We start from the raw sequence: 56,275 nt of genomic DNA, 5'->3' as shown, positions 1-56,275 counted from the left end.
TGCCGTAGAGCGACCGCGCCTCGGCGAACCGCACGGTGTCCTCGACGATCGCCACGTGGATGCCGAGCGCGACCGCCGCCAGGTTCAGCCGCCCGTACAGGGTGGAGGAGGAGTAGGCGACGTCCAGGCCCTGGCTCTCCCGGCCGAGCCGGTTGGCGGCCGGGATCCGGCAGTCCTCGAAGACGAGTTCGCCGAAGCTGAAGCCGTGCAGGCCGCTCTGCGAGCCGAGGCCGCCGGTGCGGAACCCGGGCCGGTCGCCCTCCACCAGGAAGGCCGAGAGCCCCCGGCTGCCCTGGCCGGTGCGCAGCACCACGCCGTGCACGTCGCCGATGTGCGAGTTCCCCACGAACCACTTGCGGCCGTTGAGCACGTACTCGTCACCCTCGCGCCGGGCGGTGCCGGTCATGCCGAGCACGTGGCCGCCGGACTCCGGTTCGGTGACGGCGATCGTGGGCAGCGCCGAACCGGCGGCGAACCGGGGCAGCCAGTACCGGCGTTGGGCGTCGTTGCCGAAGTGGATGACCTTGGCGACGCCGAGCTGCGAGGCCTGCGCCACCGCCCCCATGGCGCCGCTGACCCGCGACAGCTCCTCGACGATGACGGTCTTGGCGAGATGTCCCAGCCCCAGCCCGCCGAACTCGCGCGGGATGGTCACTCCGATCCAACCCCGGCGGGCGATCTCCCGCGCGAGTGCGAACTCGACCTGGCGCTCGGCCTCCATTCTGGCCACCTGCGGGCGCACTTCCTTCTCCGCGAACTCGCGCACCTCCGCACGGAGGTTCTCGTGTCGTTCGTCGGTGAAGTAGTCCATCGCCATGCCCCGGTCCTCTCGGGTTCGGTTCGTTCGGTGGATGTGCCTCCGTCCGTGCAGCCGATCCGCGTCGGCCGCCGAGGGCGTGGGGGATGTGACGGTGGCGGCCGGATGCCCCGTTCGTTGCAACCGGGTGCGTGCGGTAGTGCCGGCGGTGGCCCACGCTGCCCATGGGGACCGCCGATTTTCGGCAGGGCTCATTGTCATATGTGCGTCGGGAGCGCTCTACGGAGGATCTTGGATTGGCGCGATCGGGTCGTTCGTCGACTGCCGAGGATTGAAACGCCGCCGGATGGGGATACGAGGGGCCCCCGATTCCCGGATCCGATGGATCCGTGGGTTCCGCTTCCGGTTCCCCGCCGGTTCCCGGCCGGAAGCCCGCCCGCCGTCTCCTTGTCCAACATGCGGCTTTGACGGAGCATCAGCATCCGGGACGGCGCGGGCCGAGAGCGCCGAAGGCGCCGGATGTCTGATTACATGTGCGCCATGACTGATGTGATGAGCACTCAAGGCCAGTTCCCGGGTGCCGCCGGGGAGTCGGAACGGGCCCGCAGGCTTCGCAGCCTGGGTCTCGACGAACCCACCGCGGACGAGGCCTTCGACCGCTTCGCCCACCTGGCCGCCAGCATCACCCGCGCCCCCATCGCGATGGTCAACTTCATCAACGACGAGCGCCAGATGTTCCGGGGGCTCTACATTCCGCCAACCTCCCCCGACATCCCGGCCGGCGAGGGCTCCTCCTGGGCCGACCGGGGCATCGCTTTCGACCTGCCGACCCGTCAGATGCCGCTGAGCCACGGCTTCTGCCCGCACGTCGTCGCCCAGCGCTCCCCCCTCGCGCTGGACGACATCCTCGCCTACCCCCGGTTCGCCGGGAACCCGGTCGTCGACGAACTGGGCGTACGCGCCTACCTCGGCGCCCCCCTCGTCGACGACACCAACACCGTCATCGGCACCGTCTGCGTCCTCGACCGCGAACCCCGCCAGTGGGGCCGCGAGCGCCTGCGCGACATCCAGCACCTCGCCGAGGCCCTGCTCTCCGAGATCCGGCTGCGCGACAACCTGCTCGCCCAGCAGCAGGAGATGTTCGCCGCCTTCGACGGCTCGCCCTTCCCGATCATGCTCACCGACGGCCCGGGCCAGGAGATCCGGTACGCCAACGCCCAGCACGCCGAGGTCTTCGGCGCCCCGGCGGCGTACGGCGCGATCGGCCAGGCCTACCCCCAGCTCGGCGCCGCCGGCCTCCAGCAGGCGGTCTCCGAGGCCTACCGCACCGGCCGCGCCACCGTCCTCAACGACGTGCGCGTCCCGTCCCTGCGTCCCGACGCCCAGCGCGGCCAGCAGATCTTCAGCTTCACCTGCAGCCCGCTGCGCACCGCCCGCACCGGGCAGGTCAGCGGCGTGCTCACGGTCGGCATGGACGTCACCGCGCAGTCCCGCACCGAGGAGGAGCTCGGCACCCTGGCCGCGCTCCTGGTCGACCGCCTCCAGCAGAGCGGCGGCGCCTCCGCCAACCGCCCCGGACTCGCCGGCGCCGGCGAAGCCGGGATCATCCTGCCGGCCTGAGCGCCGACCGGATCCATCCCCTGCCCTCCCCTTCCTGTCCTCCCCCTTTCCTTTCCCCCCTTTCCGCTCTTCTCCCCTCCGATCCTCCCCTCCGATCCTCCCCGCCCGCCCGCCCGCACCGCCGCGTCCGCCACCGCGGCGGGGCGCCTCTCACCCCCGAGGAGAGGCCCCCCGCCACGGTGCTGTCCGGGCCCGCGCCGTGCGGGCCCGCGCCGTGACAGCGGACGCCGTGCCAGCGGACGCCGTGCGAGCGTCCGGCGCGCGAGCGGGCGCCGTGCGGGTGAACGCCGTCCGGGTGAACGCCGTCCGGGTGAACCGCCGGGCGCCGCCCCGCCGCGCACACCCGCCCGCCGACCCCCGGTGGTAGGCATGGGCCGCATGCAGTGGTTCGCCGCCCCCGAGTACTGGCTCAGCAGACTGCTCGTGCAACGGCTGCTGGCCGCCCTCTACCTCACCGGCTTCCTCGCCGCGGCCCTCCAGTTCCGCGCCCTGATCGGCAGCCGCGGCATGCTCCCCGTCCCCCGCTTCACCGCCCGGATCCCGTTCCGGCAGGCGCCCGGCCTCTTCCACCTCCACTACAGCGACCGCTTCTTCGCCGCCGTCTCCTGGAGCGGCGCCGCGCTCTCCGCCGCCCTCGTCGCCGGCCTCGGCGACGCCGTCCCGCTGTGGACGTCGATGCTCTGCTGGGCGGCGCTGTGGGCCCTCTACCTGTCGATCGTCAACGTCGGGCAGACCTGGTACTCGTTCGGCTGGGAGTCGCTGCTGCTGGAGGCGGGCTTCCTGGCCGTCTTCCTCGGCAACGCCGACACCGCCCCGCCCGCCCCCGTGCTGTGGCTGCTGCGCTGGCTGGCCTTCCGGGTCGAGTTCGGCGCCGGACTGATCAAACTGCGCGGCGACAGCTGCTGGCGGGACCTGACCTGCCTGCGCTACCACCACGAGACCCAGCCCATGCCCGGACCGCTCAGCTGGTTCTTCCACCACCTGCCCGACCCGCTGCACCGCGTCGAGGCGGCGGCCAACCACGTCACCCAACTCGTCGTCCCGGTCGGCCTGCTCCTCCCGCAGCCCGTCGCCACCTACGCCGCCTGCGTCGTCGTCGCCACCCAGCTCTGGCTGGTCGCCTCCGGCAACTTCGCCTGGCTCAACTGGCTCACCATCGCCCTCGCCCTCGCCGCCGTCGACCCCGCCCGCCTCGGCCTGCCCGTCCACCCGCGCCACTACGGCGCGACACCCGTCTGGTTCGAGGCCCTGGCGCTCGCCGTCACCGCCGCCGTCCTCGTCCTCAGCTACTGGCCGGTCCGCAACATGGTCTCCCGCCGCCAGGTGATGAACCGCTCCTTCAACCGCCTCCACCTGGTCAACACCTACGGGGCGTTCGGCAGCGTCAACCGGATCCGCCAGGAGGTCGTCGTCGAAGGCACGGACGAGGCGGTGCTCACCCGGCACACCGTGTGGAAGGAGTACGGGTTCAAGGGCAAGCCCGGGGACGTGCGCCGCGTCCCGCGCCAGTACGCCCCCTACCACCTGCGGCTCGACTGGCTGATGTGGTTCGCCGGCATCTCGCCCGGCTACGCCCGGCCGTGGTTCCTGCCGTTCGCCGCCCGCCTGCTGGTCAACGACCCGGACACGCTGCGCCTGCTGCGCCACAACCCCTTCCCGGACGGTCCGCCGACCCACGTCCGGGCGACCCTCCACCTCTACCGGTTCACCGATTGGCGGGAACTGCGGCAGACCGGCGCGTGGTGGCACCGCACGGCGCTCCACGAGTACCTCACGCCGGTCGACCTCGTCACCCTGGCCCGCGCCGGCCACCGCCCGCCGCCCGCGCGATAGGCGGACGGCGGGCGGTCACGGGCGGCACCGACCTGCGGTCGCGTGGCAGACGGGTGGCGGACGACCACCCGACCGGCCCTCCCGGGTGGCGTCCGGGCGGGCGGTACGGCACGCCACACCGCCCCGAGGGGCGGTGGGTGCGTGCATGGCTCGAACGGGCACCCGTATTCTTGGCCTCCGACCGGCAGCCCGACCGCGCGCCCCCGGCCCCTCGCTCCGAGGCCCGCCGCGCACCCGGACCGCCGCCCCCTCGCCGCCCGTCCACGCCCCCGCCGCAGCCGCCCAGAACCGGACCTCACATGACAGTGCTTCACTCCCGCAACGCCGACGCGGCCGACGCAGCCGGCTCCGCAGACGTCAAGGACACCACGGACACGAAGGCCGCCACGGACACCGCCGAGACCATGGACACGACGGAGACGACGAACACGACGAACACGGCGGACGCCGCGGGCACCGCGGCCACGGCCGACACCGACCTCCGCGAGGAGCTCGGCCGCTACGCCGAGCTCGGCGCGTTCACGCTCACCGCCGACACCCACCCCTGGTACGCGGCCGTCGACACCGTCGCCACCCCCGAGGAGGCCCGCGCCGCGTCCACGGTGCTCGCCGAGCTGCGCGGCCACGACCTCCAGCAGGTCTGGGACGACGTCACCGCGCTCGCCGCCGACGTCAAGCTCGACGAGCCGGACACCGTCGGCAAGACCGCGGTGCTCGTCGAGATGCTCCAGCTCGTCCGCCGCACCTCGACCGTGCTCGCCCTCGCCGCGTACGACGCCGACCTCGAAGGCCTGATCGCCGCCACCGCCGACCGGTCCTGGCGGCGCGAGCGCGGCGTCAAGCTCTCCTGGCTGCGCGGCCGCTCGCTGCGCAAGCAGGCCACCGCCCTCGCCGCCACCACCGGCCGCCCCCGCGTCCAGGACCTCCACGAGGCGCTCGCCTCCGCCGAGGTCGAGCGCCGCGCCTGGGCCGCCCTGGCCCCCGCCGGAACCCTGCCCACCGCCCCGTCCGACGCCGCCCTGGCCCACCGCACGGCGCAGACCTTCGAGTCCATCAACACCGGCGTGCGCGAACTCGCCCGCCTGCTGCCCGGCCAGGACATCGACGCGCTGTCCTTCCCGGACCTCGTCGACCTGGTCGAGCGCCTCGCCGCCGACGAGGGCACCCTCTACCGCCTCCCCACCCTCCGCGGCCTGCGCGCCACCCTGGAGGACGCCGGCCTCGCCGACCTCCTTACCGAACTCGCCGCCGCCCGCGCCGACCGCCGCGCCGCCGAGGCCGCCTACGGCGCCCGCCAGGCCCTGGCGGGCGGGCAGCGCGACGGCCTGACGCCGGCGGCGGGGGAGAAGGAGGAGGACGCGGCGGAGGCTGTTGTCGCGGTCGAGACCGAGGCCGAGGCCGAGACCGAGACCAAGACCGAGATCGAGGCTGAGGCCGAGATCGCGTCGGAGGTCGGGGCGACGGATGCGGACGCGGAGGCGACGGCCGACGAGCAGCCGCTCACCGTGACCCTCCCCGCCCCCTCGCCGGCCGCCGACGACCTGGTCGGCGTCACCACCACCCCGCCGGCCCAGCCCTCGGCCCCCGACGCCGAGACCATCGACCCCGCCACCACCGAGACCGAGGCGGAGAAGACCCCCGAGGCGGCCGCCGCCGTGGTCACCGCGTTCGTCGTCGTCGACGACACCGAGCCGGCAGCGGTGGAGGAGTCCCCGGCGGCCGAGGTGGCCGATGAGGAGCCGGAGCCCGTCGCGGAGGCCACGGCCGAGGCCGGCGCTGTTGCCGGGGCCGTCGCGGAGACCCCGGAGGCTGAAGGACCGGCCGACGAGGTCGTCGAGGCGGCCGTCGAGGTTGAGGCGACGCCCGAGCCGGTCGCGGAGCCGGTGGCGGAGGTCGTGGTCGAGACCGCGGCCGTAGAGGCAGCGGCTGTCGAGCCGGTTGCCGAGGCACCGGTTGAGGCTGAGCCGGTTGCTGAGGTTGTCGCCGAGCTTCCGGCCGACGAGGTTGAGGCGACGCCCGAGCCGATCGCGGAGGTTGTGGTCGAGGCCGGGGCCGTAGAGGCAGCGGTTGTCGAGCCGGTTGCCGAGGCACCGGCCGCGGCGGAGCCGACCGAGGAGGCTCCGGTTGCGGTTGAGCCGGGCGTTGAGATCGAGGTCGAGGCGACGCCCGAGCCGATCGCGGAGCCCGTGGCGGAGACCGCGGTCGAGGTCGAGGCCGTAGAGGAAGCGGTTGTCGAGGCACCGGTCGAGGCAGAGCCTGCCGCCGAGCCGGTGGCCGAGGTTGCTGCCGAGGCCGTGGCGGAGCCCGCTGCCGAGGCTCCGGCCGAGGAGAAGGCCGAGCCGGTGGCGGAGGCCGCCGAGGAGCCCGCCACCGAGCCCGAGGCCGCCGCCGAAACCGCCCCCGAGACCGGTGGGCAGCCGGAGAAGCCGGACTTCACGCCGGGCCGGCCGGTGACCGCGTACTCCGCGGAGGAACTGCTCGCGATCGTGCGCTGGGTCGACGGCGACGGGGTCGAGCGCAGCGACGAGGAACTGCTGCGGGCGGCGATGAAGGAGCTCGGCTTCGCCCGCCTCGGGCCGCGGATCAAGGAGGCGCTGGGCGCCGCCGTCACCGCCGCGCGCGGCTGACGGACTCCGGGAGAAGGCCTCGGGACACGGTCACCGACCGCGTCCCGGGGCCTTTCCGCGTGTCCACCCGGCGAAATCCGATTGCCGGACGGGCGTGGGCTGTTGAGACTCGGCGACGGTCGGACAAACCGATCAACGCCGATCATCGCCGACAGAGCGGAGCCCCCCGTGCCCGATGTCCTGCGCCCCCGCGCCCTCGCCCCGGGCGACCTCGTCGCCGTCGCGGCGCCCGCCGGACCTCTGGAGGCCGACGCCGTGCCCCTGCTGGAGCGGGGTGTCGCCATGCTCACGGCCATGGGCTTCCGCGTGCGCCGCACGCCGCTGGCCGAGCCCGGGCGGCGCCGCTGGTGGGCGGCGGCCGGGCCCGAGGCACAGGCCGAGGAGTTCAACCGGCTGCTGCGCGACCCGGAGGTCCGGGCGATCGTCGCGCACACCGGCGGGCAGGCCGTGGCCGGCTGGCTGGACCGGCTGGACGTCGACGCCGTCCGCGCCGACCCCAAGCCGGTGCTCGGGTGCAGCGACGTCTCGCTGCTCCTGCTCGCGCTGCACGCCCGCACCGGTCTGGCCGGTCTCCACGGCGACATGGCGACCTACGGACTGGGCGGCTCCTGGCACGGCGCCGCGGACGACGGCGGCGCCGCCACGACCGCCGCGACGCTGACCGGTCTCTACCGCCGCGCCCTCACCGACCCGGCGGTGCCGCTCGGGCCGCTGCCCGGACTGCGCGCCTCCGGCGGCTGGGAGTGCTGGCGGCCCGGCCGGGCCTCCGGACCGCTGGTCGGCGGCCTGCTGGGGCGGCTGGTCGCGCTCCAGGCGACGCCCTACGCGCTGCCCGCCGAGCGCTTCGACGGGGCGGTGCTGTTCTGGGAGGAGGTGGAGCGGCCGCTGTCCGCCGTCTGGCAGGACCTGCACCTGCTGCGGATGTCCGGCGTGTTCGACCGGATCGCCGGACTGGTCGTCGGCGTGCCGCACCGGGTCACCGCGACCGGCTGCGCGGACGACGCGCCGGCGCCGTCGCTGCGCGAGGTCGTGCTCGACGTCCTGGGCGACCGGCCGCTGCCGGTGCTCGGCCAGGTGGACCTCGGCCACGCCGGCCCCAACCTGCCCCTGCCGCTCGGCATCCGCGCGACCGTCGACGCCACCGTCCGCGCCCTGAGCCTGGACGAACCGGCCGTCACCCCGCGCTGAGCGAGGAGGCCGCAGACGCCGCGGCCCGGCCCGGCCCGGCCCGGACACGGTCGCGGACACGGGGACGATCCTGCGGCATCCCCGGTCCGGCCCCTGAACACCTCCTGGCCTGCGTGGACAGGGTCGACGCCGCAGCCGCCCGGGCGGAGGACAACCGTCCGGCCTGATGCGGTCCGGACCCCCAGCTACTGCTGCACGCCTTCGACGGCGACGGCCGGGTGGAGACCTGCGCGCGGAACGGTGTTCCGGACGCACCGTTGCGTCTGTCCGACACGCCGACGGCCGTCGCAGCCGTCGCGGCCGTGGCCGCCCTCGTCGAGCTGACACGGGCGGTGGGAGGGACCTGGACCGTTCACCCCGACGGGGGACGGGCCCGGGCAATCGGGGTGAGGCGGGCTAATCCGCCCGGGCCAGCTGGTCCGCCAGGACGGCCGGGGCCTCCACCAGGGACGGGCCGTACCAGGTGAGGTGGCGGCCGCTCACCAGGGCGGCCGGGATGCCGGGGAAGGCCTCCGGGCCGTCGGCGGCGGTGAAGCGGTAGGGCTCGTCGGGCAGGACGACCAGGTCGGGGCGGGCGGCGAGCAGCTCGGGGAGCGGGACGGCGGGATAGCGCTCCGGGCGGGACGGGTCCTCGGCGTGCGGGAGGCTCAGGCCGAGGCGGCGCAGCAGGTCGCCGGCGAAGGTGTCGTGGCCGAGCACCATCCACGGGCGGCGCCAGATCGGCACCACCGCCCGGCGGGCCGCTCCGGGCAGCGGGCGGACCTCGGCCCAGGCGGCCCCGGCGGCGTCCAGCCAGGGCGGGCGGGGGAGCCCGCAGCCGACGGTGAGCAGCCGGTCCAGTGAGCGGAGCGCCTGGTCGAGGGTGCGGATGTCGGTGACCCAGACGGGCAGGCCGGCCGCCCGCAGGGCGTCCAGGTCGGGGCGGCGGTTCTCCTCGTCGTTGGCGATCACGAGGTCCGGGGCGAGCGCCACGATCCGGGCCACGTCCGGGTTCTTGGTGCCGCCGATCCGGGCCACGGCGAGGCCGGCCGGGTGGCTGCACCAGTCGGTGGCGCCGACCAGCAGCCCGTCCGCGGTCGCGGCGAGCGCCTCGGTGAGCGAGGGCACCAGCGACACCACCCGCCGCACCGGCCCAGGACCGAGCGGCAGCGCCGACCCGAGGTCGTCGACCGCCGCACCGCCGGGAACGGGAAGGGACGTCATCCCACCACCCTAACCACCGCCGCCGCCCCACCCGCTACCCCGCCCGCTACCCCGCCGCCGCCCCGATCGGCGCCCGGACGGGCAAACTCACGGGAACCGGCCGGGCACAGCGGCCGACTACTGGTCCGGGTTCACAGGACGAACCCGAGCACAACCATGGACCAGGAGAGTTTCTGATGCGCCCTCGCGTCTTCTGCGGTATCGCGGCCGCCGTCGCCCTGTTCGCCACGGCATGCTCCGGTGGTGGTGACGGGGGCGGGGACGGCGCCGGGGGCGGTACGAGCGCCCAGGCGGGGGCCGGGGGGGCCTTCCCGGTCAAGGTCGCCGACTGCGCGGGACGGGAGACCGATGTCAAGCAGGCGCCCCAGCGGATCGTCACCAGCGACGCGGCCGGGTTGGAGATGCTGCTCCAACTCGGCGCCGGCGACCGGGTCATCGGCACCGGGTTCCCGCCCGGGAAGGGCAGCCTGCCGGCGGCCGTGGCCGACCAGGGCGCGAAGGTGCCCGTGCTGGGCGACACGCTGATCCCCAAGGAGAAGCTGCTCGGCTCCGGCGCCGACCTCTACGTGGACACCTTCGGGCCGATGCCGGGCATGGGGGCGGCGGGCGCCGGGCCGACCGAGGAGGAGCTGAAGGCGGCCGCCGTCCAGCACGTGCTGCTGCTCTCCACGGCCTGCGCCACCGGCCCCAAGGCCGCCCAGGGGCCGCGGACCGACCTCGCCGCCGTCGAGGAGGACGTCCGCCGCCTCGGCGCGGTCACCGGGACGTCCGCCCGGGCCGAGGAACTGGTCGGCGCGATGGAGAAGCAGATCACGGACGTCAAGAACGCCACCGCGGGCGTACCGGAGGCGCAGCGTCCCGGGTACTTCCTCTTCGACTTCGACGCCGGTACAAAGCAACCGATGGCCGTCTGCGGCAAGCAGGTCGCCAACGCCGTGATCACCCTGGCCGGCGCGCGCAACGTGTTCGGCGACTGCGACGCGGACTTCCGGCCCGTCTCCTGGGAGGACGTGGTGGCGAAGAACCCGGACTGGATCCAGCTCGCGGTGCGCAACCGCGGCAGCGAGGAGGCGAACCGCAAGGCCTTCGACGAGGCCGAGGCGTTCCTCAAGGGATTCCCGGCCACCCAGGGCCTGAAGGCCGTCCAGGAGGGGCACTTCCTGCGGATCGGCTCCGAGGTCACCACGATCGCCGGGACCCGCAACGCCGACACCGTGCGGCAGATCGCCGCGACGATCCACCCGGCGCTCGTGAAGAACGGGCAGTAGCCGATGGCCCGGGCCACCGCCGCCGACGAGGCGCCCGCCGACCTCGCGGGCGCCGGCGCCGCCGCACGGCGCAAGCGCGTCCGGTCGCTGCAAGCCGGACCGCTCGCCGCCGTGCTCACCGCCGCCCTGGTCGTCGCGCTGACCGCCGCCGTCTCGCTCGGCGCGGTGGACATCCCGCCCGGCGAGGTGTGGGAGGTGGTCGGCCGCCGGCTCACCGGACAGCACCCGGCGCCCGGCACCCGGGACCTCATCGTCTGGCAACTGCGTGTGCCGCGCGCCCTGCTGGCGGCCGTGGTCGGGGCCGGGCTCGGCGTGGTCGGCACCGCCGTGCAGGCCCTGGTCCGCAATCCGCTCGCGGACCCGTTCCTGCTCGGCATCTCCTCCGGGGCCTCGCTCGGCGCGGTCGGCGTGATCGTGCTCGGCAGCGGCCTCGGCCTTGAGCTGACCATCGGCGGCATCGCCGGGATCACCGTCTCGGTGGCCGCCTTCCTCGGCGCGCTCGCCGCGTTCTCGCTGGTGTGGGTGCTGGCCCGGCGCGGCGGCGGCTTCTCCCCCTTACGCCTGGTGCTGGCCGGCATCGGCATCGGGCAGTTCCTCACCGGCCTCACCAGCTACCTCGTCCTGCAGACCGGCGACGAGCAGCAGACCAGGGGCGTGCTGTTCTGGCTGATGGGCAGCCTGAGCGGCGCCACCTGGGGCCAACTCGCCGTCCCCGCCGCCGCCGTGGTCCTCGGCACGGTCCTGCTCCAGGGCCGCGCCCGGGGGCTGAACGCGATGCTGATGGGCGACGAGACGGCGGCCGGGCTCGGCATCGACGTCGCCCGGCTGCGGCGCGAGATCTTCGCCGTCACCAGCGTGCTCACCGGGGTGCTGGTCGCGGTCTCCGGGGCGATCGGCTTCGTCGGGCTGATGGTCCCGCACGTGTGCCGGCTGCTGGTCGGCGGCGACCACCGCCGGCTGCTGCCGCTGTCCGCCCTCACCGGCGCGGTGCTGCTGGTGGTCGTCGACCTGCTCGCCCGCACCGCGCTCGACGGCCAGGAGGTGCCGATCGGCGTGGTGACCGCCCTGCTCGGCGCGCCCACCCTGCTCTACCTGCTGGACCGACGACTGGAGCGGAATTGAGAATCGCCGTCGAAGACGTGAGCGTCGCCCTCGCCGGGCGGACCGTGGTGGCCGGCGTCCACCTGGTCGCCGAGGAGGGCGAGATCGCCGGCCTGGTCGGTCCCAACGGCAGCGGCAAGTCCAGCCTGCTGCGCACCGTGTACCGGCACCTGCGGCCGAGCGCGGGCCGGGTGCTGCTGGCCGGGCGGGAGCTGTCCGAGCTGAGCCCGGCGCAGTCCGCCCGGCACATCGGGGCGCTGCCCCAGGAACGCGGCGGGGACTTCGAGTTGACCGTCCGCGAGGTGGTCGCGATGGGCCGCACCCCGTACAAGCGGGCCTTCGCCAAGGACGACGCCGAGGACCACCGGTTGGTCGCCGAGGCGCTGGAGCGGGTCGGCATGGCGCACGCGCCGGACCGCCGGTTCGCCCAGCTCTCCGGTGGGGAGCGGCAACGCGTGCTGCTGGCGAGGGCGTTGGCGCAGCAGCCGGACGTGCTGGTGCTGGACGAGCCGACCAACCACCTGGATGTGCGGCACCAGGTGGAGCTGCTCGCGCTGCTGCGCGAGCAGCGGCGCACCACCCTGGTCGCGCTGCACGACCTGAACGCGGCCGCCTCGGTGTGCGACCGGCTGCACGTGCTGCACCGCGGCACGCTGGTCGCCTCGGGGAAGCCGCGCGAGGTGCTGACCGCCGAGCTGCTCGCCGAGGTGTTCGGCGTGCGGGCGGCGGTGGTCGAACACCCGTTGACGGGCGACCCGTTGATCGCGTTCGACCACCGCACGCCGGCCGACGCGCCCGGCCCCGGGCTTCCGGGGCCGGGCGCGCGGCGTTCAGCGGCGGCCCCGGGACGGGACATGCCGGCCGTGGACGGACCCGGCGTCGAGCTGCCGGGCGTGGACGGGCCGGACGTGGCCGTCCCGGAGGCGGGCGCGCCGCTGTCCGGGGCGGGGCTGCGGGCGTCCGTCGGGCACCCGGTCGCCGCCGCCCCGGCGTCCGTCGAGCGTCAGGAGGTCTCGTAGTGGCTCGGGCGGCCGTTGCGCTCGATCAGCCGGCCGGCCTTGGCGGCCTCCTCGCTGCGCAGCAACTCCCATCCGCCGTCCTGGCGGTGGAGCACCGAGGAGTGCCACGGCGTCATCCACATGTCCGCGTGCTCCAGCAGCCGGATGCCGAACTTCAGCACGCCGGCCTTCTGCGGGTGGATGGAGAGCCGGAACGAGCGGGGGTGCTGCTCGGCGATGAGGTCGCCCCAGGCGCGGCTGCGCTGGATGACGCCGTAGGCGCGCTGGCGGCAGTCCTTCTGGAGGGCGGACTTGGTGCCGGTCCAGCCGAAGGTGTCCTCGGTGAGGAAGCGGGTGATGCCGCGATAGAGCTTCGCGGTCTCCTCGTCGGTCAGCACCTGCTCGCGCAGCTCCTCCTTGGTCGGCGCGTACTGGGCGTGCACCCGGGCGCGCTTCTCGTCGAAGGGCAGGTCGCCGAGGACGGCCCGCAGGTCGAAGGTGTCGAGGTGGGTCAGGCCCTCGCGCTCGATCATCGCGGTCAGCTCGTCGGAGTACTGGTCGATGTGGTCGTCGGGCACGTGGATGAGGTCGCCGAAGATGTGGCCGTCGGAGCAGATCAGGATCTTGGCGCCGGGCTCGTAGAGCTTGCCGATCTGCTCGGCGAGCCCGTTGAGGAAGGTGAGCGAGAGCCGCTCGCCCTCGTCGGGCAGGTGGCCGAGCACCTTGGCGAGGTTGGGGGACTTGCAGGGGAACCCGGGGAGGGTGAAGAGGATCGGGTCCCCGGCCGTGATGAAGTCCGCCACCTGCTCCAGCTGGAGCGGGAAGTCGGCGGGGGTGGCGTCGACCTCGGGGTCGGAGGCGCGGCGGTGCGGGAGCAGCAGGTCGACGATCTCGGCGGAGAGCCGGGCCACGGTCTGCTGGTCGGGGGCGGTGTACCCGGTGGTGGTCTGCGCGGTCACGTCGCTCTCGTTGCTGTCGGCCTGGCGGTTGCTGGAGTTGTCGGTGACGGTGCCGGCGGGCGGCATGGTGGTCCTCCATGGAACGGTGAACGGGCTTCGGGCAGGCGGAGCCACGCCCCGGCGGTGTTCACCGGGACGCTGTGGTGGGTGCAGGGAGAAGCGTGGTGGCCCCGTCTCGGGCGCTCAGATCCGCCGGTCGTAGGCGACCGGGAGCCGGTTCACCCCGCGGGCCAGGACGGCGGGTACCCAGGCGAGCGCGTCGATGCGCTCGTCGTCGGCGACGGACGGGCGGAGCCCGGGCAGTCGGGTGAGCAGGGTGCCGATGGCGATCTGGAGCTCGGCCCGGGCCAGGGCGGCTCCGGGACAGAAGTGGATGCCGTGGCCGAAGGCCAGGTGGGCGTTGGGGGAGCGGTCGAAGTCCAGGACGTCGGTGTCCGTGAACTGCTCCTCGTCGCGGTTGGCGGCGCCGAGCGAGACGATCACCGAGTCGCCGGCCGGGACGGTGGTGCCGTGCAGATCGCTGTCCGCGGCGAAGAAGCGCCAGGTGGTGAGCTCGAACGCGCCGTCGTAGCGGAGCAGTTCCTCGATCGCCCGGGTGAGCAGGCCGGGTTCGGCGGTGGGCGTGTCGGGGTCGAGGCTCGTGCACAGCCGGTCGAGCTGATCGGGGTGGCGCAGCAGGGTGATCAGCATGGTGGTGATCTGGTTGGTGACCGGCTCCTGGCCGGCGACCAGCAGCTGGAACACCATCGAGTCGAGCTCCTCGGGGCTCAACTCGCCGGTGTCGCAGGCGGCGACGAGCCGGCCGAGCAGGTCCACGTCGGGCCCGGCGGGGTCGTGGGTGGCGCGCTTGTGCGCGACCACCTCGGCGATGTAGGTCTGCAGGCCGCGCAACCGGCCCTCGTACGCCGGTCGGCCCGGGTCCTGCGGACCCACCGGTTGCACCACCTTGCCCCAGTCGCGGTCGAACTTGACGGCCAACTCCTGGGGGAGTCCGATCACTTCGGCCAGCACCCGGAAGGGGTAGTGGGCCGCGAAGCCGGCCACCAGGTCGCTGCCGCCGGCCGGGGCGGTCGGCGGCAGCTCGTCGACCAGGGCGTCGGCGAGCTCCTGGATGCGCGGGCGCAGCGACTCCACCCGGCGCGGTGAGAAGGCGTCCAGGACGAGCTTGCGCATGATGGTGTGCTTCGGCGGGTCCTGGTGCAGCAGGTGCGCCTGGAGCTGCGAGTGCTGCGGCTCGGGCATGATCGAGGCGAGCCGGCGCCACTCGTCGTTGCCGAGCGCATGGTTCTTGCCGAGCCGGGGGTCGTTGAGCGCCTCGTGCGCGGCCTTGTAGCCGGTGACCAGCCAGGCGCCGACGCCGCTCGGGAAGGTCACCCGGTGGACGGGGCCGGAGGCCCGCATCTGTCGGTAGAGGGGGTAGGGGTCGCTCTTGTACTCAGGTCCGAACAGCGGCACGGGGCTGGGGAGTTCGTCGTAGCCGAACGGGCAGCGGGGCCCGTCGGCCGCCTCGCCCGCCGCGGTCGGGTCGTGGACGGTGTCGGTCATTGCGGTTGTTCCTCCGGTATGGATCTGCCGTGTGCAGTCCGGGTGGTGGCGTTCCGTCACGCCGGGCTGCCGATCGTCCGGTCGTTCTCGGTGGTGCTCTCGGTACTGGTGCTGCTCGTGGTGCTCTTGGTGGGATCGTTGGGCTTGTGGCCCTTGGTGGTGCGGTGGTGCAGGGTCAACAGGGCCACGGCGAGGGCGGCGGCGACGGCGGCGAGGGTGAGGCCGGCCCGCACGCCGGCGATCTCGGTGGCGCCGTACAGGGTGGCGGCGGTGCCCAGCGCGGGGCCGAGGGCGAAGCCGAGGCTGCGGGAGAGCTGGACGGCCGAGCCGGCGGTGGCGAGCTGGTCCGGCGGGGCCGAGGTCATCACCAGGGCCTGGACGGGGCCGCCGTTGAGGCCCATGCCGACGCCGGCCACGGCGAGCCGCCAGGCGATGTCGGGCGAGGACCAGTCGGTGTCCACTGGGATGATCAGCAGCATGCCCAGGGCCGTCACGGCGGCGCCGGTGATCGCCGTCGGGCGGGCGCCCCAGCGGTCCGCGAGCCGTCCGCCGAAGCGGCTGGCCACCACCATGCCGAGCGGGAACGCCAGCATGGTGAGCGCGGTGCCGGTCGCGCTCTCGCCGTCCTCCCGGCGCAGGTACTGGGCGAGCAGGAAGTGGTTGGCGGCGAAGCCGGCGGCGAGGGCCAGCACCGAGCCGTTGACGGCGGCGGTGCCGGAGGCGCGCAGCACGGTGGCGACCGGGCGCCCGCCGGGGCGGCGCAGCCAGAACAGCACCAGCGGGACGGAGGGCAGCGCGAGCAGCAGCCAGAGCGGCGCGTCCGGGGCGAGGGTGAGGCCGAGCAGGACGGCGGCGATCGCCGAGCCGATCAGCGCGGCGTCGCCGAGCGAGCCGCGGTCGGGCAGCCGCAGCCGTCCGCCGACGCGCGGGGCGTCGCGGTGGGCGATCAGCCAGGCGGCCAGGCAGATCGGCAGTTTGACCAGGAAGATCGCCCGCCAGCCGACGTGGTCCAGCAGCAGGCCGCCGATCACCGGGCCGAGGACGGCGCCGAGCGGGCCCAGGGTCGCGGGCACGCTCATCGCCCGTCCGCGCAGTTCCGGGCGGACGGCGGTGGCGGCGAGGACCGGCATGAGGACGAAGAGCACGGCGCCGAAGGCGCCTTGGGCGAGGCGGGCGGCGATCAGCCAGCTCGCCCAGGGCGCGGCGGCGGCCAGCGCGCTGCAGAGCGCGAAGCAGGCGACGGACAGCAGCAGGGCGGCGCGCAGGCCGACCTGGTCCAGCCAGCGTCCGGCGGGCAGCAGCAGGGCCACCAGCGGGAGTTGGTAGCCGAGCACGGCCCACTGGGCGGTGGTGGGGGAGACGTCGAGGGCGTTCGCGATGTCGGTGAGCGCGAGGTTGACGACGTTCATGTCGAGCATCGCGACGAAGGAGATCAGGCCGGCGGCGAAGACCAGACTCCACCGGTCCACCGGCGCCCCGGCCGGGCTGTCACCCGGTGTGCCGGTCGCGGGCGACTGCTGCGTTGCCATGGGTCATCCTCCGTTCCCCCGTGCTGTCCGGACGCCACCTCGGCGTCGGCGTCCGGTAGAGCAGTCGGAGGCGGCCCGGTCCGAGTTCCGAACAGGTGGGGGATTTTTACGGCTTGGCCGGATCATGACGACGATGGCCGATCTTGCCTGCTCACCCTGAGCACCCGCCGGCTGACAAGTGACAGCTGACAGATAACAGATGACAGCTGACGGCTGACAGATTTTGAAATCTGTCAGCCGTCAGCTGTCAGCGGGCCGGTGCTGTCGTCGGCCCCGTCGTCGCGGTTCGCCGGTTCGCCGGCCCGTCGGCGCGCCGCCTCCTCGTCAGCCGACCGCCGCCAGTTCGGCGGCCGAGGCCGCCGCCGGCTCCCCGGCCTCGGCCGCCCGGAGCCGGGCTATCAGCTCCTCGCGAGCCCGGGCCACCCGGGAGCGGACGGTGCCGACGGGGCAGCCGGCCACCTCGGCGGCCTCGGCGTAGCTCAGCCCGACGACCTGGGTGAGCACGAAGGCCTCGCGGCGCTGGGCGGGCACCCGGTCCAGCAGGTCGCCGAGCGCCACGCCGTCCTCGAAGCCCGCGGCGGGCGCGGTGCCCTGCCGCTCGGCGGCCTCCTGCCAGTCCGGCAGCGCGGCGCACCGCGGCCGGGCGGCGGCGGTGCGGTAGCGGTCGATGACGGTCCGCCGGGCGATGGACAGCAGCCAGGTGCGGGCGGAGGAGCGCCCGGCGAACCCGGGCAGGCTGCGCAGGGCCCGCAGGAAGGTCTCCTGGGCGAGGTCGTCGGCGGACTGCACGTCGGTGAGGTGGGCGACGAACCGCCACACGTCCCGCTGGGTGGCCCGGACGAAGGCCTCGACGTCGGCCGGCCGGCCCGCGCGGGCGGCCAGGGCGAGCGCGGTGAGCTGCTCGTCATCCACGACGGTCCCCCACCCGGTCGGTCCCAGCCCGGAGGAGGTGCGGGACGATGGTCATATGAGATGCGCGCAACTCCGTACCGCTCTGTCCGCCCGCCTCGACGGCGAACCGGCTGGTGTGCCGGACCGCCGGCTGGACAAGCACGTCGCGCGGTGCGCGGCGTGCCGGGAGTGGCTGGAGCGGGCGGAGCGACTGCGTGGTCCGCTGCTCGCGGACGGGGCCGGCGAGCCGTCGGCGGACTGGACGGCGAAGCTCCTCGCGCGCCTCGGCACGGAGGGCCCCGGGGCGGTCGGCCCCGGCGGGGTCGAGAACGGGGGAGCCGGAGAGGGCCGTCCCGGGCAGGGGGACGACGGACGGACGCGGTAGGACGGTGGCGCCGGGCGAAGCCGGTGCGCCGTCGAAGTCAGGCATGAAGGTGTCCTGAGGAGAAGACCGGGTGCGATGCCGCTGCGGGCGGCACCGTCGGCGTCGGTGGGCGGCCGCGCGCACCCGGCCCCGGCCGCGGTGGCGGCGGGGACGGTCGGCACGCACGGGCCCGGACCCCGGCAGCAGCGGCCTCCGTCGGTACCGGCGGGACCCCGGCCCCGGCGCACCGGCCGGCCGCGCGGCCCACGGCCTTCCCGGCGGCAGGCGCGGGGGCGGTGGTGCGCGATCGGTCGGCGGTCGTCCGGGGGAGGGCTGCGGTACCCGGCGGCGCGGCTGCGGCGCGGGGCGACCTGCCCGCCGCGCGGCGGACACCGGCGGTGTCCGGGAGCGGCGGCGGGCGCGTCAGCGGGCGAACGCGGCCGCGGGGGGTCCGCGACGGACCAGGGCGTGCGAGAGCAGCACCGACCGCGGCAGTCGGGCCCGGTGGCCGGCGGGTCTGGGCGCGTCCGGCGGCCGGTAGCCGGAGGCCCGGGCGAACAGGACGAACAGCGGCGCCAGCAGCGCCCCCGCCAGCACCGAGCCCAGCGCGCCGAGCAGTTCGAACAGCCGCACCAGCGCCGTCTCGCCGCGCCAGAGCAGCAGCGCGCAGGCCAGTGCGGCGACCACGTGGGCGGTGATCATGCCGGTCGACATGCCGTGCGCGGCCATGTCGTGGCCGCCCATGCCGCCCATGCCACTCATGCCGCCCATACCGCTCGACCCGCCGGTACCGGTGCTCCCGGTCATACCGGCCATGTCGGCCATCCCGCCCATGCCGTCGTGCCCGGTCGTCCCGGAGCCGGCGGCGGACGGGAGGCCGGCGGTCGCCGCCGTGCCGTGCGCATGGGCGACGGCCGCGGCGCCGGTCGGCGGGACGTCCGGGTCCAGCCCGGCCATCAGCGCCAGGTCGTCCGAGGACAGCCCGGTGGGCGTCGCCTCCGGATTGCACAGCAGCAGCGAGGCCCAGTCCGTCTGCTGCGCGCCGGCGGGACCGCCGGCTCCGAACAGCGAGCCCGCCTGCTGGAACGTCAGGTGCAGCGCCGTCTGCGCCGCCACCATCCAGCAGCTGATCACCCCGAGCCCGCGCCGCCGGCCGGCCAGCAGCCAGGTGACGCCGAGGGTGAGACCGAACGCGCCCGCCAGGACCGGGGCGGACACTCCGGAACCGGCCATGGCGACGTGCGCCGTGGCGGCCAGCGCCACGCAGAGCGCGGCGAAGACCACGGCGCGCAGCGAGCGGATCCGGTCGGTCATCACGATGACACTCATCGTCGCACCCGCCTCCGCCGACCTGTACCGCACCCTCCGGTATTGGCCGGTTCCGTCCCTGCCCGCGCACGTTCCGCCCCGTCGGGGGCGGTCCGTCCGGGCAAGCCGTTCGGGCACCGACGCCGCCTGCGCGGGGTCGAGGACGCTGGTGCGGGCGGTGACGGTGTGCTGGCCGGATCCCGACGGTGCGCGAGGGGCTGCCGTGCCGAGGCCGGCCGACCGGGGTGCCGGAGGGTGTTCGTCATCCCGTCATACCGGTTTGACACCGTCCGTACTGATCCGTACTGAATGTGATGCTCTGGATGTGATGTCGCACACACGCACTCACGCCCCCGCGCACGGACGTCGACGGCAGCAGGAGACAGGAGACCCGGCATGGACACCACCGCACCCGAGGCCGCCATCGGCGCCGACCCCGCCGCCACGGCGCCCGCCCCCGTTCCCGTTCCCGTCCCCGACCCCGCCTCCCCGGCGCCCGGCGCCGACCTCGCCGTCCTCGCGGACCTCGCCGACCTCGCCGACCCGGCGTTCTGGCGGCTGCCCGACCGGGCCCGCGCCGCCGCCTTCGCCGAGCTGCGCCGCCTGCCCGCCCCGGCCCGCTTCGGCGACGCCCCGGGCTTCCACGCCCTCGTCCGGCACGCCGACGTCGTCGAGGCCAGCCGCAACCCCGACGTCTTCCTCAGCGGACCCGGCGTCACCACCCCCGAACCGGCCCGCTGGGTCCGCCTCCTGTTCGGCGACTCGATGGTGAACCTGGACGACCCCCGGCACGCCCAACTGCGCCGCATCGTCTCCCGGGCCTTCACCCCGCGCCTGATCGCCCGGGTCGAGGACGACATCCGCCTGGTGGCCACCGAACTGGTCGACCGGGTCGAGCGCGAGCGCCCCGCGGACTTCGTCAACGCGGTGGCCGCCGAACTCCCCTTCCGGGTGATCTGCAACATGATGGGCATCCCGGAGGAACCCCGCCGCGCCATCCTCGACCAGGTCGACCACGCCTCCGAGCACACCGGCGTCCAGCGCCCGCTGCGCCAGCGGATCCGGATGCCCGGCCGCGGGCTGCGGGCCCTCGCCCGGATGCAGGGCATGGTCGCCGACCTCGGCCGCGAACGCCGCCGCCGGCCCACCGACGACCTGATCTCCGCCCTGGTCACCGCCGACGTCGACGGGCGCCGCCTCACCGGCCGCGAACTCGGCGCCTTCTTCTCCCTGCTGCTCGTCGCCGGGGTCGAGACCACTCGCAACGCCCTCGCGCACGGCCTCCACCTGCTCACCGCCCACCCCGAGCAGCGCGCCCTGCTCCTCGGCGACCTCGACGGGAACCTCGGCGGCGCGGTCGACGAGATCGTCCGCCACTCCACACCGATCATCCAGTTCCGCCGCACCCTGGCCGTCGACCACCGGCTCGGCGGCCCCGACGGCCCGCTGCTGCGGGCGGGCGAGAAGGTGGTGCTCTACTACGGCTCCGCCAACCGCGACGAGACCGTCTTCACCGACCCCGAGGCCTTCGACATCGCCCGCAGCCCCAACCCCCACCTCGGCTTCGGCGGCGGCGGGCCGCACTACTGCCTCGGCGCACACCTCGCCCGGCAGGAGATGAAGGTGCTCTACCGGGAGCTGTTCACCCGGCTCCCCGAGGCCCGGTCGGTCGGCGAGCCGGAGTTCGTCCCGTCCAGCTTCGACCACCGGATCCGCGCGCTCCGCTTCACCTTCTGAACCGTCCCGAGCCGTCCCGAGCCGTCCGGATCGTCCGACCCTGCCGATCCCGCCGACCCCGCCAGCCTCGCCGACCCCGCCGACCCTTCCGACGAGCAGTCCCTCGTCTCACCCCGCCTCGGCCGGCTCCCACACCGCGTGGTCGTGCGCGAACAGCACCCGGCGCGGGCCGACCGCCGCGAGCCGGTCCAGCCAGGCCGGGTACCCGGGCAGCGGCGCGCCGACCACGCCCTCCCGGGCCGCCCGGCGCGCCAGCACCGCCGCGCCGTACGCGGACGCCGTGTCGTACGCCTGGCCGGCCAGCACCGTGCAGCCGTCCGGCCCGGCGACCACCAGCGACTGGTGCCCGGCGGTGTGCCCGGGCGTCGGCACCACCCGCACACCCGGCCACACGTCCGCCTCCCCGGCCGCCTCCCGGTAGCGGACGCCCGGGAAGTCCACCAGCGCGTCGATCGTGTAGCCGCCCGCCCGGGCCTCCGCCAGCTCCGCGGCCTGCACCCACACCGGCACCCCGGCCAGCAGCGGGTTGCCGCCGCAGTGGTCGAAGTGCAGATGGCAGTTGACGACCGCGTCGAGGTCGCCCGGTGCCACCCCCGCCGCCGCCAGCGCCGCCGTCAGCGGCCGCCGCACCGGGCGGTAGTGCGCGTCGGCCTCCGGATCGCCCTCGCCGAGGCCGGTGTCGAACAGCAGCAGCCCCTCCGGACGGCGCACCAGGTACGCCAGCACCGGCTCCACCCGGGGCCCGGAGTTGCCCGCCTCCCCGGCGGGGCGGAAGAAGTAGCCGAGGTCGAGCCGTCGGATCGCGGACGGACGGTCGGGGCGGGAGCTGGCCAAGCGGGTCCTCCTGGGGGCGTGGTGGCCGACATCACTGCGCCTACCCACGGTGCGGCGCACAATGCCGACATGACCGACCGTCCGCTCCCCGCACCGTCCGGCCCCGCCCACCGGCCGACCCCCACCCACCGGCCGCCGACCCCCACCGCCGGCGTACCCGCGACCGCCGACGCGCCCGCCGCCCTCGACGGACCCGCCGCCGCGCCGGCCGTCGACGGACCCACCGCCGACGCCTGGCACGCCCTCGGTGGGCCGCCCGCGCTACTGGAGCGGGTCTCCTTCCACGGCCCCGACGCCGTGCTGCCCTCCCGCCTGCCCGTGCGGCGCCTCGCCCGGGCCACCGTCGCCGCCTGCTCGCTCGCCGCCGCCGAACTCGCCGCGCTGCGCACCGGCGGCCCCGTGCCGCGGGTGCGGATCGACCAGGGCGCGGTCGCCACCGCTTTCGTCAGCGAGCGCCACCTGCGGATCGACGGCCGCGCCCCGGTCTCCTTCGCGCCGCTCTCCGGCTTCTGGCCGACCGCCGACGGCTGGCTGCGCACCCACGCCAACTACCCCCACCACCGCGACCGGCTGCTCACCGCCCTCGGCCTGCCCGAGGACACCGGGCCCGAGCGGCTCGCCGCCGTGCTGCGCGAGCTGCCGGCCGCGGCCGTCCAGGAGCGCGCCTACGCGGCGGGGGCGCTCGCCGTCGCCGTCGCGCCGGTCCGCGACACCGCGCTGCCGCTGGTCGAGGTCCGCGCCGCCGACGGGACGGCGCCCCGGCCGCTGGCCCCCGCCCCCGCCGACCGGCCCGCCGCCGGGATCCGGGTCCTCGACCTCACCCGGGTGATCGCCGGCCCGGTCGCCACCCGCGCCCTCGCCCTGCTCGGCGCCGACGTGCTGCGCCTCGACCCGTCCCGCCTGCCCGAGGCCGAGGACGCCCACGCCGACACCGGCTTCGGCAAGCGCTCCGCCCGCCTCGACCTCGCCGACAGCGCCGACCGGGCCGCCTTCGAGGACCTGCTCGCCACCGCCGACGTCGTCGTCACCGGCTACCGCCCCGGCGCGCTGGACGCGTACGGGCTGGCCCCCGACGCGCTGCTCGCCCGTCGGCCGGGCCTGGTCGCCGTCCAGCTGAACGCCTGGGGCTGGACCGGCCCGTGGGCGGGGCGGCGCGGCTTCGACAGCCTGGTCCAGGCGGGCTGCGGCATCGCCGCCACCGAGGCCGGCGCCGACGGCCGCCCCGGCGTCCTGCCCGCCCAGGCCCTCGACCACGGCACCGGCTACCTGATCGCGGCCGGCGTGCTGCGGGCCCTCACCGAGCAGCGCACCGTCCGGCCCGGCGGGCGCCACCTGCGCTACTCCCTGGCCGGCACGGCCTCCTGGCTGCTGCACGGCATCGCCCCCACCGCCGACCCGCACGTGCTGCCCAACGACGAGCCCTACGACCCCGCCCGCTGGCTCACCGAGACCGACGCGCCCCACGGCCGGCTCCGGTACGCGCTGCCGCCCGTCGGGTACGCGGGCGCCCCGGCGGACTGGGAGCGCCCGCCGGGGCGCTGGGGCACGGACGCGCCCCGCTGGCGCTGAGCGACCTGCCGGCGGCGCCGGTCCGGCCGGTCGCCCGAAGCCGGACCGGCCGGACCGGTCGGACCAGTCGGACCGGCGCCCTCAGACGCCCGAGGGGATCCGTTTCGCGGTGCTGCGCACCTGGAAGGCCGTCACGATCTCGATCAGCCCCAGGATCAGCAGCCAGCAGCCGGCCAGGACGGTCAGCGCGGTGATCGATCCGGCCGGCCAGACCATCAGCAGCACCCCGGCGAGGGTGTTCGCCACACCCGCGAACGCCTGCCAGCCGCGCGCGGGCATGGTCTCGTCCGAGATGGCGGCGGCGAGCTGGGTGATCCCGCGGAACAGCCAGCCGATGCCGATCCAGATCGCGAGCAGCAGCACCGACCGCGCCGCGCTGCGGAAGCACAGCAGGCCCAGCAGCACGCAGACCGCGCCGCTGATGAACGCCAGCACCCGCATCGCGGTGGTGGCGTGCGTGCCGAACGCGGCGACCAGCTGCACGATGCCGATGACCAGCAGATAGACGCCGAACAGCACGCCGACCACCAGCAGCGTCTCCTCCGGCCAGACGAACACGACGATCCCGAGGCCGAGCGAGACCAGGCCGGCGATCAGCAGGACCTGCCAGGCGGCCCTGGCGAGCAGCCCGAGCGGGCCCTGGACCGGGGAGCCGTCGGGGGTGATGATCGGGGAAACCACGGTGGCGTCCTCCAGGGGATCGGGCGCCCCGGCGTGCGAGCGGGCACCCTCGGCGCGCGGACGGGCGAGCGCTCCCCACGATCGCCCTGCACGCCGCCGCCCGCGCGCCGAATACACCCGTTCGGGCGATCGAACGGGTTTCCCCCGGGATTACCGGAACGCCACCTCCGCCTTGCGTGGCGTCGATAAGATCCGTCGATATGACTTCTGAAGGGTGGGGGACCCCTCCGGTCGAGCCGATCAGCCAGCACTACATCGTCTGCGGAGGCAATGCCCTCGCCCACCGCCTGGCCCTCGAACTCGTCGAGCACTACGACGTACCGGTCGTCGTCCTCGTCCCGGACCGTACCCGCGACCACGCACCCCGGATCGAACAGCTGGAGGGCGTCGCCGCCGTCGTCGAGTACAGCAGCGTCACCGAGGAGGCCCTGCGCGCCGTCCGGATCGAGACCGCGCGCGGCATCGCCTTCGTCGACGGCGACGACCAGGGGAACATCCACGCCGCGCTGTCCGCCCAGGGACACAACCCCGGCATCCGCATCGTCCTGCGGATGTTCAACCAGCGGCTCGGCGCCAACATCGAACGCCTGCTCAGGAACGGCACCGCCCTCTCCGGATCCGCCACCGCCGCCCCCGCCTTCGCCGACGCCGCCCTGTCGCGGCCCAACTCCGTCCAGGTCGGCGACCGCTTCCTGCACATCGCCCACGACGACGACATCCGGTCCGACCGGCTCTGCATCGTCGCCGACCGGATCGACCGCCAGGACCTCGGCCGGATCCGCCTGCTGCCCGACCAGGAGGGCGACTCCGCTTCCTACGTCCGCCTGGCCAGGGAGTTCGGCGACGACGGGCCGATCCGCTCCGGCGCCGACGCCCGCCTCGCCGCCGGAGCGGCCGAACCCGACCCGGAACCCGGCGGCATCGCCGCCCTGCAGACCCTCCCGGGCGACCCCGCCGTACGGATCGCCTGGTGGCGTCGGCTGCGCTGGAGGCTGCTCGACACCCTGCGGTTCTTCACCAGCGCCCGGCTGCGGCTGGTGCTGATCACCGCCCTGGTCGCGGTGCTGCTCGCCTTCGGCCTGCTCTGGCACCTCAACGGGAACTTCGCCTGGACGCTCTACACCTCCCTGCTCGACCTCGCCGGCGCCGCCCAGCCCGACCAGCCCGGAGGCGGCGACGGCTCCGGCACCGGCGGCACCTGGCAGCGGGTCGCCCAGGTCGTGATCACCTTCTGCGGCATCACCTTCGCCCCGGTCGCCACCGCCATCATGGTCGAGGTCCTCGCCTCCGGCCGCCGCGGCCAGCCCCGCAACCCCGGCGCCGGCACCCGCGACCACGTCGTCGTGGTCGGCCTCGGCAACGTCGGCACCCGGGTGGTCAGCCGACTGCACGGCCTCGGCGTCCCGGTGGTCGGCCTGGAGAGCGACCCGCAGGCCCGCGGCATCTCCGCCGTCCGCGCCCTCGGCGTCCCGGTCGTCGTCGACGACGGCCCGCTCGCCGAACAGCTGCGCCGGGCCCGCGTCAAGCACAGTCGCGCGGTGGTCGCCGTCAGCGGCGACGACGCCACCAACCTGGAGGCCGCCCTGGAGGCCCGGGCGGTGCGGCCCGACGTCCGGGTGGTCCTGCGCCTCTTCGACGACAGCTTCGCGAGCCACGTCTACGCCACCCTCGACAACGCGGCCTCCCGCTCCACCTCCTACCTCGCCGCCCCGGCCTTCGCCGCCGCCCTGATGGGCCGCGAAGTACTCGGCACCCTCCCGGTGTTCCGCCACGTGCTGCTCATCGCCGAACTGACCGCCGAGCTCGGCAGCGGCCTGATCGGCCTCAACCGCCACGACCTGGAGGACCAGGGCGGCATCCGCGTCCTCGCCGTCCGCCTGGCCCGCAACCCGGCGCTCTACCAGTGGAGGTACGCCGACCGCACCCGCACCCTGGAACCCGGCGACAGCGTCGTCGTGGCCGCCACCCGCAGCGGCCTCGCCCGCCTCAACACCGCGCTGACGGCCGACCGCTGACCGCCGTCAGCCGCCGTTCAACCGGTCCGCCGCTCCAGCGTCTCCTTCATGACCTCGGCCCCCCGGACGACCCGCGGCCGCACCTGCTCGACCATCTCGTGCGGCAGCACGTCGGTGGTCCACACCAGCCGGCACCGCCCGGGCTCCTCGGGGAACACCTGGAACGAGGCGTGATGGTGGGTGAGCGGGATCCGGAACCCCTCCACCGCCGAATAGGCGAGCCGGCGCAGCCCGTCGTCCACACTGACGATCAGCTCCCGGACGACTGCGTCCCCGGGCGGCACGGTCAGGTACCGGGTGTCGCCCTCCATCCGGACGTCCAGGACGTAGCCCGGAACGAGCCGCCGGTGCACCGCCCCCACATCCCGGACCGCGTCCCACACGTCCTCGGCGTCGGATTCGATCACGATGTCCTGAACGATGGTGGCGATGGCCGTCCCCTCTCCCCGTGCGCCGGATACTCCCGGCGGTCCGTTCCCTCAGCTCGCCGGCCCGAGCCCTTCGGGGAGGGCGGCCACCACGAGGGCGACGGCCTCCTCCGGAGTCTCGGTGCGGGCGATCAACTCGCCATCATGCCGCACCCCGTACCGCTCCTCGTCGTACGGGCTGATGAGGTACCCGACCGGCGTCTTCCAGAACTCCTCGACGCTGGTGGAGAACCAGAGGTTGAAGTGGCTGTTGACCGGCATCAGCCGACGGAGCACCGGCTCGGCGTACGCCGCCGCCAGCAGCGCGTGGACGCGCGGGTGGCTGCTGTACGGCGCCGAGTGGACGCGGTCGAGCTTGACCCGCCACCTCAGCTCGACGGGGCCGAACGGCTCCCGCTCGTGCACCAGGGCCCACGGCCTGAACCGGATGAACGGGGCGCGCGCCCGGGTCTCCTCCAGCCCCGCACCGCCCGTCCACGCCGCCACCGCCCTGGCTGCCTTGGCCAGGTCCGCGGTCCCCCCGGAGGCCAGCGGCGTGCCGCGCAGCAGAAGGTCCACCCGGAAGCTCCGCCCCTTCCGCTCCGGCGGACACACCGTCACCAGCCGACCGCCCTCCGCGTCGCCGTACTCAGCCAGGCGCGCCCACTTCCCGTCCGGCTCGGGCAGCACGAGCCCGAGCTCCTCGGCCACCCGCCCCAACGCAGCGGCAAGCGCCCCGTCCTCGCCCCGGTCACCCCTACCAAGCCCCACCTCGGATGTCATCCGCCCAGTCTGCCCGAACCGGTCCGGCCCGAGTAGATGTCGATCACCCCGGCGACGCGGTCCGCAGCCCGATCATCACCTCCTGAGCCGGAGCCGTCCGGTTCTGCCGGGTGGCCCGGTCCCTGAAGCGTCGAGGACCGGGCTGCTTCACCTCTGGAGCCGGGGGAGCGGGATGGATCCAGAACGCCCACCTGGGCCCGCGCGACCGGAAGCCCGTCTCACCGACGTCAGGCCCCCGGGGCCTTGCCCGTGACGATCAGTGTTCCGATGTGGCCCTCGGTCGGGGCGTCGAGCACCGCGGCCTCCACCGACTCGAATCCGCTGCGCCGAAGCAGGCCGGCCCATCTGCGGGGTGTGTAGGAGTAGCGGTACGTGTACAGCGCCTTCCCGGCGAAGCCGCCTTTGTACATGCCCTGCGGGCCGTAGGCGCCGGGGATGGCGGGCGGGTGCGAGAAGGCCAGGACGCCGCCGGGGTTCAGACGGGAGAGGACGAGGGGGCGCAGCTTCAGCGGGTCCGTGAACCAGGCGGCCCCGAACACCGAGTAGACCGCGTCCCACGTCTCGTCGGTGCCGCTCAGGTACTCCAGGACCTCGGCACAGTGGATCCGGACGCCGGTCTGCCCCCGGCACTCGGAGACCCTTTCCACCATGACGGGCGACAGATCCACACCCGTGACCCTCACTCCCCGCCCGGCCAACGCGGCCAACGCCCGGCCGGTGCCGCACCCGATCTCCAGCGCGGAGGCCGGCGACCCCAGCAGCTCCGGGCCCGGCCCGTGATCGGCGTACTGGGTCCAGCGGAAGACCGGCCCGGCGTCGAACACGTCGTCCTTGATGCCGGCCGCGTACGTGTCCCAGAGTTCGCGCTCGGATGCGATGTCGTGCTGTGCAGGCAACGGATGTCCCTCGAAGAAGAGTTGGCAGGCGGGTGGTGCCCGTGCCCGAGGCGCGGGTCAGGGGGCGGAATCGGGGCAGCGTGTCCAGCCCTCGGCCGCAGTCGAGAGGACGAAGCCGAGGTTGCCGGACCCCTCCGCTCTGCGGAGACGGCATGACGCACCGCCGACTTAGGTCTGCAGCAGCCGGCCGACGGCACCAGAGGCCTGGCCCCAGTACTGCGGCGGCTCCGACCGGCCCAGCAGCGACTCCGCGATAGGCCTTCCCCCGGCTGGTGTGCTCAGCCGGCCTTCAGCCGCTCCAGGAAATCCGGGACGCCGTCGACCCGGTGGTAGGGCTTGAAGGCCGGCGCGAGCTCCCGGACCAGGGCAACGCACCGCGGGGCGCCGATGCGGGTGGCCAGGTCGAGCGACTCACTGGTGACGGCGAGCGCTTGCTCGACGTCGTTGGCCTGGAGGTAGCCCTTGGCCTGGTAGGTCAGGAAGATGCCGCGTGTCTTGTCCCTGGCGCGGGGCAGCAGGGTCATGCCCTCGGCGATCCGGGCATGGGCCTCGTCGGTTCGGCCGAGGTCCAGGAGGCACTGGCCGGAGTCCACGGCGAGGTCGGCCGGGCTCATCCACGCGCACCAGCCGGGTGCGGGGTCGGCGGCCTCGACGGCGAGAGCGGATTCGGCCTCGGACAGGTCGCGGTAGCAGGCGGAGCGGTCGCCAAGCGCGGCGTGGGCCCTGGCCCGGCGGAGGAACAGCAGGGACTGGGCGGCGGGGTGCTCGATGCCGGACAGCGCGTATCCGAGCTGGTCCACGGAGACCTTCGGCTTGCCGAGCCAGTTCGACTGGTAGGCGAAGTCCGAGAGCACCCCGGCGCCGTGGTCGCGGTCGCCGGCGGCGTGCGCGGACTGCAGGGCCGCACCCCACAGCTTCCCGGCAGCCCAGTGCCGGCCCTGGTCGAAGCGGTGCCATCCGCAGGTGGTGGCGAGCGAGGCCGCCAGCAGGTGCAGCCTGCGGCCGGTGTTCTCGCTGTAGCGGCCGTCCTCGATCAGCTCGGTCACCGTGGCCAGGTGAGCGTCCATCAGGCGAACCGTGTGCTGGCGCTGTTCGGTGGGCAGGCCTGTCAGCTTCGTGCTGGTGTCCTCCAGCCAGTCCACGAGTTCGGCGTCCACCCGCTTTCCCCCGAGGGCCGAGGTGAGGCGTTCGGGTTCGATCGCGGCCCACCGGGCGGCGAGGCCGGCCAGCGAGACAGCGCTGTAGGTCATGAAGCTGCGTCGGTCCATGGAGGCTCTCTGCGCGTCGTGGAGGGCTTGAACGGTGTAGGCGGACCCCAGCGGCAGCGGTTCGTCGCGTCCGGGCAGCCAGTAGGGCCAGCCGTACGCCTCCATCTCCGAGATCCTGATGCCGAAGGCTTCGGCGATCAGGAGCTGGGAGTCGAGGTTCGGCGTCTTGCGCCAGTTCTCCCACCTGCTGACGGCCGCCTTGTCGGCGCCGGAGAGGAGCCCGTGGCGGCGGGCGGCCCGGTCGAGGCGGGCGACAAGGCCGCCCTGCGACCAGCCGCGCAGTACGCGTGCGTAGGCGAGGGGGTGCCGGATCGGGTCGTCCACGGGCCAATCCCGTCATCGACAGTGACCGCGAGCCTACTGCCGGCGAAGGCGGGACAACCCCGGGACTACAGACAATGCCTGTTCGGTGGAAGCGAGTTGGGCTGTACTCGACGCACACCGAAGAACTTCCTTCACGAAGCGGAAGGAGTCTGCCCATGAAGCGACGCGCTGCGGTCATCGGTCTCGGCCACCAGGCGTGCGAGGACCGCCTGCCCGGCCTGCTCGGCTCCGACAGGGCCGGCCGGCATCGCCGGGCAGAAGGTCGGCACGTTCGGTCTCGCCGGAGCGTTCTCGCTCAACGGCCCCAAGCCGCTGTCCGGCGGTGAGGGCGGGTTCGTCCTCACGGACGACGACGACACGTACCACCGGGTCATCACGCTCGCGCACTACAACAAGCGGGCCAGGACCGAGATCCCGGAAGGCCATCCGCTCGCGCGGTACGCGGTCACCGGGGCCGGTCTCAAGCTCCGTATCCACCCGCTCGCCGCCGCAATTGCCCGTCACCAGCTCGCTCGCCTGGACGACCACCTCGCCGGCCGGGCGGAGATCGCGCGCTACCTGACCGGACGGCTGGCTCGGATACCGGGCCTGGAGGTCACCGAGATGCCCGAAGGGGTGGTCCCGTCCTGGTACGGATTGACGCTCACGTACAAGCCGGCCGAGCTCGGCGGCCTGCCGATCGAGACGTTCCACCAGGCGCTGATCGCCGAGGGTGCCACCGAGTTCGACCGGCCCGGCTCCACCCGTCCGCTGAACCAGCTGCCGCTGTACCAGCACCCGACGATGCTGTTCCCCGGCCACCCGCACTCCCACCGCCGGTACGAGCCGGGTGACTTCCCGGTCGCAGAGCACGCCCATGCCCACATGATCAAGATCCCGGTCTGGCATCGTGAGCAGGATCTGGAGCTGGCCGAGCAGTACGTCCGCGCGGCCATGAAGATCAGCGACCACTACGAGGAGCTGCTGTGACCGTCACCTCCCCCGAGTTCGTGGCCGGCTTGGCGACTGAGGCCGCAGCCGCCGGTGTCACCGGCCTCGTCGCCGCCGCCGTGATCAACCACGACGGGCGGGTCCTGCTCGTGCGCCGCAATCCCGACGACTACCTGGGCGGACTGTGGGAGATCCCTTCCGGGACGGTCGAGGCCGGGGAGAGCATCCTGGATGCCCTGCACCGCGAGACCGGCGAGGAGACCGGCCTGACCATCGACCAGGTCGTTGGCTACATCGGGCACTTCGATTACGAGAACAGCCGCGGTACCACCACCCGCCAGTTCAACTTCGCCGTCACCGTGGAGAGGACCGAGCCGATCGTCCTGACCGAGCACGACGCCCACCAGTGGGCCCACCCCGGCAGCCTGCCCGAAGTCAGCGACGCGGTCCGCAACCTGATCATCACCTCCTGATCCGGAGCCTCCGGACTCTGCCGAGCGGCCCGGTCCTCGAAGCGTCGAGGACCGGGCCGCTTCACCTCCGGAGCCGGGGGAGCGGGATCCAGAGCTCCCACCGGGGCCCGCGCGACCGGATACCCGTCCGGCACAGCTGCCCCGATCGGCGTGGGCCTCACCTCGAACGCAGGACCGGGCGGAGCAGGTCGAGGACGCGGGTCCAGTCGTACTGGTCGCGTGCGGCTTTGGACTTGGGCGGGTGGGGTGTCTGGTCGGCGATGAGGACGCCCATGGAGCGGAGCCGCGCGAGGCTCTCCGCGTAGGCCGGATGGGCGGTGAGGGCGGAGTTGACGAAGGGCTGGGCGGCCATCGGGACGCCCAGCCCGTAGGCCTCGCAGAGGATGCCGAGGGCGAGGGTGTCGGTGATGCCGAGCGCCCACTTGTTGATGGTGTTGAAGGTGGCGCAGCCGACCGCGATGGCGTCCGCCGGGGGCAGCGGCCGGGGACTGCCGGGGGTGCGCCAGGCGGAGCGGACCGGGTAGCCGGTCTGCTTCTCTATGGACTCCTGGTCGATGAACCCCAGCGCGTTGGGCGTGGCTATCACTCCGACCTCCCAGCCTTCGGCGTGGGCGGCGGTGATCAGTGCGTCGACCCCGCCGGCCACAGCCGAGGCGCAGACGACGACGTAGAGAAACGGCGTACGGTGCTCGTCCAAGTCGGAACTCCTCGTTGTGGTGGCGGACACGCCCTTCACCGGAGCGCGCGGGACCATGACGGCCTCCTGTCGCACCCCGTCCTCGACGATCTCCGCAATCTCCACTACCCCACCCGGCGGCTCCCAAGTCCCCCTGCCCGCTGGCCGGACAGCCATCACCCGCCCGTCCGCCCGCACCACCGCCCCACGCGACGGACACAGAACGCGGTGGCGCGGAGGCGCGATCGGCCGCGCTGCCCGTCATCGGGTCGCTTCGGGACCGTTCGCGTGGCCGGCGATCATACGATCGGGCCCGAAGCACTTTCCATGTCGAGAATCATGACGTCGTGGACCGCTGCGCCCTCCCACGGAATCGCCGATCCCACCCGCCGGTAGCCCCAGGAGAGGTAGGCAGCCTGGGCGGCGGTCGCCTCCGGTCGGCTGTTCAGCATCACCCGTGCATTGTCGAGGCCGTCGACGAGAACCCGGTGCATGCGGGTGGCGACGCCCCGGCGGCGCCACCCGGGCCGGACCGCCAGCTCGAAGAGGCCGAAGGTACGCGTTCCGTCCTCCTTCCGAAGCTCATCCGGCACAGGGCCGAGCAGAGTGTCCCACCACCTGGTGTTCGCCGACAGCGGGTAGCCGTAGGCCATCCCTACGACGGTCTCGCCCTCGAACGCGATCGCCGCACGAAATCCTCGCCGCCGCACCTGCGAGCGGAACCGGCGGAAAGCCCGTTCCGCATCGGCGGGCCCCTCGCCGTACGGGGGCTCCGCGAAGGCCTCGGCGGCTACCTCTCTCAGCTGGTACTCGGACTCGGCGGCCCGCCGACCGTCCAGTAGCTCGACCGTCACCAGTACGGATCGCTCGGCGAGCGTCGGGCGGTCCTTCCCACTGGCGATGCGCAAACCCGATCGCTTCGCGGGCTCGTTCTTGGTCATGGCCGTCCATCCCGCCTCCTCGTCGGATCCGCCACGGCACACCTACCCGATCGGCGGGAGCCTCACCTCGAACGCAGAAATGGAGGCTCGGGTGTGTCAGGTCGCGCTGTGCGAGGTGCCCTCTACTGGAGCGTGCGGAGCATGACGGCGAAGCGGGGCGAGTCCGGGAAGGGTTGCCTGAGCCCGATCGCCCTGTAGCCCCAGGACTCGTACAGCCTCTGCACCTTGGGGTGGCCGGGGTCGACGAGGAGCACGGCCAGGTCCTCGGGCCGGTCGTCGATCAAGGCGGACTGGAGCTGTGAGGAGATCCCCTTCTTTCGCCATGCCGGACGGATCATCAGTTCGGAGAACCCGAAGGTGGCGCACCGCAGCGGCGGAGTGGCGATGTGATCGCGCCACCACTCCCGGCCGACGGTCAGCGGCGCGCCATAGGCGAAGCCGACCGGTTCGTCGCCGTCGTACGCGACGACGCAGGCGAAGCCTGTCAGGCTCGTCCAGTGGTCGACGAACCACGGGAAGCGCTGCACGAACTCGTCCTCGACCAGTTCGGCGGCGTAAGCATCCGCGTGGACGTCGAGCAGCATCTGACGAAAGCCCTCAGGTAGCGCGTCCTTCTGGAAATGACGTAGCTCGATCACGTTCGGCTCCATTCGGTCCGATAGCGGTCGCCCCACTCTCTCGCAGCTCTGCCGTTCGCTGAAAGGGTCAGCAGGTCCCGCTGGAAGTCACCGAGGAGGGTCCGCAGGCGCCCTGGCATCGGGGCACCATCCATGAGGTCGAAGACGGTGGACGCGGTCGCGGTGGCCAGCTCCAAATCGTCCTGGTGGAGCTGGGCAAGGGCGAGGCGGGCCGTGATGAGGGACCGGTTTCTGCGGAACTGGTTCGGGAGCATGGCAAGCGCTTGATGGGACGCGCCTTCGGCCTGCTGGTTCTCGCCGAGTCGGCCGTGGACAACCGCGGTGAGCGCGTGAAGCTCAGCGGGCCCGTAGAACGCCACCCAGGACGGCCGGGGTTCATGGCGGGAGCGGGAGAGAGCTTCATTGGCGAGCCCGAGGGAGCGGACCGCCGCTTGACGGTCACCGATGTTCGATTGACCGACTGCCGTGCGGGCATGCGCAAGCGAGGAGTACATCGGGTCGCGGCGGGTGATGCCCGTGACCCGAGCGGCGTGGGCAGCGGCGACGGCATCAGCGTGGCGGCCCCGCTGATTGTTGAGCATCGCGATCAAGTTCCAAGCTCTGAACTGAGCCGGCGAGTCCTGGGCGAGACCGGCGAGCCGCATGCAGGTGTCGAGATGCCGCTGTGCGTCATCGAGTGCGCGGGCGTCGATGCATGACCAGGCCGCTACAGCGGTGAAGTCGGCGGCGACACTGAAGAGTCGCCGGCGCACCCGCTCGGTGGCACTGCCCTTGCGTAGCGAGGACAGCACCTGATCGGCGCGGGCGAGGGCCGCACGTTCCAAGGCGGTGTGGCCGCCTTGGTGATCGTCGAGGGCGTGGAGCGTCTCCAGACCTGCGCGAAGCCTCAGCACGTCGGATGCGCCGAGAGTGGTCCGTGAGCTGGGGGCCGGGAACGCGGATGCTGCTGCGGCAGCCGACCCGGATGCGATGAAGGTTCGACGCCGCACGTCTTCCTCCGGTTGCGGAGCGAGGCGCTTCGCGCCCCGGCGGGTGAAGCCGAGTTCTTCGGCCGTACAGTCGAATACTGCCTCCAAAGAAGCACGCTGCTTCTGGTGAGGCCAAGCCGTTTTGCCATTGAGCCAGTCCCGCACTGTTCGCTGGCTGCAACCGCCGTAACGGCCGGTGACCTTCTCGATGTGCTGATTCACGCGGTGAGCGAGCTCGGCGTGGCTCAGGCCGAGTTCGGCCAGTCGCAGACGGAGCGCGGCATTACCACTCATGCACGCAAAGTAGCGCTTCCGTGGCGTTGGGTTCAGGAGGATTGGCAAAGAGAACGTCAAAACCTCCGGTGCAGTGCGAGCACTCAACCGGATATCCACCCTGCCCAAACGGCGCTGACGCCCGTTGACTGGAGCACAGCCGCCAGGAAGGCCGCACAGCTGGCTCGGAACGCCAGGCGGCTTTCGGTGACCAGCCTGCGTTCCCTCGCAGGGCCGGATCTTGCCCCCTCCGTGTCCCCACAGGAGCCCCAGTGCCGAACCCCCTTCGAGTCAATGCGGCGGAGTCGCATCGCGTCGCCCGCAGGCTTGAGATGGAGGCCTGCCCACAAGCCCCGTTCGGCGCTTCGAGGGCCACTTGGTCGGTCGACCACGTGTCCGCCGCCGTTCCCGCCCTCCGGTCCAACGCCGCCGAGGTTCTCCGGCTCTGGGGGCTCGATTCGGAAGGTGACCAGGCTTTCGCCGTGCTCCTGGTCCTCACGGAGGTGGTGACCAATGCGGGTCGGCACGGTCGTCCGGCACTCGGGCTCATCGACGTCGAGATGTGGCTGGACGGCGATCGGGTCACCATCACGGTCACAGACGGCACCGTCGAGGCGCCGGTGCTGAGTAAGGCCTGCTCCGATGACGAATCCGGGCGCGGCCTGGAGCTGATCAGTAGCTACACCGAATCGAGCGGCTACGAGCCTCACCTCACTGGCAAGCGAGTGTGGGCCGTGATCGGTCCACACCCGGCGTCCGATGTCGGAGTCCTTCTTCTGGCCGCCCTGGACTCCTACCAGTCGGCCATGTAGCTCGGGCTCCCCCCAGCCAGGGCGGGGTGCGGGTCGTGCCTCCCGCCCTGGCTGGGCGGGAGGCACGACCCGGGCCGGCGGGTCCTCCTGCCTAACGGGCCGGAGGACCCGCCGGCTCTGCCCGCCACTACCTCACCGAGAACGAGACGACCCATGATCGATAGCTCCGTCACCGACTCGCCGGCCCGGGTCATCGTGCAGGCCGGCATGGTCGTCGGAGGCACCAATCTGCTCACCGAACCGGGGAATCGGGCTTGCCATCGGCGGAGGGTCCTGGGCGCGCATTGTTGCGCTGACCTCGGCCGCAGAGGGCCTGCCGTCCTGCCAGTCGGACCGTCTGGCTCGCATCGGCCGAACAACGGCTCTCCGCGCGGTCCCGATTACGTCCAGGTCTGGGCCGCGTACGGGGTGTCGGTGGCGGCTGCTCTCCATGTCGTCGTTGCCGCTGTGGTGCTGATCAACCGCTCCCACTGAACGCCGCCCGCGCTGCCGGGCCGGCAGCGCGGGCGGTACCACCAACCCCGCTCCCACCAGCCGAAGGGAGTGCCGCTGTGTCCACGACCGAACAGAGGCCGCCCAAACCGAAGCCCGCGAGCCCGCCCACGCCCCGGCCGCCGGACCGGTAGGCGCAACACAACACAAGGAGGACCCATGACCTGGGGAACCGACAAGGACAGCAACGGCAAGCACGGGGGCAAGAAGGACCCCGGGACCGCCAAGCCGTCGCCCGACGGGGCGCAGCCGTTGCCCGAACCGAAGCACCGGAAGGATGACGACAAGAAGTGACGGACTCCATCTATCAACCGGAGCAGGCCGCTGTGCGCGGCCTGCTCCGGGCCGTCGGCGAAGCGCTCGGCGGTCCCGTTCCGCGCGCATGGCAGGACGCAATCCGCGCCCTTCCGCGGCATCGCTTCCTGCCGGAGCGGATCTGGTTGGCGGACGGTGACGGCGGCTATGAACCCGTCGATCTTCAGACGGCTCACGACCGGTGGTTCGCGGCGGCCTACGCCGACGTGCCGATCGTGACCCAGGTCAACGATGGTCAGGAGTCAGTCGATATCTGGCCCTCTTCCTCGGCCTCCGCTCCCTCGATCGTCGTCCGGATGCTGTGCGATCTCGGTCTCCGGCCGGGGGCGCGGGTGTTGGAGATCGGCACCGGGACCGGGTGGAATGCGGCGCTGCTGGCGCATCAGCTCGGTCCCGAGAACATCGTCTCGGTCGAGATCGACTCGGACATCGTCCGGCAGGCGCGGGCGTCGCTCTACGCGGCCGGCCTCGACGTGGACGTGGTCTGCGGGGACGGCGCCGACGGCTGGAAGCGTCGGGCGCCGTACGACCGGGTGATCTCGACCTGCTCGGTCCGCCGCGTGCCGTGGGCGTGGATCGAGCAGAGCCGTCCCGGCGGCACCGTCCTCACGCCGTGGGACAACCCGATGATCTGCTGGGGCCTGCTCCGGCTCACCGTCGGACTCCACGGGGCGCAGGGCCGCTTCAGTCCGCACTCGGCGTTCATGCTGATGCGCACCCAGCGGCAGGAGCTGCGGATCTTCCGCGATGTCGTCCGCGACGAGCACGTGCCGGAGAGGGGCCGAACGACGTTGGCGCCGGCCCAGGTCACCGGCGACGCCTGGGAGGCCCGGTTCGCGCTCGGTCTGCGGCTCGGCGACGTGTGGACCGCCTGGGAGGAGGACGCCGCCCGGCTCTGGGTGGCGAGCACCGACGCCGGTTCCTGGGCCGCCGTCGATCCCGACGGCACCGTGTGGCAGCACGGCCCGCGCCGGCTCTGGGACGAGGTGGAGGAGGCCCACCGCTGGTGGGAGCGGCAGGGGAGGCCGGGGCCGTCCCGCTTCGGGGTGACGGTCGCCGAGGGGGAGCAGTGGGCCTGGTTGGACGCGCCCGCCCGGCCCGTTCGCAGGGAGGAGCGTTGAAGAACGCTGGAAGGCCCCTTCCGCAGGGGCCTTCCAGGGCCGGGCTCAGCGGTGCTTGAACACCGGCGGGCGCTTCTCGGCGAAGGCCGCCATGCCCTCCTTCTGGTCCGCCGTCGCGAAGGCCGCGTGGAAGAGGCGGCGCTCGAAGCGGACGCCCTCCGCGAGGGTGGTCTCGAAGGCGCGGTTGACGCTCTCCTTCATCATGATCGCCGCCGGGGTGGACATCCCGGCGACCTTCTCGGCCGTCGCCAGCGCCTCGGCGAGCAGCTCGTCGGCCGGGACGATCCGGGAGACCAGGCCGGCCCGCTCGGCCTCCTCCGCTCCCATCATCCGGCCGGTCAGGCACAGCTCCATGGCCTTCGCCTTGCCGACCGCCCGGGTGAGCCGCTGCGAGCCGCCGATGCCCGGAATGACACCCAGCTTGATCTCCGGCTGGCCGAACTTCGCGGTGTCGGCCGCGATCAGGATGTCGCAGAGCATCGCCAGCTCGCAGCCGCCGCCCAGCGCGAAGCCGGCCACCGCCGCGACGACCGGCTTGCGCAGCGCGCCCAGGCGGTCCCACGGGCCCAGCCAGTCGTCCAGGTAGACGTCCGGGAACCGGTTGCCCTGCATCTCCTTGATGTCGGCGCCCGCCGCGAACGCCTTCGCCGACCCCGTGATCACCAGACAGCCGATCTCCGGGTCCCGGTCGAACGCGGTGGCCGCGGCCACGACCTCGTTCATCAGCCGGGTGTTGAGCGCGTTGAGCGCCTCGGGCCGGTTGAGGGTGATCAGGCCGACCCGGCCCTTGCGGTCCACCAGGATCGTCTCGTAGGTCTCGGTCATCGCCGTTGACTCCCATTCCGTTGCGCGCTCTGACGGACCCCACGATCTACGAACCGGCCCGCCTCGCGCCAGTCTCGGTCCGCGAGACGGTCGTCACCCGTTCGCAGGTCAGGCGAGGGACCAGTCCCCGTCGGCCGGCGGCTCGAAGAACGCGGACACCGTCCGCTCGTCGACCCCGGCGAGCGTGGCCGGGGACCAGTGCGGGTCGCGGTCCTTGTCGACCACCTGCGCGCGGATGCCCTCCACCAGGTCGTGGTGGGCGAGCGCGGCGCACGAGACCCGGTACTCCTGGGCCAGGCTCTCCTCCAGCGCGCCGTGCGCCCGGGCGCGCCGCAGGGCGGCCAGGGTGACCTTGAGCATCGTCGGCGACCGCTCGGCCAGCTCCTCGGCGGCCTGCTTGGCCTCCGGGACGCCGCCGGCGGTCAGCCGCGCCGTGATCTCCTCCACGGTGTCGGCGGCGTAGCAGGCGTCGATCCACGCCCGCTGCCCGGCGAGCGGGGCGGTCGGCGCCGGGTCCGCGTACCGGGAGACCACCTCCTCCACCGGCGAGTCGGCGAGGGACGCCAGCAGGTCCGGCAGCTTCGCCGACGGCACGAAGTGGTCGGCGAACCCGCACAGCAGCGCGTCCCCGGCCGTCATCGAGGCGGCGGTCAGCGCCAGGTGGGTGCCCAGCTCGCCAGGCGCGCGGGACAGCAGCCAGGTCCCTCCGACGTCCGGCACCAGGCCGATCCGGGTCTCCGGCATGGCCACCACCGAGCGCTCGGTGACGATCCGCACCGACCCGTGGGCGGAGACCCCGACGCCGCCGCCCATGGTGATGCCGTCCATCACCGCGACGTACGGCTTCGGGTAGCGCGCGACCAGCGCGTTCAGCCGGTACTCGTCGCGGAAGAACGCGCGCGTCCCGGCCCCGCCCGCCTTGGCGTCGTCGTGGAACGCCCGGATGTCGCCGCCCGCGCACAGCCCGCGCTCCCCGGCGCCGGTCAGCACCACGGCCCGCACCGCGTCGTCCCCGGCCCAGGCCTCCAGCGCCGCCCGGACGTCCAGGACCATCGCGTGCGTCAGCGAGTTGAGCGCCCGCGGCCGGTCGAGCACGATCCGCCCCACCCGGCCGTCCCGCCACACCCGAACCTCGTCACCCATCGTCCCCGCTCCCAACCGTCAAGGTCCCTGCCGTCAAGATCCGTGCCGTCACCGTACCTTCGGGCCCCGGCCCGGCCGCAAGCACGGAGGGCGGCTCCGGTCGGTGACCGGGGCCGCCCTCCGTCCGGCGGGGGAAGGTGGTTCGGGGGGCGTCAGGGAACGATGCGGCCGGTGACCTCGCCGAAGCCGACGACGGCGCCGTCGGGGCCGGGGGCGGTGGCGGTGATGGACACCTCGTCGTCGTTCTCCAGGAAGGTGCGGGCCGTGCCGTCCGGGAGCTTGAGCGGGTTCTCGCCGTTCCAGGTGAGCTCGATGAGCGCGCCGCGGGTGTCGGGCTCGGGGCCGCTGACGGTGCCGGAGGCGAAGAGGTCGCCGGTGCGCAGCGAGGCGCCGTTGGCCGTCATGTGGGTGAGCTGCTGGGCGGCCGTCCAGTACATCGAGGCGAACGGCGGGCGGGAGATCGTGTGGCCGTTGAGGCGGACCTCCAGGGCGAGGTCCAGGCCCCAGGGCTCGCCGCCGCGGTCGTCGAGGTAGGGGAGCGGTTCGACCTCGCGGGCCGGCGGGGCGATCCGGGCCTGCTCCAGGGCGTCCAGCGGCACGATCCACGGCGAGACGGAGGTGGCGAAGGACTTGCCGAGGAACGGGCCGAGCGGCACGTACTCCCAGCCCTGGATGTCGCGCGCGGACCAGTCGTTGACCAGGCAGACGCCGAAGACGTGCTCGCGGAAGCGGTCCAGGGTGACGGGCTCGCCCATCGTGCTGGGCGCGCCGACGACGAAGCCGACCTCGGCCTCGATGTCCAGCCGGCGGGTCGGGCCGAACGACGGCACGGCGTCCGTCGGGGCCTTTCGCTGGCCGTGCGGGCGGACCACCGGGGTGCCGGAGACCACCACGGTGCCGGAGCGGCCGTGGTAACCGATCGGCAGGTGCTTCCAGTTGGGGGTCAGCGGCTCCGAACCGGGGCGGAGGATCCGGCCCAGGTTGGTGGCGTGGTGCTCGGAGGCGTAGAAGTCGACGTAGTCGGCGACCTCGAACGGCAGGTGGAGCTCCACCTCGGCGAGCGGCAGCAGCAGCGGCGCGAGGGCGTCCCGGTGGGACTCCCCGGTCAGCCAGCGGGTGAGCGCGGCGCGGACCTCGGTCCACACCGGGCGGCCCGCGCCCAGCAGCGGGTTGAGCGAGTCCGCGTCGAGCAGCACGGACGGTTCCCCGGCGGCGCGGGCGGCGGCTCCGGCGTCCAGGACGAAGTCGCCGACGCGCACGCCGATCCGCCGCCGCCCCGGCCGGTCGCCGGCCGTGAAGACGCCGTACGGCAGGTTGTGCACGCCGAACGGCGAGTCGTTCGCGGGGGCGAACCAGCTACGGGGGGTGGTCAACGGTCCTCCTGGGGCGTCGGGTCGGGCGACAGCAGGCCGAGGGCGGCCAGGTCGTCCAGGGGCTCGGCGATGCTACAGGTGCCGAACGCGGTGAACGAGTTGCGGATCACCGTGGTCTGACGGTCGGTCAGTGCACGGACGGCCTTGGCGAGCGCCTCGCCGTCGCGCTCGGCGAGCACCTCGGCGGCCGCGGCCGGGTCGGTCTCCTGCGCGGCCAGCAGCACGTTCAGGAAGCCGTGGTGCTCGAAGCCGGTCGCCGCGTCGGTGTGCCGGACGGCGTGGTGCAGGCCGGCCGTGCACTTGTACGGCAGGCCGCGCCGCGCGCACCCGGTGAGGAGGCCGGCCAGCTCCCGCTCGTCCGGGAAGGCGCCGGCGACCACGCCGCCGGTGCGGAACTTGGCCCGGTACGGGCTGTCGAGCAGCACGTCCAGCACCTCGTCCAGGCCGTCGCCGCGCAGCAGTTCGCGCGGCAGCTCGACCGCGGCCGGCACGTCCGCCGGCAGCAGCAGGTCGAGCGCGGCGACCGCCTCGCGGGCGTCCCGGGTGGCGAGTTCGACGCCGGCCACCTCGAAGGGCGCGGCGGCGGCGAGGGCCGGGCCGAGCTCCGGGCTGCCCCCCGGCAGCACCAGCCCGACCCGGAGGGCGGGGGCGGGGTCCTGGGCCGCGGCGGGCCCGGGACGCCGCGCCGCGGCCGCCAGCTCGTCCAGCCGGCCCGCCCCGCAGAGGAGCGGGCCGACCGCGTCGGCGTACCAGGCGGCGCGGTGCGCGCGGTGCGCGGGCACCGCGTCGGCGACCGGCAGGTTCCCGGGCGGGAACACCGCCGCGTCGTCGAACAGCCCCTGGAACAGCGGGGGGATCACGGCGGCGGTGCTCACGGCGGCGGTGCTCACTGCTGCGGCCCCCGACCCGACCACGTCCAGGCGTAGTTGGAGTCCTCCGAGGCCCGGCCGCCCTCGCCCAGCTCCAGCGGGCGGAAGGTGTCCACCATCACCGCGAGCTCGTCGAAGAAGTCCGCGCCGATGGAGCGCTCGTACGCGCCCGGCTGCGGGCCGTGGGTGTGGCCGCCGGGGTGCAGCGAGATCGAGCCCTGGCCGATGCCCGAGCCCTTGCGCGCCGCGTAGTCGCCGCCGCAGTAGAACATGACCTCGTCGCTGTCCACGTTGGCGTGGTAGTACGGCACCGGGATCGACAGCGGGTGGTAGTCCACCTTGCGGGGAACGAAGTTGCAGATCACGAACCCGCTGCCCTCGAACACCTGGTGGGCCGGCGGCGGCTGGTGGATCCGCCCGGTGATCGGCTCGAAGTCCCGGATGTTGAACGCGTACGGGTACAGGCAGCCGTCCCAGCCGACCACGTCGAAGGGGTGGTGCGGCACGGTGTACCGGGTGCCGGAGATCCCGTTCGGGCCGCGGTGCTTGACCAGGACGTCGACGTCCCCGCCGTCGACCAGCAGCGGTCCGGACGGGGCGCGCAGGTCCCGCTCGCAGTAGGGCGCGTGCTCCAGCAGCTGGCCGTACTTGGAGAGGTAGCGCTTGACCGGGGTGATGTGGCTGTTCGCCTCGATGCAGTAGGCGCGCAGCGGCTCGTCGCCGGCCGGCACCCAGCGGTGGGTGGTCGCCCGGGGGATGATCACGTAGTCGCCCTGGCCGACCTCCAGCGTGCCGAAGACCGTCTCCAGGGTGCCGGAGCCGGACTCCACGTACACGCACTCGTCGCCGAGCCCGTTGCGGTAGAGCTCGCTCGGCGCCCCGGCGGCGACGTACGAGATCCGCACGTCGCCGTTGCCGAGGACGAGCCGGCGCCCGGCGACGACGTCCGCGGACTTCCACTCCTGGCCCGGGAACAGCTCGTGCAGCTTGAGGTGGCGGGGGAGCAGGGGATGGTTGGGCACCGTCGACTGGTCGGGCAGCTCCCACGGCACGGCGTTCACGACGGCCGAGGGGATGCCCCGGTGGTAGAGCAGCGAGGAGTCCGAGGAGAACCCCTCCTCGCCCATCAACTCCTCGTAGTACAGCCCGCCCTCGGGCGTGCGGTGCTGGGTGTGCCGCTTGGGCGGGATGCTGCCCAGCTGCCGGTAGTACGCCATCGTCCCTGCTCCTCCCGGACCTTCCTGTGGCCCAGAGCTTCCTGCGGCTTCAGCGGTGGCTGCGCGCCCCGGAGGTCGCCGGCGCCGCGGGCCGGTGGCCTGCGGCGCCGTGCGCCTCAGAGGTTGCCGCGGCGCTCCTGCTCGCGCTCGATGGCCTCGAAGAGCGCCTTGAAGTTGCCCTTCCCGAAACCGAGCGAGCCATGCCGCTCGATGAACTCGTAGAAGACGGTCGGGCGGTCGCCGATCGGCTTGGTGAAGATCTGCAGCAGGTAGCCGTCCTCGTCGCGGTCGACGAGGATGCCGCGGCTCTTCAGCTCCTCGATCGGCACCCGGACCTTGCCGATCCGCTCGCGCAGCTCGGGGTCGTCGTAGTACGAGTCGGGGGTGTTCAGGAACTCGACGCCGCGCGAGCGCAGCACGTCGACGGTGGTGAGGATGTCGTTGGTGGCCAGCGCCATGTGCTGGCAGCCCGCGCCGGTGTAGAACTCCAGGTACTCGTCGATCTGCGACCGCTTCTTGGCGACGGCCGGCTCGTTGAGCGGGAACTTCACCCGGTGGTTGCCGCTGGCGACGACCTTGGACATCAGCGCGGAGTAGTCGGTGGCGATGTCGTCGCCGACGAACTCGGCCATGTTCACGAAGCCCATGACCTTGTTGTAGAAGGCGACCCACTCGTCCATCTTGCCGAGCTCGACGTTGCCGACCGCGTGGTCCAGGGCCTGGAACAGTCGGCGCGGCGAGCCCTCCGGGTGCCGCACCTTGCTCTGGGCGGCGATGTAGCCGGGCAGGTACGGGCCGGTGTAGCGGGAGCGGTCGATCAGGGTGTGGCGGGTCTCGCCGTAGGTGGCGATCGCGGCGCGGCGCACGGTGCCGTTCTCGTCGGAGACGTCGTTCGGCTCCTCCAGGACGGTGGCGCCCTGGGCGCGGGCGTGCGCGATGCACTTGTCGACGTCCGGGACCTCCAGGGCCAGGTCGACGACGCCGTCGCCGTGGCGGCGGTGGTGGTCCAGCAGCGGGCTGTCGGGGGAGACGCCGCCCTTGATCACGAAGCGGCAGGAGCCGGAGCGCAGGACGAAGGCCTTGCGGTCCCGGCGGCCGGTCTCCGGGCCGGAGTAGGCGACCAGCTCCATGCCGAAGACGGCCTGGTAGAACTGGGCCGTCTGGGTGGCGTTGCCGACCACGAACACGACGGCGTCCTGCGCGGTGACCGGGAACGGGTCGCTGGCGGGGTCGTGCTCGACGAGGCCGACGAGGCGGCGCAGCTGCTCGGCGTCGAGACCGGCCTCGCGCTCCTCGGGGGTCAGCTCAAGGGCGTGGGACTGCGGGGTCATCGGTCGTTCCTCCACATTGAGGCCTCGGCATTGAGGCATCCGCTTGAGGCGGCCGCTCCGCGGGGGTGGGGCGAGGGGGTGGCGCGAGGGGGATGCGGGCGGCTGAGCGCAGAGCTTGCTCCAGTCGGGCGGGTTGGGCAACAGATCGGGTTTTCACTGTTCAATGTGTACAAGGTGATCAGGAAATCGCTGGTCATGCTGTGCAGAATGCTCGGTGGATCCGGGGTGTTTCACGAGTTCTGCGGATCGGCGCCGATCGGACGTGTGCGCTGGTCAGGGCGGGGGCCGGGCTTCGGCCGGTGGTGCGGCCGGTGGTGCGACGGGGGTTTCGGCCGAGGTTTCGGTCAGGGTTTCGGTCGGGGTTCCGACCGGCTCAGGGCGGGGGCCCGCAGGGGACGAGGTGGCCGCCGAACCAGTCGCGGGCCAGCTCGGCGACCCGGTCCAGCGTGCCGGGCTCCTCGAACAGATGGCCGGCGTGCGGGACCACCGCGAGCTCACTCTCGCAGCGCAGCCGCTCGCGCGCCCGCCGGTTCAGGTCGATCACCGCCTCGTCCCGGCCGCCCACGATCAGCAGCGTCGGCGCGAGCACGGTGCCCAGCGCCTCCTCCCCGGCGAGGTCCGGCCGCCCGCCCCGGGAGACCACCGCGCCCACGCCGTCGCCCAGCCGGGCGGCCGTCCACAGCGCGGCGGCGGCCCCGGTGCTGGCGCCGAACAGGCCGAGCGGCAGGAACGGTCCGCCGCCCTCGCGGGCCTGCTCGGCGGGCAGCGCGCGGGCCACGTCGGTCAGCCGGGCGCCCAGCAGGTCGACGTCGAAGACGTTCCGCCGGTCCTCCTCCTCGTCCTCGGTGAGCAGGTCGAACAGGAAGGTGGCCAGCCCGCCGCGGTTCAGGTGGGCGGCCACGTGGCGGTTGCGCGGGCTGTGCCGACCGCTGCCGCTGCCGTGGGCGAACACCACGATGCCGCGGGCGCCGGCGGGCACGGTCAGCCGGCCGGTCAGCCGGGCGCCGGCGGCCGGCAGCGTCAGCTCGCGGTCGGAGGGCGGCACCTCGGCGTCGGAGGGCGGTACCCCGTCGTCGGAGTCGGAGGCCGGTACCCCGCCGTCGGACACCGGTACCCCGCCGTCGGACGCCGCCGGCTCCGGTGTGTCGGCGCGGGCCGCGGCGAGGCGGCGCAGCACCTCGGCGTCCTCGGTCTGCGCGAAGTCCGCGTAGAACTCGCCGATCGCGAAGAACGGCGACGGCGTGCCGACGCAGACCAGCTCGTCGGCGACCCCGGCCAGCCGCTGCGTCCAGTCCGGCGGCGCCACCGGCACGGCGAGCACCACCCGCGCCGCCCCGCGCGCCCGCACGATCAGACAGGCGGCCCGGGCCGTCGAACCGGTCGCGATGCCGTCGTCGACCACGACCACCGTCCGCCCGCGCACGTCGACCGGCGGCCGGCCGCCCCGGTAGCGGTGCGCCCGGCGCTCCAACTCGACCCGCTCGCGCGCCTCCACGGCGGCCAGCTGCTCCGGGGTGACCCCGGCGGGCCGCAGCACCTGGTCGTTGATCACCCGCACCCCGTCCTCGCCGATCGCCCCCATGCCCAGCTCCGGCTGGTACGGCACGCCCAGCTTGCGGATCACGCAGATGTCCAGCGGCGCGTCCAGCGCGTCGGCCACCTCGGCGGCCACCGGGACGCCGCCGCGCGGCAGGGCCACCACCACGGTGCCGGGGCCGCGCCACTGGCCCAGCAGGGCGGCCAGCCGGCGGCCCGCGTCGGTGCGGTCGGTGAAGTGGGTACCGGTGGCGTGCATGGTCTCGGCCTCCCGTTCCACCGTACGTCGCCGGGGCGGTGCGCGGGGGCGGCCGGGACACCGGCGCGGACCCGGTGACCAGGGGCGTCCCGGGCGGGGCCGGGACGTGGATGGGGCCGGCCGCCCGTGCGTCCGGGACGGCGGGCGGTCCAGCGTGGTGCACATCGGCCCGGTGGGCCCTCCCTCACCCACCGGGCCGTTCGACCCGCCGTCCCGCCGAAGGAGCCGACCCGTGTCCCTCACCCACCCGCAGCGCCGTCCCGCCGCCCCGGGCGGGCCCGGCGCCCCCGACACCGCCGTCGCCACCGGCGCATCCGGCGCCCCCGACGCGCCCGCCGTGCCCGGTCGCGGCCACGGCCTGCACGCCACCGGCGACCCGGTGAACGGCGCCCCCGCCACCGACTGGACGGTCGCCACCGCCCTGCCCGTCAGCTACCGGGTCCGCTTCACCCCCGGCGTGCTCGACCCGCGCAACCCGGCGCTCGCCCGGGCCGGCGGCCCGCCCGGGCGCCGGCTCGTCGTCGTCGACGCCCGCGTCGACGAACTGCACGGCGACCGCCTGCGGCGCTACCTGGCCGCCCAGGGCGTCGCGTACGAGACGCACGTCCTGCTCGCCCACGAACAGGTGAAGACCATGGACGCGGTGTTCCAGGTCGCCGACCGGATGGACTCCTTCGGGATCTCCCGCCGCGGCGAACCGGTGATCGCGATCGGCGGCGGCGTGCTCACCGACGTCGTCGGCCTCGCCTGCAGCCTCTACCGCCGCTCCACGCCCTTCGTACGGGTCCCGACCACGCTGATCGGCCTCGTCGACGCGGGCGTCGGCGCCAAGACCGGCGTCAACCACGGCCGCCACAAGAACCGCCTGGGCAGCTACCACCCCGCCGTCGACACCCTGCTCGACCCGGCCTTCCTCGCCACCCTGGACCGGCGCCACATCGGCAACGGGCTCGCCGAGATCCTCAAGGTCGCGCTGATCAAGGACGAGACCCTCTTCGGCCTGCTCGAACGGCACGGCCGCGACCTGCTCGACACCCGCTTCCAGTCCCCGGGCGCCGGCGCCGCCGTGCTCGGCCGCGCCGTCCACGGCATGCTCCAGGAACTCCAGCCCAACCTCTGGGAGCACCGCCTGGAACGCCTGATGGACTACGGGCACTCGTTCAGCCCGACGGTCGAGATGCGCGCGCTGCCCGAACTGCTGCACGGCGAGGCGGTCTGCGTCGACATGGCGCTCACCAGCGTCGTCGCCCGGCGCCGCTGCCTGCTCGACGCCGGGCAGGCCGAACGCGTCCTGCGGCTGATGCGGCGGCTCGAACTGCCCGTCTGGCACCCGCTGATGGAGCCCGTCACGCTCGCCGAGGCGCTCGCCGACACCGTCCGCCACCGCGACGGGCGGCAACGGCTGCCGCTGCCCTCCGGAATCGGCGCGGGCGTCTTCGTCGACGACCTCGGCGTGGCCGAACTCGCCGACGCGGCCGGACGGCTGCGCACCTGGTCGGCCGCCGAAGCCGCCGAAGCCGCCGCGATCGCTGCCACCGCCGCGACCGCCGAGGCGCCGCGGGGGAGTGGGACGCGTGCGTAGCGCCGTCGTGATCGCCGACACCACCGCCCCGGCCGACGTCCACGGCGTGCACGGCGCGGCCGGCATCACCCAGTGGACCTGCCTCGCCCGTCGCACCGGACTCGCCGGGGACTGGGAGGCCGTCGAATGGGCGCGCATCCCGGCGGGCGGGATCAGTGGCGAACACCTCCACACCCGTACCCGCGAGGTCTACGTGCTGCTCACCGGGGAGGGCGAGGTCACCCTCGACGGCCGCCCCCACGGCGTCCGCGCGGGCGACGCCGTGCTGACGGCCGCCGGCACCCGGCACGGCCTGCGCAACACCGGGACCGGGCCGCTGGAGTGGCTGGTGATCGAACTGCCCGCCCACCCGGAGGAGTTCGACTCCGGAGGCCGCGTCGGCAGCACCGTGGTCCGCGACCTGCGGCGCACCGGCCCGCTCGACCCGTCCGCCGTCATCGGCGGGCCGCTGCGCCTGCTGCGGCACGTCGAACTGGTCACCGGGGAACGCGACTTCCTGCTCGCCGACGGCGTCGAGCACACCGCCTTCGTCCTCGGCGGCCACGGCCGGGCGGGCGCCGGGGACGTCCGGGTGCCGCTGCGGCCGGGGACGGCGCTCACCCTGCCGCTCGGAACCGCGGTCGACCTGGCGGCGGGCCCCGGCGGTCTCGCCTTCCTGCACGCCGAACTCGTGACAGGTGGGCGGGAGTTGCCGGGCGGGGAGTCGCCGGGTGGGGAGTCGCGGGGCGGGGAGTCGCGGGGCGGGGACTCGGGGGGAGGCGGGCGCCGATGATCGTCACCCGGACCGCCGCGCCCCGCCTGCTCCTCGGCCCCGGCGCCCAGCGGATCCGCAGCCGCTGCCTCGCCCGCCGGGGCATGCTGCACAGCGAGTGCGAGGCCTTCGAACACGTCAACCTCGGCCCGGGCGCCTGCTACGACCTCACCGGCCGCGACTCCACCGAGGCGGCCTGGTACGTGCTGCGCGGCCCCGTCCTCCTGCTCGACTGCCCGGACCACCCGCTGCGCCTGCTCGACCGCGGCACCCTGCTGCTCGCCCCGCGCGGCGAGTCCGTCCACCTGCACGGCGGCCCGCTCGGCGCGGAACTCCTCTGCCTGACCGTGCTGCCGCACGCGGTGAGCGCCGCGCTGCCGGAACGCCGGCCGGAGGTCGCGAGGAGCGCGGCGCCGGCCGGGGGACGGCGGAGGTAGCGGGCCGGGCGACGGGCGGCCCCGACGGCGGCCCGCAGGTCCCGGGACACGGCGCCCGCACGCCTCCGCTTCCGGCGGCGCCCGGTGATCCCGCCGGTCGCGGCCGCCGTCCGGAACCCCCTGGGGCCCGTCCTCGAACCCCCGTCGTCCGCCCGAAGGGCGGGCCGTGCGGCGTCCGGGTGCGTGCGTGCCCCGGGGGTGCCTCCCGGCCGGAGGCTGGCTGCGCGTCGCACGGCAGGCGGGGTTCGAAGAGGGTCCGAGGGGTCCGTCCCGGCCGCACCCGGGCCTGTCCCGGGCGCCGGCGCGGGGCGCGGTGGGGGCCCGGGGCTCAGGCGGGCGGGGCGGCGGGCGGCGCAGCGTGGAGCCCGTGGTCCGGACCCCGGACCCCGGACCCCGGACCCCGGACAGGAGGAGGCCACCATGCGTCGCAGCGTTCGGCTCGACCGGCGGATCCAGGCCGGAGCCGCACAGGTCGTCCTGGCGGTGCGCAGCGGCGAGCCGTCGTGGACCGAACTCGGGACGCGGCTCGACGGCCTCCGGGCCGACCGGTTCCTCGTGGTCACCGACGGTACGGCGCCCGAGGACACCCTGGCCGGCGTCCGCGCGCTCGCCGCCGACCGGGCGCCCACCACCGTGCACGACCTGCGCGACGGGCCGCTCCCGGCCGGCGCCCGGGCCGGCGCCGCGGTCCTCGCCGTCGGCGGAGAACACGCCTGCGGGCTCCCGGCCGACGTCCGGGTGCCCACCGACCTGGCCGCCGCGTGCGGTCCCGCGCTGGCCCTGCCCCGCCCCGTCCCGACCACGCTGGTCTGGGTCCGGGCCGACACGCTCGCCGCCCGGCCCGCCGCGTGGAACCGGGCCGGGGCGGTCGCGGTCGTCCGCCATGTGCTCGCCGTCTGCCCCGCCCACCACCCGACGCTGGCCGCCGTCCTCCACCCCGGGGCCCGGTACGACGAGCGGACGCTCACCGCCCTGCTCGCCCTGTGCGCCGACGCGCGGGCCGCCCTGGTCTGCTTCGACCCCGACGAGACCGGCCCCGCGCTGGCCCTCGGCTACGGCCGGAGCCTCGCCGACGCGGTGCGGGCCGTCGCCGGTCCCGACCTCGCGCCCGGCGACGCCGAGGCGCTGGGCCTGCTGATCGCCGCCCGGGTGGCGATCCGGCTCGGCCTGGCCGCCGGGGACACCGGCTGGGCGCACCGGGAACTGCTGGCCCGCAACGGTTCGGCGACCGCGCTGCCCGGCGGCGTCGACGTGGACCGGCTCACCGCCGCGCTGGTCGCCGCCGCCGGCCCCGGGCTGCTGCTGCTCGCCGACCTCGGCCGCCCGTACTGCGCCGACGGCAGGCTGCTGACCCGGGTGGACGGCGCGGTGCTGCGGGCCGCCGTGGAGAGCCTGGCCGGCCGGGCGGGGACGGGCGTCCCGCGCAGCCGGGCCGCCGTCCCCGAACCCGCCGGGGCCCGCGCGGTCCCGGTCGGCGGAACGGGCGGCCCGGGTGCCGCGTGAACGCGCGGGGACACGGGCCCGGACACGGCCCGGGCGCACTCGGGACCGGGCCGGGAGCGGCTCGGGCGCAGGCCGGGAGCAGGACGGGACGGGGTTCCCGTGCGACCGGGACGGCAGGCGGCACACCGTGGAGGACAGAGGCGGCCCGGTACGGACCGCAGGACAGCAGAAGGAGTTCCCGTCATGTCGGGCACCGTCATCACCGACCTCCGCCGGCGCGGCGCCGTCGACCCCAGCCGGGTGCTGACCGGACCGCTGCGCGCCGTCGGACTCCAGTGGCTGGAACCGGGCCGCAGCGTCGAGCTCACCGCCGAGGGCGTGGAACGCGCCCTGTACATCACGGCGGGCTCGGGCACCGCCACGGCGCCGGAGGCCGAGACCGAGACCGAGACCGAGACCGAAGGCGAGACCGGGGCCGAGACCGAGGACGACGCGTCGACGGCCGACGACTCCCGGATCCCGCTGGTCGAGGGGACCGCCGTGACCCTGCCGCTCGGCGCGCGCACCGTGCTCACGGCCGGCACCGCCGGTCTGGAGTTCTTCCACGCGGTGCTCGCCGTCGCCGGGCACCCGGGCCGGGCCATGGCCCACCCGGCGGCGGAACGGCCGACCACCGAGCGGCCGGCCGCGGGACATCCCGCCGACCGGCCCACCACCGAGCGGCCCGCCACCGAGCGACCCGCCGCCGAGCGGCCCGGACGCGCGGAGACCGAGCGTTCGGACCCCGACCACCCGCACCGACCCGAAACCCCTCCGAGCCCGAAGGGAGGCGAGCCAAGGTGATCGTCACCACCGCGACGGCCTCGGCCGCCGTCATCCTCGGCCCGAACGGCGAGCGCGTGCGCCTGCGCTGCCTGGCGCGCCGCTCCATGCTCACCAGTGCCTGCGAGAGCTTCGACCACCTGCGGCTCAGCCCCGGCGCCCACCACGCGCTGCCGGGGCAGCCCGAGGGCGAGACCGTCCTGTTCGTCGCGCGCGGCTCCCTGCTCGTCGGCCAGAGCCGTGACGAGCCGGACCACCTGGCCGTCGACGGCGATCTGCTGCTGGCGACCCGGGGCCGCACGCTGCTCCTGGAGGCCGGCCCGCTCGGGGCCGAGGTGCTCTGCCTCGCCCTGGCGGCGCCCCGCCGCACCAGCGCGACCAGGCGCTCGCTGGCCCGCCGGCGCGCCGAACGACGGAGCCGGCCATGACGGGCCCCGCCGGGGCCGGGGCCACCGCTCCCGCCGAGGCCCCCGCCGCCGTCGCGGTGGCGGGGGCCGGACGCGCGACGGCCCCCGCCACCATGGCGGCGCTGCGGATCGAGGCGCCGCACCGGGTCGCCCTCGCCCGGGTGCCCCGCCCGGCGCCGCCCGGGCCGGACGAGGTCACCGTGCGCACCGCCCTGGTCGGCCTCTGCGGCACCGACCTCGAACTCCTCCACGGCACCGCCTCCTACCTGCGCGACGGGCGGGCCCGCTTCCCGCTCGTCCCGGGACACGAATGGTGCGGCACCGTCGCCGAAGTCGGCCGCGAGGTCACCGAGTTCGCGCCCGGCGACCGCGTGGTCGGGCACACCATGGTGCACTGCGGCCTCTGCCGGATGTGCCGCCGCGGCCACCGCCCGCTCTGCGAACGCCTCACCGAGGTCGGCCTCTACGGCCGCCCGGGCGCCGCCGCCGAGTACGTCGTGCTGCCGGAGCGCTCGCTGTCCCGGATCCCCGGCCGCGTGCCGGACCGGGAGGCCGTGCTGACCGAACCGGCGGTCACCGTGGCGGCCGGCCTGGAGCGGGCCCGCTGCCGGCTGGGCGACCGGGTGGTCGTCCTCGGCACCGGAACGATCGGCCTGCTCGCCGTCCAACTCGCCGCCCGCCTGGGCGAGTCGGTGGACGCGGTGGGCATCGACCCGGCCGGGCGGCGGCTCGCGCTGCGCTGCGGCGCGCGCCGCGCCCTGAGCCCCGGGCAGGCGCGCGCCGCCGGGATCGCCCGCTACTCGCTCGCGGTCGAGGCGGCGGGTGCGGCGGAGGCGTTCACGCTCGGCCTCGACCTGCTCGAACCGGGCGGCCGGCTCGCCGTGATCGGTGTGGCCGGCGGCCCGTGCCCGGACTTCGACCCCGGCCAACTCGCCCTGCGCGGACTGGAGGTGATCGGCGTCCGGCACGGCCTGGACCACTACGACCGCACGCTGCGGCTGTTCCGTGACGGCGTCCTGGCGGCCGAGCCGCTGATCGCCGCCGTGCTGCCGCCGTCCGCCGGGCCGGAGGCGTTCCGGCTGCTGGCGGGCGGCCGCAGCGGTCCGCCCAAGGTGCTCCTCGACTTCGGCCGCGCGGCCGACCTACCGCCCGTCGCCCGGCCCACGACGCCCGAAGGGTCCGCCGACCCCGCCACCGAAGGAGATCCCACGTGATCCTCGTACCCGCCGCCGTCCCCCGGACCGCCCCCGCGTTCCGGCGGCTGATCGACCCGCAGCACCTGCCGTCCGCGCACGGCGGGCTGACCGTCGAGACCCTGCCGCCCGGCGTCCGCGTCGAGCACCACCCCTCCCGGGTGGGCGAGTCCGTGACGCTGGTGCTCTCCGGAGGGATCCGCTCGGCCGGGCGCGTGCTCGGCCCGGGCGAGGGCCTCTACCACCCGCCCGGCAGCTCCTGCGGACTCACCGCGCTGCCCGGCGCGCCCGCCGCCGTGCTGACCGTCCGGCCCCTCGCGGTGCCCGGCGACCGGCCCGCGCAGCGCCCCTGGCCCGTCCCGCTCGCACCGCCGAGGCCCGGCGTCCGGTCCCGCGGCGGTGCTCCTGAGCCGCCTGCCCCTACGGTGCCCGCCGCGCGCGCCGGCGGCGCGGACGCTGCCGACACCGCCGACACCGCCGACACCGCCGGTGACGCCGAGGCCGCCGAGGCCGCCGGCAGGGCCGCCTCCCCGATCGCCGGTTCGACCGGCATGGCGGTGCGCTGGCTCGCCACCGACGAGACGGTCGGCGCCCGCCGGCTCACCGTCGCCACCTCGGTGTTCTGCGTCGGCGGCAGCCACGACCTGCACCGCCACCCGCACGCCGACGAGTTCTTCCTCGTCCTCTCCGGCGGCGGCACCCATCTCACGGACGCCACCGAGGTGCCGGTCCGCGCCGGTGACCTGGTGTTCGTCCCGGCCGGCGAGTGGCACGGCTTCCGGACCGGCCCGGCCGGCCCGACCGCCGCCCTCTACGGCTACCTGGGCGCGCCGAGCCTCGCCCGGGCCGGCTACCAGGTCCGCCCCGCCACCGTGCCGGAGGCGAGCCGATGAGCGTCCCAGGACCGCACCACCGGCACCCCGAGGGCGGCGGCCCGGCCGCGGCCCCGCCCTCGGTGGCGGTCGTCACCGGAGCCAGCTCCGGCATCGGCCGCGCCACCGCGATCGCCCTCGCCCGGGCCGGGCACACCGTGGCGATCGGCTACCGCACCGACCGCGACGCCGCCCGCCGCACGGCCGAGCGGGCCGAGCGGGCCGGCGGGCGGACCGTGCTGCTGCCGCTCGACCTCGCCGACCCCGAGGGCGCGGCGCGGGCCGTGCACGGCGCCGCCGAACAGCTCGGCGGGATCGACATCCTGGTCAACTGCGCCGGGATCAACCACCGTTCACCCGTCCTGGAGGAGACCCTGGAGGACTGGCGGCGGATCCTCGCGGTGGACCTCACCGGACCCTTCGCCTGCGCCCGGGCGGCCGCCCGCCGGATGGTCGCCCAGGGCCGCGGCGGGCGGATCGTCAACGTCACCTCCGTCCACGAGTTCACCCCGATCCTGGGCGGCGCCGCCTACTGCGCGGCCAAGGGCGCGCTGGGCGCCCTCACCAGGGTGATGGCCCTGGAGCTGGCGCCGTACGGGATCACCGTGAACGCGGTCAGCCCCGGCGAGACCGCCACCCGGATGAACGGCGTCCTCGACGACCGCGACCTCAGCGGCCACGCCCGCCCCGCCATCCCGGTGGGCCGCCCGGGCCGGGCGGCGGAGGTCGCCGCGGCCATCGTCCACCTGACCGGCCCGGACGCCGCCTACACCACCGGGGTCTCACTCACCGTGGACGGCGGCCTGAGCCTGATGAGCGCGGTCGCCAACCAGCGCGACGCCGCCCACGAACGGCCCTTCCCCGCCGAGGCCCCCGGAAGGAGAGCCCCATGACCGGCATCCCCGGCGCGCGTGCCGTGCACCACGTCGCCTACACCGTCCCCGACCTCGACCAGGCGGTGGCGTTCTTCACCGACGTGCTCGGCGCGCGCCTGCTCTACCGCCTCGGGCCGGTCGCCGCACCCCCCGGGGACGGCGACTGGATGAGCCGCCAACTCGGCGTCCACCGCTCGGCGGTGGCGCACATCGCGATGCTGCGCCTCGGGCCGGTCAGCAACCTGGAGCTGTTCCAGTACACCGCCCCGGACCAGCGCCGCGAGCAGCCCGCCAACAGCGACTGGGGCGGGCACCACCTCGCGATCGCGGTCGACGACGTGGACCGCGCCGTCGCCTACCTGCGGGAGCAGCCGGGCGTCGAGGTGCTGGGCGAACCGCAGACCATCGCCGACGGCGGGCCGATCGACGGAGACCGCTGGGTGTACTTCCGCACGCCCTGGGGCCTCCAGCTGGAGGTGCTCGCGATGCCGCCCGGCATGCCCTACGAACGGTCCACCCCCGACCGGCTGTTCACGCCCCGGGCCCCGTGGGACATCGCCGTCGCACGGCCGGGCGGGGCGGACCCGTCATGATCGAGACCACCGCCGCCGTGGTGCGGGAGACCGGCGGCCCGTTCCGCCCGGAGACCGTCCGGCTGGACGGGCCGCGCGCGGACGAGGTGCTGGTGCGGATCCGCGCCGTCGGGATCTGCCACACCGACCTGAGCGTGCGGGCTGGCCGCACGCCCGCGCCGCTGCCCGCCGTCCTCGGCCACGAGGGCGCGGGCACCGTCGCGGCGGTCGGCGAGGCCGTCACCCGGGTGCGGCCCGGCGACCGCGTCGTGCTGACCTTCGACTCCTGCGGCGCCTGCCCGCCCTGCCGGGCCGGTCTGCCGGTGCGCTGCGACCACTGGGCCGCGCTCAACCTGTTCGGCGGCTTCCGGCTGGACGGCAGCGCCACCGTGCGCGGCACGGGCCGCCGTCGCGGCACCGCGCTGCACGGCCACTTCTTCGGGCAGTCCTCGTTCGCGGGCTACGCGCTGGCCGACGAGCGCAACGCCGTGCCCGTCACCGGCCCGCCGGTGCCGTTCGAGGTGCTGGCGCCGCTGGGTTGCGGCGTGCAGACCGGCGCGGGCGCGGTGTTCAACGTGCTGCGGCCCGAACCCGGCGACACGCTGGCCGTGTTCGGCGCGGGCGCGGTGGGGCTGGCCGCCGTCCTGGCGGCCCGGTCGACGCCGGTGGCGCGGATCGTCGCCGTCGACCTGCGCCCGGACCGGCTCGCCCTGGCCGGGGAGCTCGGGGCCACCGACGTCGTGGACGCGGCCGCGGGGGACCCGGTGGCGGCGGTCCGCGAGCTCACCGGCGGGCGCGGCGCGCAGCACACGCTGGAGACCAGCGGCAACGTGCGCGCGCTGCGGCAGGCGGTGGAGGCGCTGGCCGTCGGCGGGACCTGCGGGGTGGTGGGCGCGCCGCCGGCCGGCAGCGAGGTGGGCCTGGACGTCCCCGGGCTGCTCGCCCGGGCGCCCCGGATCATCGGCGTGAACCAGGGGGCGAGCGTGCCGGAGCGCTTCCTGCCGGTGCTGGTGGACCTGTTCCGGGCGGGGCGGCTGCCGGTGGACCGGCTGGTGCGGACCTTCCCGTTCGCGGCGGTCGAGGAGGCGGCCGCGGCGGCGGAGGCGGGGGAGGTCGTGAAACCGGTGCTGATACTGCCCTGAGCTGCGCAGATGGGCCCGCCGCCGCGTCCGCCGTCCCGTTCTGGGACCGGAACGGGACGGCGGGCCCATGTGCCCGGGGCGCGGTGACGACCAGAGTGGGAGGCGGAGCGGTTGATCGACTCGACCGCTCGGAGCTGAAGAATTTGGAGCACCCCCCCATGGCAACGAACACGACATCGAAGACGCTCGGCGTCGCGTCCGTCATCGTCGGCCTCGCCGCGGCTGCCGCGGTCGTCAGGAGCGTCGCCGGTGGCACGGCGGCCAAGGTGACCCCCGCGGCCG

The 56,275-nt window shown here is 74.5% G+C and carries 51 protein-coding genes and 1 pseudogene (2 of these 52 only partly in view); 28 read left to right on the top strand and 24 right to left on the bottom strand.

What is annotated here, in order from left to right; genetic code table 11:
- A protein-coding gene (locus tag ACFC0B_RS13945) for an acyl-CoA dehydrogenase family protein (RefSeq protein WP_376086008.1) crosses the window boundary here: on the bottom strand, nt 1-811 show its 5' portion. Its footprint begins 461 nt before the window's first position; 811 of the gene's 1,272 nt are visible here — the first part of the coding sequence; its start codon is at nt 809-811; its stop codon lies beyond the left edge, outside the window.
- A 486-nt stretch (nt 812-1,297) separates the two neighbouring features.
- On the opposite strand from ACFC0B_RS13945, the gene ACFC0B_RS13940 reads away from it, so the two are divergent.
- The 4 genes from ACFC0B_RS13940 (at nt 1,298) to ACFC0B_RS13925 (ending at nt 8,025) form a co-directional block, all read left to right on the top strand.
- The gene (locus tag ACFC0B_RS13940; RefSeq protein WP_376085918.1) at nt 1,298-2,377 is read left to right on the top strand and encodes a GAF domain-containing protein; all 1,080 of its coding nucleotides are present in this window, start codon (nt 1,298-1,300) and stop codon (nt 2,375-2,377) included.
- 378 nt (nt 2,378-2,755) lie between these two features.
- Nucleotides 2,756-4,210 (top strand): lipase maturation factor family protein, encoded by a 1,455-nt coding sequence (locus ACFC0B_RS13935; protein WP_376086005.1) that lies wholly within the window; start codon nt 2,756-2,758, stop codon nt 4,208-4,210.
- A 299-nt stretch (nt 4,211-4,509) separates the two neighbouring features.
- On the top strand, nt 4,510-6,837 hold the full coding sequence (locus tag ACFC0B_RS13930; RefSeq protein ID WP_376085915.1) for a hypothetical protein: 2,328 nt from the start codon (nt 4,510-4,512) through the stop codon (nt 6,835-6,837).
- A gap of 168 nt (nt 6,838-7,005) precedes the next feature.
- Complete coding sequence (locus ACFC0B_RS13925; RefSeq protein WP_376085913.1) at nt 7,006-8,025, top strand: LD-carboxypeptidase; 1,020 nt, start codon at nt 7,006-7,008, stop codon at nt 8,023-8,025.
- A gap of 396 nt (nt 8,026-8,421) precedes the next feature.
- Here ACFC0B_RS13925 and ACFC0B_RS13920 read toward each other — a convergent pair whose 3' ends face one another.
- A complete protein-coding gene (locus ACFC0B_RS13920) occupies nt 8,422-9,228 on the bottom strand; it encodes a helical backbone metal receptor (RefSeq protein ID WP_376085910.1) in 807 nt (268 codons plus the stop codon).
- A 176-nt stretch (nt 9,229-9,404) separates the two neighbouring features.
- On the opposite strand from ACFC0B_RS13920, the gene ACFC0B_RS13915 reads away from it, so the two are divergent.
- From ACFC0B_RS13915 to ACFC0B_RS13905, 3 genes and pseudogenes are all read left to right on the top strand, one after another.
- The gene (locus ACFC0B_RS13915; protein WP_376085907.1) at nt 9,405-10,496 is read left to right on the top strand and encodes an ABC transporter substrate-binding protein; all 1,092 of its coding nucleotides are present in this window, start codon (nt 9,405-9,407) and stop codon (nt 10,494-10,496) included.
- A gap of 3 nt (nt 10,497-10,499) precedes the next feature.
- Nucleotides 10,500-11,618: a FecCD family ABC transporter permease gene (locus tag ACFC0B_RS13910; RefSeq protein WP_376085905.1), complete on the top strand. Its 1,119-nt coding sequence runs from the start codon at nt 10,500-10,502 to the stop codon at nt 11,616-11,618.
- A pseudogene (locus ACFC0B_RS13905) lies at nt 11,615-12,406 on the top strand (ABC transporter ATP-binding protein); the annotation flags it as partial. The gene ACFC0B_RS13910 and the pseudogene ACFC0B_RS13905, both read left to right, overlap by 4 nt.
- A 194-nt stretch (nt 12,407-12,600) precedes the next feature.
- Here the strand turns inward: ACFC0B_RS13905 and ACFC0B_RS13900 are convergent.
- The 4 genes from ACFC0B_RS13900 to ACFC0B_RS13885 form a co-directional block, all read right to left on the bottom strand.
- A complete protein-coding gene (locus ACFC0B_RS13900; protein WP_376085904.1) occupies nt 12,601-13,620 on the bottom strand; it encodes an L-tyrosine/L-tryptophan isonitrile synthase family protein in 1,020 nt (339 codons plus the stop codon).
- Nucleotides 13,621-13,737: 117 nt separating this feature from the next.
- On the bottom strand, nt 13,738-15,099 hold the full coding sequence (locus tag ACFC0B_RS13895; RefSeq protein WP_376085901.1) for a cytochrome P450: 1,362 nt from the start codon (nt 15,097-15,099) through the stop codon (nt 13,738-13,740).
- Nucleotides 15,100-15,155: 56 nt separating this feature from the next.
- Entirely contained in the window at nt 15,156-16,628 is a 1,473-nt protein-coding gene (locus ACFC0B_RS13890) for an MFS transporter (protein ID WP_376085899.1), read from the bottom strand.
- Nucleotides 16,629-16,952: 324 nt separating this feature from the next.
- Nucleotides 16,953-17,540, bottom strand: coding sequence for a sigma-70 family RNA polymerase sigma factor (locus tag ACFC0B_RS13885; protein ID WP_376085896.1), 588 nt, complete (start codon nt 17,538-17,540; stop codon nt 16,953-16,955).
- A gap of 55 nt (nt 17,541-17,595) precedes the next feature.
- Between ACFC0B_RS13885 and ACFC0B_RS13880 the strand changes: the two genes are divergently transcribed.
- On the top strand, nt 17,596-17,904 hold the full coding sequence (locus tag ACFC0B_RS13880) for a zf-HC2 domain-containing protein (RefSeq protein ID WP_376085894.1): 309 nt from the start codon (nt 17,596-17,598) through the stop codon (nt 17,902-17,904).
- A 402-nt stretch (nt 17,905-18,306) separates the two neighbouring features.
- On the opposite strand, the gene ACFC0B_RS13875 is transcribed toward ACFC0B_RS13880, so the two are convergent.
- Nucleotides 18,307-19,212 (bottom strand): hypothetical protein, encoded by a 906-nt coding sequence (locus ACFC0B_RS13875; protein WP_376085892.1) that lies wholly within the window; start codon nt 19,210-19,212, stop codon nt 18,307-18,309.
- 375 nt (nt 19,213-19,587) lie between these two features.
- Here ACFC0B_RS13875 and ACFC0B_RS13870 point away from each other — a divergent pair, with 375 nt between their 5' ends.
- The gene (locus tag ACFC0B_RS13870; protein ID WP_376085890.1) at nt 19,588-20,928 is read left to right on the top strand and encodes a cytochrome P450; all 1,341 of its coding nucleotides are present in this window, start codon (nt 19,588-19,590) and stop codon (nt 20,926-20,928) included.
- A gap of 108 nt (nt 20,929-21,036) precedes the next feature.
- On the opposite strand, the gene ACFC0B_RS13865 is transcribed toward ACFC0B_RS13870, so the two are convergent.
- The gene (locus ACFC0B_RS13865; RefSeq protein WP_376085887.1) at nt 21,037-21,762 is read right to left on the bottom strand and encodes an MBL fold metallo-hydrolase; all 726 of its coding nucleotides are present in this window, start codon (nt 21,760-21,762) and stop codon (nt 21,037-21,039) included.
- A 69-nt stretch (nt 21,763-21,831) separates the two neighbouring features.
- Here ACFC0B_RS13865 and ACFC0B_RS13860 point away from each other — a divergent pair, with 69 nt between their 5' ends.
- Nucleotides 21,832-23,331 carry a CoA transferase gene (locus tag ACFC0B_RS13860; protein ID WP_376085884.1) on the top strand — a complete coding sequence of 500 codons (1,500 nt, stop codon included), beginning with the start codon at nt 21,832-21,834 and terminating at the stop codon, nt 23,329-23,331.
- 81 nt (nt 23,332-23,412) lie between these two features.
- Here ACFC0B_RS13860 and ACFC0B_RS13855 read toward each other — a convergent pair whose 3' ends face one another.
- Entirely contained in the window at nt 23,413-24,012 is a 600-nt protein-coding gene (locus ACFC0B_RS13855; RefSeq protein WP_376085881.1) for an HdeD family acid-resistance protein, read from the bottom strand.
- A 200-nt stretch (nt 24,013-24,212) separates the two neighbouring features.
- Between ACFC0B_RS13855 and ACFC0B_RS13850 the strand changes: the two genes are divergently transcribed.
- On the top strand, nt 24,213-26,027 hold the full coding sequence (locus ACFC0B_RS13850) for an NAD-binding protein (RefSeq protein ID WP_376085878.1): 1,815 nt from the start codon (nt 24,213-24,215) through the stop codon (nt 26,025-26,027).
- Nucleotides 26,028-26,044: 17 nt separating this feature from the next.
- On the opposite strand, the gene ACFC0B_RS13845 is transcribed toward ACFC0B_RS13850, so the two are convergent.
- The 4 genes from ACFC0B_RS13845 to ACFC0B_RS13830 form a co-directional block, all read right to left on the bottom strand.
- Complete coding sequence (locus ACFC0B_RS13845) at nt 26,045-26,449, bottom strand: SRPBCC family protein (protein ID WP_376086002.1); 405 nt, start codon at nt 26,447-26,449, stop codon at nt 26,045-26,047.
- A 57-nt stretch (nt 26,450-26,506) separates the two neighbouring features.
- Nucleotides 26,507-27,145 (bottom strand): DUF6193 family natural product biosynthesis protein, encoded by a 639-nt coding sequence (locus ACFC0B_RS13840; protein WP_376085876.1) that lies wholly within the window; start codon nt 27,143-27,145, stop codon nt 26,507-26,509.
- Between the two features lie 299 nt (nt 27,146-27,444).
- The gene (locus ACFC0B_RS13835) at nt 27,445-28,113 is read right to left on the bottom strand and encodes a class I SAM-dependent methyltransferase (protein ID WP_376085873.1); all 669 of its coding nucleotides are present in this window, start codon (nt 28,111-28,113) and stop codon (nt 27,445-27,447) included.
- Nucleotides 28,114-28,391: 278 nt separating this feature from the next.
- Complete coding sequence (locus ACFC0B_RS13830) at nt 28,392-29,705, bottom strand: helix-turn-helix transcriptional regulator (RefSeq protein WP_376085870.1); 1,314 nt, start codon at nt 29,703-29,705, stop codon at nt 28,392-28,394.
- Nucleotides 29,706-29,873: 168 nt separating this feature from the next.
- Between ACFC0B_RS13830 and ACFC0B_RS13825 the strand changes: the two genes are divergently transcribed.
- Entirely contained in the window at nt 29,874-30,674 is an 801-nt protein-coding gene (locus tag ACFC0B_RS13825) for a DegT/DnrJ/EryC1/StrS family aminotransferase (protein ID WP_376085999.1), read from the top strand.
- Nucleotides 30,671-31,108, top strand: coding sequence for an NUDIX domain-containing protein (locus ACFC0B_RS13820; protein WP_376085868.1), 438 nt, complete (start codon nt 30,671-30,673; stop codon nt 31,106-31,108). Before ACFC0B_RS13825 ends, ACFC0B_RS13820 begins: the two co-directional genes overlap by 4 nt.
- A gap of 157 nt (nt 31,109-31,265) precedes the next feature.
- Here the strand turns inward: ACFC0B_RS13820 and ACFC0B_RS13815 are convergent, their stop codons facing one another.
- The 4 genes from ACFC0B_RS13815 to ACFC0B_RS13800 all read right to left on the bottom strand — a co-directional run bounded on the left by ACFC0B_RS13815 (nt 31,266) and on the right by ACFC0B_RS13800 (nt 34,625).
- Nucleotides 31,266-31,805: a flavoprotein gene (locus tag ACFC0B_RS13815; protein ID WP_376085865.1), complete on the bottom strand. Its 540-nt coding sequence runs from the start codon at nt 31,803-31,805 to the stop codon at nt 31,266-31,268.
- A gap of 278 nt (nt 31,806-32,083) precedes the next feature.
- Nucleotides 32,084-32,725, bottom strand: coding sequence for a GNAT family N-acetyltransferase (locus ACFC0B_RS13810; protein ID WP_376085863.1), 642 nt, complete (start codon nt 32,723-32,725; stop codon nt 32,084-32,086).
- A 122-nt stretch (nt 32,726-32,847) separates the two neighbouring features.
- Complete coding sequence (locus ACFC0B_RS13805; RefSeq protein ID WP_376085860.1) at nt 32,848-33,375, bottom strand: GNAT family N-acetyltransferase; 528 nt, start codon at nt 33,373-33,375, stop codon at nt 32,848-32,850.
- Nucleotides 33,360-34,625, bottom strand: a complete 1,266-nt coding sequence (locus ACFC0B_RS13800) for a helix-turn-helix domain-containing protein (protein WP_376085858.1) — start codon at nt 34,623-34,625, stop codon at nt 33,360-33,362. Before ACFC0B_RS13800 ends, ACFC0B_RS13805 begins: the two co-directional genes overlap by 16 nt.
- Nucleotides 34,626-34,876: 251 nt before the next feature.
- Between ACFC0B_RS13800 and ACFC0B_RS13795 the strand changes: the two genes are divergently transcribed.
- The 3 genes from ACFC0B_RS13795 to ACFC0B_RS13785 all read left to right on the top strand — a co-directional run bounded on the left by ACFC0B_RS13795 (nt 34,877) and on the right by ACFC0B_RS13785 (nt 37,344).
- Entirely contained in the window at nt 34,877-35,416 is a 540-nt protein-coding gene (locus ACFC0B_RS13795) for an ATP-binding protein (protein ID WP_376085856.1), read from the top strand.
- Between the two features lie 651 nt (nt 35,417-36,067).
- Nucleotides 36,068-36,202, top strand: coding sequence for a hypothetical protein (locus ACFC0B_RS13790; RefSeq protein WP_376085853.1), 135 nt, complete (start codon nt 36,068-36,070; stop codon nt 36,200-36,202).
- Complete coding sequence (locus ACFC0B_RS13785; protein WP_376085851.1) at nt 36,199-37,344, top strand: methyltransferase domain-containing protein; 1,146 nt, start codon at nt 36,199-36,201, stop codon at nt 37,342-37,344. Before ACFC0B_RS13790 ends, ACFC0B_RS13785 begins: the two co-directional genes overlap by 4 nt.
- Before the next feature lie 45 nt (nt 37,345-37,389).
- On the opposite strand, the gene ACFC0B_RS13780 is transcribed toward ACFC0B_RS13785, so the two are convergent.
- The 7 genes from ACFC0B_RS13780 to ACFC0B_RS13750 all read right to left on the bottom strand — a co-directional run bounded on the left by ACFC0B_RS13780 (nt 37,390) and on the right by ACFC0B_RS13750 (nt 45,897).
- Nucleotides 37,390-38,169, bottom strand: coding sequence for an enoyl-CoA hydratase (locus ACFC0B_RS13780; RefSeq protein WP_376085848.1), 780 nt, complete (start codon nt 38,167-38,169; stop codon nt 37,390-37,392).
- Nucleotides 38,170-38,277: 108 nt separating this feature from the next.
- The gene (locus ACFC0B_RS13775) at nt 38,278-39,312 is read right to left on the bottom strand and encodes an enoyl-CoA hydratase/isomerase family protein (RefSeq protein ID WP_376085846.1); all 1,035 of its coding nucleotides are present in this window, start codon (nt 39,310-39,312) and stop codon (nt 38,278-38,280) included.
- 152 nt (nt 39,313-39,464) lie between these two features.
- Nucleotides 39,465-40,685, bottom strand: a complete 1,221-nt coding sequence (fahA, locus tag ACFC0B_RS13770) for a fumarylacetoacetase (protein WP_376085844.1) — start codon at nt 40,683-40,685, stop codon at nt 39,465-39,467.
- Complete coding sequence (locus tag ACFC0B_RS13765) at nt 40,682-41,560, bottom strand: hypothetical protein (protein ID WP_376085841.1); 879 nt, start codon at nt 41,558-41,560, stop codon at nt 40,682-40,684. Before ACFC0B_RS13765 ends, fahA begins: the two co-directional genes overlap by 4 nt.
- 11 nt (nt 41,561-41,571) lie before the next feature.
- Complete coding sequence (locus ACFC0B_RS13760; RefSeq protein WP_376085839.1) at nt 41,572-42,771, bottom strand: homogentisate 1,2-dioxygenase; 1,200 nt, start codon at nt 42,769-42,771, stop codon at nt 41,572-41,574.
- A 116-nt stretch (nt 42,772-42,887) separates the two neighbouring features.
- Complete coding sequence (gene hppD / locus ACFC0B_RS13755; protein ID WP_376085837.1) at nt 42,888-44,102, bottom strand: 4-hydroxyphenylpyruvate dioxygenase; 1,215 nt, start codon at nt 44,100-44,102, stop codon at nt 42,888-42,890.
- A 373-nt stretch (nt 44,103-44,475) separates the two neighbouring features.
- A complete protein-coding gene (locus tag ACFC0B_RS13750; RefSeq protein WP_376085834.1) occupies nt 44,476-45,897 on the bottom strand; it encodes a phosphoribosyltransferase family protein in 1,422 nt (473 codons plus the stop codon).
- Nucleotides 45,898-46,255: 358 nt separating this feature from the next.
- On the opposite strand from ACFC0B_RS13750, the gene ACFC0B_RS13745 reads away from it, so the two are divergent.
- The 12 genes from ACFC0B_RS13745 to ACFC0B_RS13690 all read left to right on the top strand — a co-directional run.
- Nucleotides 46,256-47,479: a sedoheptulose 7-phosphate cyclase gene (locus tag ACFC0B_RS13745; RefSeq protein WP_376085997.1), complete on the top strand. Its 1,224-nt coding sequence runs from the start codon at nt 46,256-46,258 to the stop codon at nt 47,477-47,479.
- Nucleotides 47,472-48,251, top strand: a complete 780-nt coding sequence (locus ACFC0B_RS13740; RefSeq protein WP_376085832.1) for a cupin domain-containing protein — start codon at nt 47,472-47,474, stop codon at nt 48,249-48,251. The genes ACFC0B_RS13745 and ACFC0B_RS13740 overlap by 8 nt, the downstream gene beginning before the upstream one ends.
- Nucleotides 48,248-48,667: a hypothetical protein gene (locus tag ACFC0B_RS13735; protein WP_376085830.1), complete on the top strand. Its 420-nt coding sequence runs from the start codon at nt 48,248-48,250 to the stop codon at nt 48,665-48,667. The genes ACFC0B_RS13740 and ACFC0B_RS13735 overlap by 4 nt, the downstream gene beginning before the upstream one ends.
- 420 nt (nt 48,668-49,087) lie before the next feature.
- Complete coding sequence (locus ACFC0B_RS13730) at nt 49,088-50,170, top strand: hypothetical protein (protein WP_376085828.1); 1,083 nt, start codon at nt 49,088-49,090, stop codon at nt 50,168-50,170.
- A 183-nt stretch (nt 50,171-50,353) separates the two neighbouring features.
- Nucleotides 50,354-50,953, top strand: coding sequence for a hypothetical protein (locus ACFC0B_RS13725; RefSeq protein WP_376085827.1), 600 nt, complete (start codon nt 50,354-50,356; stop codon nt 50,951-50,953).
- Entirely contained in the window at nt 50,950-51,360 is a 411-nt protein-coding gene (locus tag ACFC0B_RS13720) for a hypothetical protein (RefSeq protein WP_376085825.1), read from the top strand. The genes ACFC0B_RS13725 and ACFC0B_RS13720 overlap by 4 nt, the downstream gene beginning before the upstream one ends.
- Nucleotides 51,357-52,553 (top strand): zinc-binding dehydrogenase, encoded by a 1,197-nt coding sequence (locus ACFC0B_RS13715; protein ID WP_376085822.1) that lies wholly within the window; start codon nt 51,357-51,359, stop codon nt 52,551-52,553. Before ACFC0B_RS13720 ends, ACFC0B_RS13715 begins: the two co-directional genes overlap by 4 nt.
- A complete protein-coding gene (locus tag ACFC0B_RS13710) occupies nt 52,550-53,425 on the top strand; it encodes a cupin domain-containing protein (protein ID WP_376085819.1) in 876 nt (291 codons plus the stop codon). The genes ACFC0B_RS13715 and ACFC0B_RS13710 overlap by 4 nt, the downstream gene beginning before the upstream one ends.
- Entirely contained in the window at nt 53,422-54,297 is an 876-nt protein-coding gene (locus tag ACFC0B_RS13705; RefSeq protein ID WP_376085818.1) for an SDR family oxidoreductase, read from the top strand. Before ACFC0B_RS13710 ends, ACFC0B_RS13705 begins: the two co-directional genes overlap by 4 nt.
- Nucleotides 54,294-54,872 (top strand): VOC family protein, encoded by a 579-nt coding sequence (locus ACFC0B_RS13700; protein WP_376085816.1) that lies wholly within the window; start codon nt 54,294-54,296, stop codon nt 54,870-54,872. The genes ACFC0B_RS13705 and ACFC0B_RS13700 overlap by 4 nt, the downstream gene beginning before the upstream one ends.
- On the top strand, nt 54,869-55,993 hold the full coding sequence (locus tag ACFC0B_RS13695; RefSeq protein WP_376085814.1) for an NAD(P)-dependent alcohol dehydrogenase: 1,125 nt from the start codon (nt 54,869-54,871) through the stop codon (nt 55,991-55,993). Before ACFC0B_RS13700 ends, ACFC0B_RS13695 begins: the two co-directional genes overlap by 4 nt.
- 158 nt (nt 55,994-56,151) lie before the next feature.
- On the top strand, nt 56,152-56,275 hold the 5' portion of the coding sequence (locus tag ACFC0B_RS13690; RefSeq protein WP_376085811.1) for a hypothetical protein. The gene runs 59 nt beyond the window's last position; only the first 124 of its 183 coding nucleotides appear in the window; the start codon lies at nt 56,152-56,154; its stop codon lies beyond the right edge, outside the window.

This window comes from Kitasatospora sp. NPDC056184 (assembly GCF_042268405.1).
GTDB lineage: Bacteria > Actinomycetota > Actinomycetes > Streptomycetales > Streptomycetaceae > Kitasatospora.
The sequence above is the reverse complement of the archived record's forward strand: the minus strand, read 5'-3'. Positions and strand labels throughout refer to the sequence as shown.

What these genes read in the sequence shown, in the direction of transcription:
- ACFC0B_RS13940 (WP_376085918.1), top strand. Translation starts at nt 1,298, where the DNA reads ATGACTGATGTGATGAGCACTCAAGGCCAGTTCCCGGGTGCCGCCGGG.
- ACFC0B_RS13935 (WP_376086005.1), top strand. Translation starts at nt 2,756, where the DNA reads ATGCAGTGGTTCGCCGCCCCCGAGTACTGGCTCAGCAGACTGCTCGTG.
- ACFC0B_RS13930 (WP_376085915.1), top strand. Translation starts at nt 4,510, where the DNA reads ATGACAGTGCTTCACTCCCGCAACGCCGACGCGGCCGACGCAGCCGGC.
- ACFC0B_RS13920 (WP_376085910.1), bottom strand. Translation starts at nt 9,228, where the DNA reads ATGACGTCCCTTCCCGTTCCCGGCGGTGCGGCGGTCGACGACCTCGGG.
- ACFC0B_RS13915 (WP_376085907.1), top strand. Translation starts at nt 9,405, where the DNA reads ATGCGCCCTCGCGTCTTCTGCGGTATCGCGGCCGCCGTCGCCCTGTTC.
- ACFC0B_RS13910 (WP_376085905.1), top strand. Translation starts at nt 10,500, where the DNA reads ATGGCCCGGGCCACCGCCGCCGACGAGGCGCCCGCCGACCTCGCGGGC.
- ACFC0B_RS13900 (WP_376085904.1), bottom strand. Translation starts at nt 13,620, where the DNA reads ATGCCGCCCGCCGGCACCGTCACCGACAACTCCAGCAACCGCCAGGCC.
- ACFC0B_RS13895 (WP_376085901.1), bottom strand. Translation starts at nt 15,099, where the DNA reads ATGACCGACACCGTCCACGACCCGACCGCGGCGGGCGAGGCGGCCGAC.
- ACFC0B_RS13890 (WP_376085899.1), bottom strand. Translation starts at nt 16,628, where the DNA reads ATGGCAACGCAGCAGTCGCCCGCGACCGGCACACCGGGTGACAGCCCG.
- ACFC0B_RS13880 (WP_376085894.1), top strand. Translation starts at nt 17,596, where the DNA reads ATGAGATGCGCGCAACTCCGTACCGCTCTGTCCGCCCGCCTCGACGGC.
- ACFC0B_RS13875 (WP_376085892.1), bottom strand. Translation starts at nt 19,212, where the DNA reads ATGAGTGTCATCGTGATGACCGACCGGATCCGCTCGCTGCGCGCCGTG.
- ACFC0B_RS13870 (WP_376085890.1), top strand. Translation starts at nt 19,588, where the DNA reads ATGGACACCACCGCACCCGAGGCCGCCATCGGCGCCGACCCCGCCGCC.
- ACFC0B_RS13860 (WP_376085884.1), top strand. Translation starts at nt 21,832, where the DNA reads ATGACCGACCGTCCGCTCCCCGCACCGTCCGGCCCCGCCCACCGGCCG.
- ACFC0B_RS13850 (WP_376085878.1), top strand. Translation starts at nt 24,213, where the DNA reads ATGACTTCTGAAGGGTGGGGGACCCCTCCGGTCGAGCCGATCAGCCAG.
- ACFC0B_RS13810 (WP_376085863.1), bottom strand. Translation starts at nt 32,725, where the DNA reads ATGACCAAGAACGAGCCCGCGAAGCGATCGGGTTTGCGCATCGCCAGT.
- ACFC0B_RS13805 (WP_376085860.1), bottom strand. Translation starts at nt 33,375, where the DNA reads ATGGAGCCGAACGTGATCGAGCTACGTCATTTCCAGAAGGACGCGCTA.
- ACFC0B_RS13800 (WP_376085858.1), bottom strand. Translation starts at nt 34,625, where the DNA reads ATGAGTGGTAATGCCGCGCTCCGTCTGCGACTGGCCGAACTCGGCCTG.
- ACFC0B_RS13790 (WP_376085853.1), top strand. Translation starts at nt 36,068, where the DNA reads ATGACCTGGGGAACCGACAAGGACAGCAACGGCAAGCACGGGGGCAAG.
- ACFC0B_RS13780 (WP_376085848.1), bottom strand. Translation starts at nt 38,169, where the DNA reads ATGACCGAGACCTACGAGACGATCCTGGTGGACCGCAAGGGCCGGGTC.
- ACFC0B_RS13775 (WP_376085846.1), bottom strand. Translation starts at nt 39,312, where the DNA reads ATGGGTGACGAGGTTCGGGTGTGGCGGGACGGCCGGGTGGGGCGGATC.
- ACFC0B_RS13760 (WP_376085839.1), bottom strand. Translation starts at nt 42,771, where the DNA reads ATGGCGTACTACCGGCAGCTGGGCAGCATCCCGCCCAAGCGGCACACC.
- hppD (WP_376085837.1), bottom strand. Translation starts at nt 44,102, where the DNA reads ATGACCCCGCAGTCCCACGCCCTTGAGCTGACCCCCGAGGAGCGCGAG.
- ACFC0B_RS13750 (WP_376085834.1), bottom strand. Translation starts at nt 45,897, where the DNA reads ATGCACGCCACCGGTACCCACTTCACCGACCGCACCGACGCGGGCCGC.
- ACFC0B_RS13735 (WP_376085830.1), top strand. Translation starts at nt 48,248, where the DNA reads ATGATCGTCACCCGGACCGCCGCGCCCCGCCTGCTCCTCGGCCCCGGC.
- ACFC0B_RS13730 (WP_376085828.1), top strand. Translation starts at nt 49,088, where the DNA reads ATGCGTCGCAGCGTTCGGCTCGACCGGCGGATCCAGGCCGGAGCCGCA.
- ACFC0B_RS13725 (WP_376085827.1), top strand. Translation starts at nt 50,354, where the DNA reads ATGTCGGGCACCGTCATCACCGACCTCCGCCGGCGCGGCGCCGTCGAC.
- ACFC0B_RS13715 (WP_376085822.1), top strand. Translation starts at nt 51,357, where the DNA reads ATGACGGGCCCCGCCGGGGCCGGGGCCACCGCTCCCGCCGAGGCCCCC.
- ACFC0B_RS13705 (WP_376085818.1), top strand. Translation starts at nt 53,422, where the DNA reads ATGAGCGTCCCAGGACCGCACCACCGGCACCCCGAGGGCGGCGGCCCG.
- ACFC0B_RS13700 (WP_376085816.1), top strand. Translation starts at nt 54,294, where the DNA reads ATGACCGGCATCCCCGGCGCGCGTGCCGTGCACCACGTCGCCTACACC.
- ACFC0B_RS13695 (WP_376085814.1), top strand. Translation starts at nt 54,869, where the DNA reads ATGATCGAGACCACCGCCGCCGTGGTGCGGGAGACCGGCGGCCCGTTC.